Annotated in this window: 49 protein-coding genes and 2 tRNA genes (2 of these 51 cut by a window edge); 25 read left to right on the top strand and 26 right to left on the bottom strand. The window is 45.7% G+C overall.

The features are described 5' to 3' along the window. The 6 genes from KE626_RS04065 to KE626_RS04040 form a co-directional block, all read left to right on the top strand. Positions 1-75, top strand: the end of a protein-coding gene (locus tag KE626_RS04065; RefSeq protein WP_211971586.1) for a GNAT family N-acetyltransferase. 432 nt of this gene lie to the left of the window's left edge; the window shows 75 of its 507 coding nt (coding positions 433-507); the start codon falls outside the window, past its left edge; its stop codon occupies positions 73-75. 170 nt (positions 76-245) lie between these two features. Further along, positions 246-1,427: an efflux RND transporter periplasmic adaptor subunit gene (locus KE626_RS04060; RefSeq protein ID WP_249207236.1), complete on the top strand. Its 1,182-nt coding sequence runs from the start codon at positions 246-248 to the stop codon at positions 1,425-1,427. 33 nt (positions 1,428-1,460) lie between these two features. Then, positions 1,461-4,634, top strand: a complete 3,174-nt coding sequence (locus KE626_RS04055; RefSeq protein WP_211971585.1) for an efflux RND transporter permease subunit — start codon at positions 1,461-1,463, stop codon at positions 4,632-4,634. 24 nt (positions 4,635-4,658) lie between these two features. Further along, positions 4,659-6,077, top strand: a complete 1,419-nt coding sequence (locus tag KE626_RS04050) for a TolC family protein (protein ID WP_211971584.1) — start codon at positions 4,659-4,661, stop codon at positions 6,075-6,077. Between the two features lie 59 nt (positions 6,078-6,136). Then, a complete protein-coding gene (locus KE626_RS04045; protein WP_211971583.1) occupies positions 6,137-7,243 on the top strand; it encodes a sensor histidine kinase in 1,107 nt (368 codons plus the stop codon). A gap of 10 nt (positions 7,244-7,253) precedes the next feature. Further along, positions 7,254-8,012 carry a LytR/AlgR family response regulator transcription factor gene (locus KE626_RS04040; protein ID WP_211971582.1) on the top strand — a complete coding sequence of 253 codons (759 nt, stop codon included), beginning with the start codon at positions 7,254-7,256 and terminating at the stop codon, positions 8,010-8,012. 2 nt (positions 8,013-8,014) lie between these two features. Here KE626_RS04040 and KE626_RS04035 read toward each other — a convergent pair whose 3' ends face one another. The 16 genes from KE626_RS04035 to KE626_RS03960 form a co-directional block, all read right to left on the bottom strand. Next, on the bottom strand, positions 8,015-8,596 hold the full coding sequence (locus KE626_RS04035; protein WP_211971581.1) for an ASCH domain-containing protein: 582 nt from the start codon (positions 8,594-8,596) through the stop codon (positions 8,015-8,017). Positions 8,597-8,680: 84 nt separating this feature from the next. Continuing rightward, positions 8,681-9,811 (bottom strand): 2-aminoethylphosphonate--pyruvate transaminase, encoded by a 1,131-nt coding sequence (locus tag KE626_RS04030; RefSeq protein WP_211971580.1) that lies wholly within the window; start codon positions 9,809-9,811, stop codon positions 8,681-8,683. Between the two features lie 5 nt (positions 9,812-9,816). Beyond that, a complete protein-coding gene (locus KE626_RS04025) occupies positions 9,817-11,139 on the bottom strand; it encodes a DUF5690 family protein (RefSeq protein WP_211971579.1) in 1,323 nt (440 codons plus the stop codon). A 134-nt stretch (positions 11,140-11,273) separates the two neighbouring features. Next, positions 11,274-12,749, bottom strand: coding sequence for a phosphonoacetaldehyde dehydrogenase (gene phnY / locus KE626_RS04020; RefSeq protein WP_211971578.1), 1,476 nt, complete (start codon positions 12,747-12,749; stop codon positions 11,274-11,276). A gap of 93 nt (positions 12,750-12,842) precedes the next feature. After that, positions 12,843-14,090: a phosphonoacetate hydrolase gene (gene phnA / locus KE626_RS04015; RefSeq protein WP_211971577.1), complete on the bottom strand. Its 1,248-nt coding sequence runs from the start codon at positions 14,088-14,090 to the stop codon at positions 12,843-12,845. A gap of 64 nt (positions 14,091-14,154) precedes the next feature. Then, positions 14,155-15,663: a SusD/RagB family nutrient-binding outer membrane lipoprotein gene (locus tag KE626_RS04010; RefSeq protein WP_211971576.1), complete on the bottom strand. Its 1,509-nt coding sequence runs from the start codon at positions 15,661-15,663 to the stop codon at positions 14,155-14,157. An 18-nt stretch (positions 15,664-15,681) separates the two neighbouring features. After that, a complete protein-coding gene (locus KE626_RS04005; protein ID WP_211971575.1) occupies positions 15,682-18,840 on the bottom strand; it encodes a SusC/RagA family TonB-linked outer membrane protein in 3,159 nt (1,052 codons plus the stop codon). A gap of 685 nt (positions 18,841-19,525) precedes the next feature. After that, the gene (locus tag KE626_RS04000; RefSeq protein ID WP_211971574.1) at positions 19,526-19,882 is read right to left on the bottom strand and encodes a DUF1801 domain-containing protein; all 357 of its coding nucleotides are present in this window, start codon (positions 19,880-19,882) and stop codon (positions 19,526-19,528) included. Between the two features lie 172 nt (positions 19,883-20,054). Further along, complete coding sequence (locus KE626_RS03995; RefSeq protein WP_211971573.1) at positions 20,055-20,627, bottom strand: Crp/Fnr family transcriptional regulator; 573 nt, start codon at positions 20,625-20,627, stop codon at positions 20,055-20,057. Between the two features lie 107 nt (positions 20,628-20,734). After that, a complete protein-coding gene (locus tag KE626_RS03990) occupies positions 20,735-21,727 on the bottom strand; it encodes a PorP/SprF family type IX secretion system membrane protein (protein ID WP_346344335.1) in 993 nt (330 codons plus the stop codon). A gap of 15 nt (positions 21,728-21,742) precedes the next feature. After that, the gene (locus KE626_RS35000; RefSeq protein WP_211971571.1) at positions 21,743-22,747 is read right to left on the bottom strand and encodes a T9SS type B sorting domain-containing protein; all 1,005 of its coding nucleotides are present in this window, start codon (positions 22,745-22,747) and stop codon (positions 21,743-21,745) included. Beyond that, positions 22,689-23,603: a hypothetical protein gene (locus KE626_RS03980; RefSeq protein ID WP_211971570.1), complete on the bottom strand. Its 915-nt coding sequence runs from the start codon at positions 23,601-23,603 to the stop codon at positions 22,689-22,691. The genes KE626_RS35000 and KE626_RS03980 overlap by 59 nt, the downstream gene beginning before the upstream one ends. 3 nt (positions 23,604-23,606) lie before the next feature. Next, the gene (locus KE626_RS03975) at positions 23,607-24,965 is read right to left on the bottom strand and encodes an immunoglobulin domain-containing protein (protein ID WP_211971569.1); all 1,359 of its coding nucleotides are present in this window, start codon (positions 24,963-24,965) and stop codon (positions 23,607-23,609) included. A gap of 423 nt (positions 24,966-25,388) precedes the next feature. Then, positions 25,389-25,769, bottom strand: a complete 381-nt coding sequence (locus tag KE626_RS03970; RefSeq protein ID WP_211971568.1) for a YybH family protein — start codon at positions 25,767-25,769, stop codon at positions 25,389-25,391. Positions 25,770-25,796: 27 nt separating this feature from the next. Further along, on the bottom strand, positions 25,797-26,570 hold the full coding sequence (locus tag KE626_RS03965; protein WP_211971567.1) for an isocitrate lyase/PEP mutase family protein: 774 nt from the start codon (positions 26,568-26,570) through the stop codon (positions 25,797-25,799). A 121-nt stretch (positions 26,571-26,691) separates the two neighbouring features. Continuing rightward, entirely contained in the window at positions 26,692-27,504 is an 813-nt protein-coding gene (locus KE626_RS03960) for a helix-turn-helix transcriptional regulator (RefSeq protein ID WP_211971566.1), read from the bottom strand. Between the two features lie 97 nt (positions 27,505-27,601). On the opposite strand from KE626_RS03960, the gene KE626_RS03955 reads away from it, so the two are divergent. Next, positions 27,602-28,435: an AraC family transcriptional regulator gene (locus tag KE626_RS03955; RefSeq protein WP_249207234.1), complete on the top strand. Its 834-nt coding sequence runs from the start codon at positions 27,602-27,604 to the stop codon at positions 28,433-28,435. Between the two features lie 40 nt (positions 28,436-28,475). Further along, positions 28,476-30,080 (top strand): FAD-dependent monooxygenase, encoded by a 1,605-nt coding sequence (locus KE626_RS03950; RefSeq protein WP_211971565.1) that lies wholly within the window; start codon positions 28,476-28,478, stop codon positions 30,078-30,080. Positions 30,081-30,159: 79 nt separating this feature from the next. Here the strand turns inward: KE626_RS03950 and KE626_RS03945 are convergent, their stop codons facing one another. Together KE626_RS03945 and KE626_RS03940 are read right to left on the bottom strand one after the other, a co-directional pair. Beyond that, entirely contained in the window at positions 30,160-32,472 is a 2,313-nt protein-coding gene (locus KE626_RS03945) for a GH92 family glycosyl hydrolase (protein WP_211971564.1), read from the bottom strand. A 329-nt stretch (positions 32,473-32,801) separates the two neighbouring features. Further along, positions 32,802-33,881: a ligand-binding sensor domain-containing protein gene (locus KE626_RS03940; protein ID WP_211971563.1), complete on the bottom strand. Its 1,080-nt coding sequence runs from the start codon at positions 33,879-33,881 to the stop codon at positions 32,802-32,804. Between the two features lie 379 nt (positions 33,882-34,260). On the opposite strand from KE626_RS03940, the gene KE626_RS03935 reads away from it, so the two are divergent. Both KE626_RS03935 and KE626_RS03930 read left to right on the top strand, forming a co-directional pair. Beyond that, positions 34,261-35,151, top strand: a complete 891-nt coding sequence (locus KE626_RS03935; protein WP_211971562.1) for a winged helix-turn-helix domain-containing protein — start codon at positions 34,261-34,263, stop codon at positions 35,149-35,151. A 176-nt stretch (positions 35,152-35,327) separates the two neighbouring features. Next, the gene (locus tag KE626_RS03930) at positions 35,328-36,800 is read left to right on the top strand and encodes a serine hydrolase (protein WP_211971561.1); all 1,473 of its coding nucleotides are present in this window, start codon (positions 35,328-35,330) and stop codon (positions 36,798-36,800) included. Positions 36,801-37,175: 375 nt separating this feature from the next. Here KE626_RS03930 and KE626_RS03925 read toward each other — a convergent pair. The 3 genes from KE626_RS03925 to KE626_RS03915 form a co-directional block, all read right to left on the bottom strand. Beyond that, a tRNA-Pro gene (locus KE626_RS03925) sits at positions 37,176-37,249 on the bottom strand. A gap of 187 nt (positions 37,250-37,436) precedes the next feature. After that, a complete protein-coding gene (locus KE626_RS03920; RefSeq protein ID WP_211971560.1) occupies positions 37,437-39,833 on the bottom strand; it encodes an ABC transporter permease in 2,397 nt (798 codons plus the stop codon). A 189-nt stretch (positions 39,834-40,022) separates the two neighbouring features. After that, positions 40,023-40,415 carry a DUF4890 domain-containing protein gene (locus KE626_RS03915; RefSeq protein WP_211971559.1) on the bottom strand — a complete coding sequence of 131 codons (393 nt, stop codon included), beginning with the start codon at positions 40,413-40,415 and terminating at the stop codon, positions 40,023-40,025. 527 nt (positions 40,416-40,942) lie between these two features. Here KE626_RS03915 and chrA point away from each other — a divergent pair. From chrA to KE626_RS03880, 7 genes are all read left to right on the top strand, one after another. After that, positions 40,943-42,274: a chromate efflux transporter gene (chrA, locus tag KE626_RS03910; protein WP_211971558.1), complete on the top strand. Its 1,332-nt coding sequence runs from the start codon at positions 40,943-40,945 to the stop codon at positions 42,272-42,274. A 107-nt stretch (positions 42,275-42,381) separates the two neighbouring features. Continuing rightward, a complete protein-coding gene (locus tag KE626_RS03905; RefSeq protein ID WP_211971557.1) occupies positions 42,382-42,591 on the top strand; it encodes a helix-turn-helix transcriptional regulator in 210 nt (69 codons plus the stop codon). Beyond that, complete coding sequence (locus KE626_RS03900; RefSeq protein WP_211971556.1) at positions 42,584-42,910, top strand: HipA N-terminal domain-containing protein; 327 nt, start codon at positions 42,584-42,586, stop codon at positions 42,908-42,910. Before KE626_RS03905 ends, KE626_RS03900 begins: the two co-directional genes overlap by 8 nt. Positions 42,911-42,916: 6 nt before the next feature. Further along, entirely contained in the window at positions 42,917-43,840 is a 924-nt protein-coding gene (locus KE626_RS03895) for a HipA domain-containing protein (RefSeq protein ID WP_211971555.1), read from the top strand. 43 nt (positions 43,841-43,883) lie between these two features. Then, positions 43,884-44,459, top strand: coding sequence for a Crp/Fnr family transcriptional regulator (locus KE626_RS03890; RefSeq protein ID WP_249207232.1), 576 nt, complete (start codon positions 43,884-43,886; stop codon positions 44,457-44,459). Positions 44,460-44,576: 117 nt separating this feature from the next. Next, complete coding sequence (locus tag KE626_RS03885; RefSeq protein ID WP_211971554.1) at positions 44,577-45,251, top strand: NADPH-dependent F420 reductase; 675 nt, start codon at positions 44,577-44,579, stop codon at positions 45,249-45,251. 124 nt (positions 45,252-45,375) lie between these two features. Next, the gene (locus KE626_RS03880; RefSeq protein ID WP_211971553.1) at positions 45,376-45,768 is read left to right on the top strand and encodes a YybH family protein; all 393 of its coding nucleotides are present in this window, start codon (positions 45,376-45,378) and stop codon (positions 45,766-45,768) included. A gap of 213 nt (positions 45,769-45,981) precedes the next feature. Here KE626_RS03880 and KE626_RS03875 read toward each other — a convergent pair whose 3' ends face one another. Next, the gene (locus tag KE626_RS03875) at positions 45,982-46,368 is read right to left on the bottom strand and encodes a hypothetical protein (RefSeq protein WP_211971552.1); all 387 of its coding nucleotides are present in this window, start codon (positions 46,366-46,368) and stop codon (positions 45,982-45,984) included. Between the two features lie 158 nt (positions 46,369-46,526). On the opposite strand from KE626_RS03875, the gene KE626_RS03870 reads away from it, so the two are divergent. From KE626_RS03870 to KE626_RS03855, 4 genes are all read left to right on the top strand, one after another. Beyond that, on the top strand, positions 46,527-47,216 hold the full coding sequence (locus KE626_RS03870; protein WP_211971551.1) for a helix-turn-helix transcriptional regulator: 690 nt from the start codon (positions 46,527-46,529) through the stop codon (positions 47,214-47,216). A 214-nt stretch (positions 47,217-47,430) separates the two neighbouring features. Beyond that, positions 47,431-47,856, top strand: coding sequence for an ester cyclase (locus KE626_RS03865; protein WP_211971550.1), 426 nt, complete (start codon positions 47,431-47,433; stop codon positions 47,854-47,856). 43 nt (positions 47,857-47,899) lie between these two features. Then, entirely contained in the window at positions 47,900-48,430 is a 531-nt protein-coding gene (locus tag KE626_RS03860) for a hypothetical protein (RefSeq protein WP_211971549.1), read from the top strand. Next, positions 48,427-49,104, top strand: a complete 678-nt coding sequence (locus KE626_RS03855; protein WP_211971548.1) for a class I SAM-dependent methyltransferase — start codon at positions 48,427-48,429, stop codon at positions 49,102-49,104. The genes KE626_RS03860 and KE626_RS03855 overlap by 4 nt, the downstream gene beginning before the upstream one ends. A 106-nt stretch (positions 49,105-49,210) precedes the next feature. On the opposite strand, the gene nadC is transcribed toward KE626_RS03855, so the two are convergent. The 3 genes from nadC to dnaA all read right to left on the bottom strand — a co-directional run bounded on the left by nadC (position 49,211) and on the right by dnaA (position 51,938). Continuing rightward, on the bottom strand, positions 49,211-50,050 hold the full coding sequence (gene nadC, locus KE626_RS03850) for a carboxylating nicotinate-nucleotide diphosphorylase (RefSeq protein ID WP_211971547.1): 840 nt from the start codon (positions 50,048-50,050) through the stop codon (positions 49,211-49,213). A gap of 109 nt (positions 50,051-50,159) precedes the next feature. After that, positions 50,160-50,248 (bottom strand) — tRNA-Ser (locus KE626_RS03845). A 256-nt stretch (positions 50,249-50,504) separates the two neighbouring features. Then, positions 50,505-51,938 carry a chromosomal replication initiator protein DnaA gene (dnaA, locus tag KE626_RS03840; protein WP_079469646.1) on the bottom strand — a complete coding sequence of 478 codons (1,434 nt, stop codon included), beginning with the start codon at positions 51,936-51,938 and terminating at the stop codon, positions 50,505-50,507. A 552-nt stretch (positions 51,939-52,490) separates the two neighbouring features. Between dnaA and KE626_RS03835 the strand changes: the two genes are divergently transcribed. From KE626_RS03835 to KE626_RS03820, 4 genes are all read left to right on the top strand, one after another. Next, positions 52,491-52,877, top strand: coding sequence for a DUF3127 domain-containing protein (locus tag KE626_RS03835; protein WP_211971546.1), 387 nt, complete (start codon positions 52,491-52,493; stop codon positions 52,875-52,877). Between the two features lie 244 nt (positions 52,878-53,121). Next, complete coding sequence (locus KE626_RS03830; RefSeq protein ID WP_211971545.1) at positions 53,122-54,681, top strand: NAD(P)/FAD-dependent oxidoreductase; 1,560 nt, start codon at positions 53,122-53,124, stop codon at positions 54,679-54,681. Between the two features lie 119 nt (positions 54,682-54,800). Continuing rightward, positions 54,801-55,745: an ABC transporter ATP-binding protein gene (locus KE626_RS03825; RefSeq protein WP_211971544.1), complete on the top strand. Its 945-nt coding sequence runs from the start codon at positions 54,801-54,803 to the stop codon at positions 55,743-55,745. A gap of 16 nt (positions 55,746-55,761) precedes the next feature. Next, positions 55,762-57,072 (top strand): ABC transporter permease, encoded by a 1,311-nt coding sequence (locus KE626_RS03820; RefSeq protein ID WP_211971543.1) that lies wholly within the window; start codon positions 55,762-55,764, stop codon positions 57,070-57,072. Between the two features lie 98 nt (positions 57,073-57,170). On the opposite strand, the gene KE626_RS03815 is transcribed toward KE626_RS03820, so the two are convergent. Further along, a protein-coding gene (locus KE626_RS03815; protein ID WP_211971542.1) for an NAD(P)H-dependent flavin oxidoreductase crosses the window boundary here: on the bottom strand, positions 57,171-57,671 show its 3' portion. Its footprint extends 438 nt past the window's final position; 501 of the gene's 939 nt are visible here — the last part of the coding sequence; its start codon lies beyond the right edge, outside the window; the stop codon is at positions 57,171-57,173.

The following is a 57,671-nucleotide window of genomic DNA, read 5'->3' as shown; positions in this document are numbered from 1 at the left end:
GCCACCGAAGATACGCCTGAACTGCCGGCGCATTACAAAGGCGGCACTTCCAGCTTATTTGAAATAGCATTGTAACCTCACCAGGAGGGAATCCGTAAAAGGTTCCCTCTTGTTGACATAACCCTGAATTTTACCCCTCCCTTTTTCCGGTTCATCCCCCTTTTTTCCCGCTTCATTTACATTGTTCCGGTTCCGGCCCGCATTGCCATTGATATTTGCGCTCTATTAAGCAAAACATAAACCTCATGGCAATGACCTATAAAATATCTTACAGCAACATATTCCCCGGACTGCTGATAGCCGGCCTGCTATCCGCTGCACTTTACGGATGCGGCGCCAGCGCCGGAGAAGCGCCTCCGGCAGGAGCCGCGCCGGAACTGCCGGTGAGCACACTGGATACCAGCAGCGCCCTCACCGGCAGCAGCTATGCAGCTGTACTGGAAGGCAAGGTAAACGTAGATATACGCACACAGGTAGATGGCTATCTCGATAAAATATTTGTAGACGAAGGCAGCTTTGTAAAAGCAGGGCAGCCCCTTTTCCAGGTAAACGATCGCCCTTTCCGGGAACAGCTGAATAAAGACATTGCCAATCTCCATGCCATGCAGTCTTCCCTCCATGCAGCCGAACTGGAGGTAGACAAAGTAAAACCGCTGGTAGATAATAAGGTAGTAGCAGACATGCAGCTAAAAACTGCGATGGCAGCATTACAAACTGCCAAAGCCAATGTAGAACAGGCCAAAGCGGCTGTTGCCGCTTCACAGATCAATGTAGGATTTTCCCTCGTAAAAGCACCTGTAAGCGGCTATATTGGCCGTATCCCGAAAAGAGTAGGCAACCTGGTAGGCAAATCGGATACAGCGCCACTCACCACCCTGTCAGACATCAGCGAAGTATATGCATATTTCTCCATGAGCGAAAATGATTTCATGGAATTCAGCAAAGGCGCTTCCGGTAACACCCTGCAGCAGCAGTTACACCAGCTACGCCCCGTTACCCTGCAATTGTCAAACGGCGACCTGTTCCAGCATAAAGGACGCATAGAAATGGTTGACGGCGCCTTTAATAAAACCACCGCCGCTATCAGTCTGCGTGCTACATTCCCCAACCCTGCCGCTATTCTCAGATCCGGCAACACCGGCAAAGTAAAGATAGAACAGCTTTACAATGGTATCATACAGGTACCGCAATCGGCCACACTGGAAATGCAGGATAAACTGTTCGTATACGAACTGGGCGACAGCAATATTGTTACGCGCAGGATCATCCGGGTGGCGGGCACTAATGGTAGCAACTTCATCGTAAAAGACGGACTGAAACGCGGCGATAAAATAGTGACTGCCGGTATCGAAACATTGGCAGAAGGCAGCGTGGTAATGCCCGCAGACGCCCGTAAGACGGATACTGTTCAAACAAAAGGAAAATAAATGCCGCAGGGCTGCACAAAAAGATATTGAGTTATGCTGAATAAAATAATACAACGACCCGTTCTGGCTACGGTAATGTCTGTGATCCTCGTGATCCTGGGAATTGTGGGGCTTTCCCGGCTGCCGATTACCCAGTTTCCGGATATTGCGCCACCCAGCGTAGTGGTAAGCGCCTCATTCCCCGGCGGAAACGCCGCCACCGTATTACGTTCCGTGGTAACGCCACTGGAAGAAGCGATCAATGGTGTGGAAAACATGACCTACATACAGTCCAGCGCCGGCAACGATGGCGTAGGATCCGTTACCGTTTTCTTTAAACTGGGAACAGATCCCGACCAGGCTGCCGTAAATGTGCAGAACCGCGTGGCACAGGTAACCAGCCAACTGCCTTCCGAAGTGGTACAGGCGGGGATTACCACCACCAAGCAACAAAGTGGCATGATCATGATCCTGGATATTTACAGTGAGGATAAACAAAAATATGATGAAGCCTTTCTGCAAAACTTCGCCAAGATCAATGTGATCCCGGAAATCAAACGTATTCCTGGTGTAGGACAGGCGCAGATCTTCGGCGCCAAAGATTATGCGATGCGTATATGGCTGAAGCCTGAACAGCTCTCCGCTTACAATGTTACCCCTACCGAAGTATTAAACGCCATCCGCGACCAGAGCCTGGAAGCGGCTCCCGGCAAATTCGGCGAAGGAACCGACGAACCGCTGTCGTATGTGATCAACTATAAAGGAAAATTCAACCTGCCGGAAGAGTTCGAAAAAATTGTGATCCGCGCGGCAACAGATGGTTCTGTATTATACCTGAAAGATCTTGCCCGTATAGAGTTGGGATCGGCCAACTACACCACCGACAACCGGGTAAATGGCAAAGATGCCGTTACCATGGCCATCTTTCAAACCAACGGCTCCAATGCCAATGCAATACAAACCACTATCGGGAAAGTGATGGACAACGCCGCCAAAACATTTCCCAAAGGCATCAAATACCAGGTTACCATGAGCACCAAGGAGCAACTGGACATCTCCATTGCACAGGTAAAATCTACGCTGGTGGAAGCCTTTATCCTGGTATTTGTGATCGTATTCCTGTTTCTGCAGGACTTCCGTTCTACCCTGATTCCTGCTATTGCCGTTCCCGTATCGCTGGTAGGCACTTTCTTTTTTCTGCAGCTGATGGGCTTCTCTATTAACATGCTCACCCTGTTTGCGCTGGTACTGGCCATCGGTATCGTGGTAGATGATGCCATTGTGGTAGTAGAGGCAGTACATAGTAAAATGGAACGTACCCATCTGCCCGCAAGAGCTGCCACCATATCGGCGATGAGCGAAATTACCGGGGCCATTGTATCGATTACACTCGTGATGGCGGCCGTGTTCCTGCCGGTAGGTTTTATGGAAGGCCCTACTGGTGTGTTCTACAGGCAGTTTGCCTTTACCCTGGCCATTGCCATCCTCATATCTGCCTTAAACGCATTGACGCTGAGCCCTGCTTTATGCGCGCTGTTCCTGAAAAACACCCACGCCGGCGGAGGTGGCACCACGCATGCCAGACAAGGATTTTCCGGCAGATTCTTTACTGCCTTTAACAGCAGCTTCCAGGCTATGACCAATAAATATACCCGTGGTATAAAATGGCTGATTGCTCACAAATGGGTAAGCATGGGCGCATTGCTACTGGTAACAGTAACCACTGCCTGGCTGATGACGACAGCTCCCAAAGGTTTTATTCCAAATGAAGACGGCAGCTTTGTGGCTTACTCGCTGTCACTGCCACCGGGCGCCGGTTTAGAGCGTACCACTGAGGTATTGCATAAGGCAGACAGTGTGCTGAAGAAATTACCGATGATTGAATCCGCCACGAGCATTTCAGGTTACAACATCCTGAGCAATGGTGCCAGTCCGGCGTATGCCATGGGATTCATGAAATTGAAACCTATTAAAGAACGTGGAGAGATACACAAAATAGATGACATCGTTGGCCTGCTGAACATGGAACTGAGCACTATAAAAGAAGGAACGTTCAGCGTATTTACTTTCCCAACAGTACCAGGCTTTGGTACTTTCAATGGACTGGAAATGGTGTTACAGGATCGTACCGGCGGTTCGGTGGAAAAATTCAGCGAAACGGCCAACCGCTTTATCGGTGAAATGATGCAAACGCCGGAAATAGGTGCGGCATTCACGATGTTCAAAGCAGATTTCCCACAATACGAAATAGTAGTGGATGCCGTAAAGGCAAAACAGCTGGGGGTTAGCGTCAGCGACCTGATGATGACCATGCAAACCTATTATGGCAGTAACCAGGCCACCGACTTTAACCGTTTTGGGAAATACTACCGGGTAATGGTACAGGCCACGCCTGAATCACGTAATAATGCCGGCAGTCTCGAAGGAATTTTTGTAAAAAATGACCAGGGACAAATGGTGCCGGTAAACAGTATCATCACACTGAAGAAAATGTATGGTCCGGAAATGATGAGCCGCTACAACCTCTTTAACTCCATCACCGTTAATGCTATGCCCAAAGCGGGTTACAGCACCGGTGACGCCATTAAAGCAGTGGAAAAACTGGCAGCTGCCAAACTGCCCGCCGGCTACAGCTATGAGTGGACAGGTTTAAGCAAGGAAGAAACCACCTCCGGTAACCAGATGGTGATGATATTTGCGCTGGCCATCCTTTTTGTGTATTTCCTGCTGGCAGCACAATACGAAAGTTACCTGTTGCCGCTGGCAGTGTTGTTATCCATTCCTACCGGTATCCTGGGTGTATTCCTGGCGATCCGGATGGCGGGCATCGACAACAATATTTATGTACAGGTAGGACTGGTGATGCTGATAGGCTTGCTGGCCAAGAATGCCATCCTGATCGTGGAATTTGCGGTACAGCGGCGCCGCGCGGGCAAAACGCTTTTGTCGGCCGCCCTGGAAGCAGCCAGGCTCAGATTGCGGCCTATCATCATGACCTCGCTGGCTTTTGTGGCAGGCCTCATTCCGCTGATGACCGTACAGGGCCCGTCAGCACAAGGTAACCACTCCATCAGTATCGGCACCGCCGGCGGTATGTTATCCGGTGTTATACTCGGGGTATTTATTATACCCGTGCTGTTCGTGGTATTCCAGTTCCTGCAGGAGAAAGTATCCGGTAAAAAGCCGGTCATGATACCTGAACCTGCAATGGCAGCAGCTACCGTTTAACACTCATCTTCCAAAAACAAAAAAATGAATACACATAGATCACTTTTCCTGGCCGTTGCCATATGCAGTATGATGGTAACGGCCTGCAGGGTGGGCAAAGATTTTCACAGACCGGAAGTGACCATGCCGGAACAATACCGCAGCGCTGTTTTGCCGGCCGACAGCAACAATATCGGGTTGCTGCCCGTAAAAACATTTTTCACCGACCCGGTGCTTCAAACACTGATCGACAGTGCTATTTCCCGGAACCTGGATCTGCGGGTAGCAGTGAAGAACGTAGCCGCCGCCTCACAAAGCCTCAAAGCAGCCCGTTTAGGCGCTTTACCCGAGCTTAACCTAACTGTACAAGGCAACCGCAACTGGCCGTCTAAAAACAGCCTGAATGGCTCTTTATCGGAGCAGTTTATGGGCACAAAGTACATGGACGACTATAATGCCAATGTGGGTCTTACCTGGGAAGTAATTGCCTGGGGAAAGATCAGCCATCTTAAAGAGGCAGCACTGGCATCTTACCTTCAAACAGCAGAAGCTTCGAAAGCAGTTCAAACGAGGATTGTAAGCGATGTGGCGCAGGGTTACTATAACCTGCTGATGCTGGATAAGCAACGTGAAATTGCTGTCAAAAACCTGGGGCTGACAGACAGCACCCTCAAAATGATGCAGTTCCAATTTACCTCGGGGCAAATTAATAGCCTGGCCATAGAACAAACGCAGGCACAGCGCCAGGTGGCAGCAGCGCTGATTCCACAGATAGAGCAGGCAACTGCCCTGCAGGAAAATGCCCTGCAGCTGCTTACCGGGAACATGCCAGGCAGCATTATCCGTAACAGCCGGCTGGCAGATATCCGTTTTGACCTGCCACTGTCGGCAGGTGTGCCGGCAGCATTACTGGCGCAACGGCCCGATGTGCATGCTACAGAACTGGCCGTGCAGGTGGCTAACGCAAAAGCCGGTGTGGCAAGAGCCAGCATGTATCCGGCTTTGAACATCACCGCCAGCGCAGGGGTTAACTCATTTAAAGCCAGCAATTGGTTTAATATACCAGGCAGCCTTTTTGAAACAGTAGGCGGCAGCCTTACGCAGCCCATCTTCCAACGCAGGAAATTAAAAACAGACTGGGAAACAGCGAAAATAGAATGGGAGAAGAGCGAATTTGATTTTAAAAAATCAGTGCTTTCAGCCGTTGGAGAAGTGTCGGACGCCCTCGTGAAAATAGACAAGCTGCAATCGCAGTATGCGATCACACAGGTGCGGGTGGAGAAACTGCAAAGCGCTACCCGTAATGCCGGCCTGCTGTTTCAAAGTGGCATGGCCACCTACCTGGAAGTAATCACGGCACAAAGTAATGTGCTGTCCAGTGAACTGGACCTGGCAACACTGCAACGTGATCAGCTGAGCGCTGTGGTAGACCTCTACCGCTCATTGGGCGGAGGGTGGAAGTGATAAGTACCACCGAATTATTTATATTTAAGGGTGACTGTACGGTTCACTAAATGCAAACCATGAACGATAAACAAACTACACAGGAAAAAATATTCAACAGGTATTACCGGATATTTATTATCCCGATGATATTTCTCCTGTACTACCTGTTGTCCTACCTGGTAAATCCTTATAGTAAATACTGGTCGCTCACAACTACCCGCAGTTGGGATGACCTGCTCGCCGAAGGTGTTGTAATGATGCTGATCTGCTGGCTGATCACAGAACTCAGCCTCATTTCCGCCCGGTTAATGGACAAATGGATCCCCTGGGAGAGATGGCCGGTAAGAAGATTTATTACACAGGTTTGTTACCAGATCATACTGGTGTTTATACTGCTAAAGGTGGTGATGATCATACTCACCTTTATATTCGGGCCACCACCCGAAAGAGGAGACAGCGGCCCGGAAAAGCTGGATGAATGGCAGTTTGTATTTGTATGCGTGATGCTCTCCATCCTGATCAGTGCTGTACATACCGGCAACTATTTCCTGCAACGCTGGAAAACATCCATGCTGGAAGCCGCCGCACTGAAACTTAATGCCGCAGAACTTCAGCAGATAGCCATGCAGGCGGAATTACAGTCGTTAAAACTGCAACTGGATCCACACTTTATGTTTAATAATTTCAGCACGCTGTCGGCGCTGATCCAAGAAGATAAAAACACAGCGCTGGCTTTCCTGGAAAACCTTTCCAGGGTATACCGCTACATGATCATTAACCTGAACAACGATATCATTACCCTCCGGGAAGAGCTGAAATTTATACAGGCATATACTTACCTGATACAGATCCGTCACGGGGAAAACGTAGATATACAAACCGATATTCCGGAAGAGATTATTACCAGGGGTATTCCCCCTATCACCCTGCAGCTGCTGATCGAGAATGCCATCAAACATAATGTGGCCTCAGCTGCCCAGCCTTTACATATTCATATTTACCTCAACGGTGAGGGAAAACTAACTGTCAGCAATAATGTACAGCGCATCGCCAGCAATATGCCGTCTACCAAACTGGGTCTTCAAAACATCCGGAACCGGTATCGCCTATTGTCCGACCTCTCCACTGAAATCAAAGAGGAAAACGGGTCGTTCCTGGTGATGTTGCCCTTACTCGATTTTTAAAATTACTGTTATGCGTGTTGTGATCATTGAAGACGAAAAGCCCAACGCCACCCGGCTAAAAAACATCCTGCTGGATATTTCCCCCGCTATTACCATAGAAGCTGTACTGGATACTGTCACCGACAGTGTGGCCTGGTTTAAACAACATCCCCATCCGGATGTAACATTGATGGACATACGATTGGCCGATGGCTTGTCATTTGATATTTTCCCTTTGGTAACATTATCCTGCCCGGTGATCTTCACCACCGCCTATGATGAATATGCCATCCGCGCCTTTAAGGTAAACAGCATCGATTACCTGTTAAAACCAATAGAAAAAGACGACCTGCAACAGGCGCTTGAAAGAATACATCAGCAACAAATACGTACCGGCCCCACCGAAATGGTACAGCAACTGCTGGAATTCTTCAAACAAAAAGAGGTGAGTTACCGCAGCCGGTTTATGCTTCCCTTTCGCGACGGTTATAAAACGGTGCTGGTAGATGATGTGGACTTTATATTTTATGCCTTCAATGTTACCCACCTGGTATTAAAAGACAAAACACAGGTAGCCCTTACCCAAACTATGGATGAGCTGGAAGAGCAACTTGATCCAAAACAATTTTTCCGTGCTAACCGCCAGCACATTATCAATATCAGCAGCATCGATAATATTCAGAACTACTTTAGCGGCAAGCTAAAAATCCGGTTAAAACGCGACCTTGAAAGAGAAGTATTGGTGAGTAAAGAAAAAGTACCGGTATTCAAACAATGGCTGGATAAATAATATTATACCTGGCGACGATTAAGAAAGAGTGCTCCCAGCGGTGAAAGCGTATAGCCGGTATCGTGACTGATCGTCAGCCCCAGGTTCTTTAATTTCCGGATATTCAGCTTCAGCCATTGTTTCTCCCTGCCGGTTTTAACGGCTATGTCTGCCGCTCTCAGCTTTGGATAATCGCGGATAGTTGTCAATACAGTAATCGTCCATTTGCCTTCTTTGCTGTATTGGTCTAACCGGGCCAGTTGTGTGCTTAACAATTCAAATGCCTCATCGGATAATACTACCTGCTCCCGCAGTGCAATGCGGGGATCTTCAGCATGATAACGTACCGCTATTTTGTAAATATCGCCTTCGGAAATGGTCGCAAGTAATTTCATGAGTTCCTCCGGTTGTGCATAACCTGCGGCAGCTGCATCTTTCCGGGTAATATCTCCTGATTTTACCATTTCTACCCGGCCAATCTGCACCACGCCTATGGCTGTTTTCACCTGGCTGTTTGCTTTCACGGATAACTTTTTCCATTTGCGGAAAGCCAGCGAAATTTCCCCTGTTTTGATTCCGTCAAGATGTATTTGTTTAAACAGCATACGGGTACAGACTTTTAAAGGACGCCTGTACAAATATAAGATACCCTGTTCAATTGTGGTGTACAACCAAACAGGGCGCCTTATTTACCTGCCGGTGGCAACCACTGTATTCGTCACCTGTTCTTCTTCCATTACTTCTTTTATAGCAGCTACCAATGCTTTCACATCTTCCGGAAATATTTGCCCGATATTACCAATCCGGAAAGCATTGGCTTTACCTAGCTTACCGGGATAGATGATAAAGCCACGGTTATTCAGTTTCTCGTAGAAACGTTCAAAATTAAACGCCGGATCTTCCGGGTACAGAAAAGACGAAATGATATGCCCCTGTATAGCCGGCTGCAGATACTGTTTGAAACCCAGTACCGACATGCCCTGATCCAACACTGCTTTATTGGTTTTATATCTTTTTTCCCGGGCTGTAATACCACCTTCTTCCCCCAGTTCTTCCATTGCCTGCCGGAACGCCATCAAACTCAGTGTGGGCGGCGTAAACCGGAATTGTCCGTTGCCTTCCAAACCCGCCCATTGCTCATAAAGATCAAGACTCAGGCTCCTGGCCTGTCCTTTTGCCTTTTCCAGCTCACTTTTTTTACAGATAGCAAAAGCAAAGCCCGGTACTCCTTCAATACATTTATTGGATGATGACACCAGGAAATCTATCTGCATTTCCTTCATATCCATTTGCACACCACCAAAACTGCTCATGGCATCTACGATAAACACTTTACCGTATTTTTTACAAACGGCGCCAATATCCATGATGGGATTGAATAAACCGGTTGTGGTTTCACTATGGATGCAGGCTACATGCGTAATATCCGGATGCGCCGCCAATATAGCTGCTGCAGCAGCAGGCGTCACTATTTCATCTTCCGCAAATCTTATTACTTCATGGCGCAGCTGATGAATACCTGCCATTTTTGCAATACGCTCCCCATAGGCGCCGTTGGCCAGGATCAGCAGGTAATCATTTTTACCTACAACACTACTGATTACACTTTCGACTCCAAAGGTACCCGAGCCCTGTATTAATACTGTTTCATATCCCTCTTCCTTTGTAACATGCGCCAGTGTTAACAACTCACTGCGTATCTGTTTCACCGCATTTACAAATTCGTGGTCTCTCGACCCCATATCCTGCAGCATCGCCTGTTTCACCGTGAGGGAAGTAGACAGCGGACCAGGTGTAAACAATAATTTTTTTTGATTCATGTTCGTTAATTTAAAGTTTGAAGTTGCTGTAAACTTTTTACTATCTTACTTTTTACGCCGGGCTTCCGGTTAAAGAATAAGGCTGCAAACAGCAACAGCATGATACAGGTCAGCGTGAGCAGGTAACTAAAATCCATCAACACTTTTGACCAGCTCATTTCTTTCATAAAAAATTCTTTGTACAACAGCAGCGCTACGCTGCCGAGGTAGCCCAGTGAATCGCAGATATAAATAAAGAAACCTGCATTGGCTTTTAATTTGAATAGAGCGATCATGCGCTCGAAAACTGCCACCTGTATAGGTATATAAGCCAGGAATAATCCCATTCCTGTAAACAGCATCCACCAGAACGGCGCCAGCTGATGCAGTTGAAAAAGCAGGGTACTGCCGCCACAAAGCAGCACACCAAAGGCTATCAACCATTGGGTAGCCCAAAATCCTTTGATATTATTTCTCACCAGCGATAAACAGCCAACCGATATTAATACCACCAGGCCGCTGATCATTTCTGTTTTTGAAAACACGGTCTTATCCCATGAGGGCTGTATTTCATTCCATATCTCCACCGAAAAATTATCCCGGAAATCGCGCATGGTAGCCAGGAATATGTACATCAGCACAAAGCAAACCACGCCGCCACCCACTTCTTTCAACACATTCCTTTTATCCTCTCCTGTCATGGGAACCCGTTCGGTACGCAACAACTTATCGGTTTCCGTAGGCGCAGGGATTACGGACAACATCCAGGAGAAAAAAAGAAATAAGGGTAAAAAAAACAGGCCTATACAGAAGGGCAGCCACGCTTCCGAAATCGCCGGAAACCAGCCATGGGTGGTAAAGTATACTGTTTTTAAGATACCGGAAGATACGATCAGGCTAATACTCAATCCCATACCCAGTACCTCTGTAAAACGCCGGCCTTCCAGGTAACTGAAAACAATACCCCATACCATTCCCAATGGCAGGCCATTAAAGAAAAGAAAAATAAAATTATAGGGGGGAGATAAGAGCCCAAAAAACAAAAGACTTACTTCCGCAAAAAGGATTAAACCGATGATAAGCCGCTGACGACTTTGGGGCTTTAACTCTGAAATAATTTTAATGCCGATAAATTTCGAAGACATATAGCCCAATGCCTGCGCAACGATCAGAACAGCCTTGTAGTCCATCTCCAGGAAATGATACCCACTGTAAGTGCCCGCTGTGAAAGGCTTACGAAAGGCATACATACAGAAATAAGCGCCAAAGGCCGCTATCATAGACCATGCAATAAAGAATGACTTTGAACCGCTAAGCAGGTTGACTAACGCACTCGCTCTTGATTTCATCTCAAATTATTTTTAGTAATTTTTTATGGATGGTGCAGGCAATCCTCATCTGTTCTTTTCTTCCGCTGGCACATAAGGCTCCGCAAGGAAAAACATCCTGGAGCGTCATATTAATCGATTTACTATTGTACCTGTTACCAGGGCATGGAAAATGTTTTCACAAACGTGAAACACTTCATGGCCTCTATCACACCTTCCTTCACACCTAAACCGGAATCCTTGATCCCGCCAAAAGGAGAGCTTTCGATGCGATAGCCCGGTACCTCATTAATATTCACTGTTCCCACTTTCAATTCCTTTACGAAACGGAGCGCGTACTCCATGTTATTGGTAACGATGCCGCTGGATAAGCCGTAGGCCGTGGAATTGCTCAGGGCAATGGCATCATCAATATCTTTAAATGTAAGTACCGGCGCCAGCGGACCAAATGATTCATGTACTACCATCTCTGCATTCCTTGGCACATCAATGATCACGATCGGTTCCAGCAGCGCGCCTCTTCTCTTTCCGTCGAGCACTATCCTGGCGCCTTGCGCTACCGCTTTGTTTACAACCGCTTCCAGGTAAATAGCAGCTGCTTCATCTATTACAGTACCCACCTTCGTATCTTCATCAGCGGGGTCGCCACAGGTGTATTCCTTTGCTTTGACAACAAATTTCTCCACAAAGGCATCCTTTACTTTTTCATGCACCAGTATCCTTTTCACGGCCGTACAACGCTGTCCGCTGTTGCGGAAAGCGCCTTCCGCCGCCAGGAATACGGCTTTATCAAGGTCTGCATCTTCCATGATGATCAGCGGATCATTGCCTCCCAGTTCCAGGATCACTTTCTTGTATCCGGCGGTGGTGGCAATATGTTTACCTACTGCTACGCTGCCGGTAAAGGATACTATTTCCACCCGGTTGTCTTTTACCAGTGGCTCTGCTATTTCTTTGGTAGGGCCCAGCAATACGCTCAGCATGTAGTGAGGCAACCCTGCTTCATATAACAGCTCTGCCAGCTTGATGGCGGTAAGCGGCGTTTTCTCGGATGGCTTCAGGATTACCGGTGTACCAACGGCAATAGCTGGTGCAATTTTGTGAACCACCTGGTTGAGCGGGTGATTAAACGGCGTGATACAAACCGCCAGTGACAAGGGTTCCCGGAGCGTGAAAATTTTCCGGGCTTTTCCACTGGGTGAAATATCGCAGGAAAAAATCTGCCCGTCGTCCTTTAGTGATTCGATGGCTGCGAACATCAGCACGTCATGGGCCCTGCCGGTTTCGTACCGGGCCTCCCTGATAGCAAGACCGGATTCTGCACTGATCACCTGTGCAAATTCTTCCTTGCGTTCGATGAGCAGCTGTTTTGTTTTTTCCAGGACCTGGTAGCGTTCGTACCGGGTTAATTTCGGGCCGCCTTTCAACGCGGCTGCAATGGCCTGTTCGGCATGCGTTGCGCCTGCCAGTGCTACGGTACCGACTAAACGATTATCATAAGGACTGCGGACTTCCAATACTTTATCTGATGCGATAGGCTTTCCTGCAACATAACAGGGAAGCGCGATAACAGATGTGCTGTGCTGTGTGCTGATTTTTTCCCGGGTTATGGGGATCAGGGGCTCGCTCATATAAATTGTCATTTGCTGTTGATAAATGGCATCCAGTGCCCGTGGGTGTCAGTATGCCTTCCTCTCATTTTATACTATTGGCCTATGCCGGGCTTAACGTGTTGTTCCGTTTACGGTGAAATCGAAAATGTCGAAGTTCCTGGGATCTCCGGCGGCTTTCATGGTGTATGCTTCATTTAACGGATGTGAAATAACCATGGGTACCATTTCCTCGTACCGTCCGCCGTGAGAGCGCAGGGTACCATCTAACGCCGACAGGTCGTGGTATTGCGGGCGGCGACCTACTACCACATCTCTTCCGGACAATACCACGAGGTCGCCTATACGATCTTCCGGTTGTTCCAGCACATGTACCGCAGTGGTTTTATCGTATACTTCTGTGATACCGGGTTGTATGGCCAGCCAGTTCTTTATTTCGCCGATCTTTGATTTATCATTTACATGTACTACCACATAGGAACCTAATGCGCCGTGGTGTTTTACGTAAGGATCGGTGATGGGGCAGATAACGCGGAACCCGTTTTCGCCGAATTTCTCCGACAACATATCTTCTACAAACAATACGTTGGGGCTGCCGTCTGCTTTCACTTTGGCATTCATGCCGTGATCAGCGGTAGCGCCAACAATAGCGCCGAGTTGCAGGAGCTTTCCTATTTCCGCATCCATGGCTTCGTAGAAGGCCAGTGAGGCTTCTGCGTCAGGTGCATAGGTATGCTGCATGTAATCGGTGAGCGACAAATACAGAAAATCTGCCAGGCCATTCTCTATAAATGCGACGCCTGCACGAAGTACGAACAAGCTGGCATCTGCACTGTAGATAGCGGGTGTGGGATGTCCAACGATGGTTTCCACCCCATCTACGCCATGGGTTTCCTTCTTTGCCTGGTTAGCTTTTTCAGCCGAAATGGCGATGCCTGTCATTTTATGCGAGAGGATATCTCGCAGCTTTTCTTTAGCAGTTACCACCGCCACTTTTCTGCCGGCATTCGCCGCAGCAGCCAGTAATGTTTCTGCTCTCAGGTATTCTGCCGAGTTCATCATCACTTCCTGGTCTTTCGCAGCATCATAAAAAAAATTACCGCTGATGCCATGTACAGCGGGCGTTACCCCGGTTACGATGGAAGAGTTATTAACATTGGTAAAAGAAGGTAATGCACCACGCACCATTCCACGATAGCCGACTGCAGCCATTTTCTTAAGATTAGGCATACGGTCAAATGCCATCGTGGTATCCAGGTATTCATCTGCCGAACCATCAATACAAATCACTACAATAGGTTTTGCAGCCGGTTTGTATTGGATACCATTTGCCGAAAATGCCTGCGTTGAAATACTACTCATCACTGTTTTTTTTATGTTATAAAGAAAGTTATGCGCCGGCCGGGCCGGCGCCTTTTTTAAAAAACTACTTTAACAGCCACATCACGTCATTGCGTGTGTCTGCACCCCCAAACTGGCTTTGCACGGCAGCCTTCACATTTGTGCCGTTGTTGGTATATTCCGATTGCGGATAAGAAAAACGTACCGGTATCAGGCCGCCATTTTCATTGGAAGGACCGATATTAAATACAGGCACTCCCGTTCTGCGATAGTTGTAATACGCTTCATAACCTGAGTTGCCAAAGAAGGCCACATACTTTTGAGTTAGGATCTGTTTCAGACCGGCGGCATTGTTTCCCTGGTAAGCCACTTCAGGCTGTGCCCAGAAAAGTGGGTCTTCCGTTGCACCATAAAATGCAGCAGAGAGCTCAATCCCTTTTTTGTAAGCGCCCGCCGCATCGCCGGTGGCCCAGCCACGGTTGATGCCTTCAGCGATATTAAAAAAGGTTTCGCTGGCGCCTAACTGGATACAGGGTATACCACTCGCATCTTTCAGCCAGTAGGCCTGGTTCAGACTGGCAAATTTTCCCTGGTTGGTCTGATCCTGTACAACACTTTGTATATCGCCCGTTTTAGCGCCTTTATAGCGCGCAAAAGGATCCAGTGGATTATCCGGTATCCCTGATGCCGGCTGTGCAATTTTAAATACGCGGGCGTCTTTTACTGCTGTCAGCAAGTCGAGCCAGGTAGCGCAAAGCGGCGCCCTGTTTACATAAAACAAGCCCCCGGTAGGGAAAAGCGGAAAATTATTGCTCTTATCACTGCTGTTATAGGTCATCTGGAGATTATCGCTGTTCTCCGTCATCAATGGGTATTTGGCGGGATTGCTGACAATCGCGTTGAACTTTGCTTTAATATTCAGTTCTGCGTCTCCTTCTTTTTTACTCAGGGCAATCAGGATTCTGAGCGACAAAGCATTCACTGCTTTTCTCCATTTGTTGATATCGCCACTAAAAAATATATCGCCTTCCACGGTGGTAGCGGGATTTACTTTAATGATGCTATCGAGTTGGGTGTTCGATTCTTCCAGCCATTGCAGGCACTGCTTAAACACATCTTTCTGCTTGTCGTATGCAGGATAATACACGCCCTTAGAAGCATTGATGGCATTGCTCAGCGGGATATCGCCCATTTGGGAGGCCATGCGGCTATAAGCCCATGCCCGCATGAATTTGGCGATCGCTTTATAATTAGCAGTGACGAGGTTGGCGCCTTGTTTATCGGCTTCTATTTCAAGGCGGTCCACATTACGGAGCGTCACATACCTATCGAAGCTGCCGGCGCCCCAGGCGTAAGACTGGTTACCGTAATAGTCGAAGTTCAGTACAAAATACTGCGCCATGCGATGTGCATATGAATAGTCGCTCCACGCATTATCATACATATCGTATGCGATGCCGGTTAACAGCAGCTTAGGGGAAGCCTGGTCGGATACGTTGGGATTTTTCTGCAGGTCATCAATTTTCCTGCACCCGGTTGTAAGTAAAGCTGCTGCTACCGCTGCGAGCATCCACTTTCTATATATACGTTTCATTTTTTGCAATTTTTGAGCTTAGAAAGTAAGGTTTATGTTCACACCAAAACTTTTCACAGAAGGCGTTTCCAGGTTGGTGCTTCCCCCGGTCCACTGATCCAGGTCAATATTGCGTGCATTCTTATCTTTGGTAACATACCACAGGTTGCGGCCCACCAGCGTAAAAGATGCGGCATTAAAAAAATGCTGTCTGGCCAGCACCTTTTGCGGCAGGCTGTAAGAGATGGTTACTTCCCGGAGCTTCAGATAGGATTTGTCGATCAGGTTGGGCACTTCGCTGCCCCAATAGCCTTTAGCAAAAGACTCCCATTTAACTTTGGTAGTATTGTCCTGGAATTTCCTGGAATCGGAAATCACGTTACCGTCTCCGTCTACCACTAAAGACCCACCAGTAACATTTACGCCCTGGCCCACATAGGTACCTTTGTAACCGGGCGTATTGCGGTTGTTCCAGTCGGCCAGGCGATATTCATTGGCTGATGCCGGAGCTGCGCCTGCCTGCCATTGTTTCTGGCTGACATAGTTAACGAGTTTACCTCCAAAGCGGCCATCAAACATAAAGCCGATGCTCAGCTGTTTATACCGGAAATTGTTCTGTATACTTCCCATCCAGCTCTCATTCGTATAGCCCTGGAAGGTAGTATAGCTGTTTTTCAGCGGTCTGCCGTTGGAGGCGTTGTAAACCACCTGTCCATCGGGTGTGCGTTGGAAATCTGTCAGGAATAATTTATCTGTTCTGTCGCCGGTTTTTATACGGTTGTAAGATTGAAGCGTATCATATACTTCTTTCAGGTAGCGCTGCTGGGTAGACCAGTTCACCGTTACATCCCAGCCGAAATTGGCCGTTCTTACCGGGCTGCCGGTAACAATCAGCTCCATACCTTTCCGGATATAGGTAAGCCCGTTACGCTGCAGCGAATTGGCTCCGCTGGTGGAAGACAGCGGCAGGTAAAAAATGCTGGGGCCTTCGATGTTTCTGAAATAAGTGAGGTCCACGCCTAATCGTCCTTTCAGGAAACGCAGGTCAGCACCAAACTCCAGCGACTTGTTAAACTCCGGTGAAATGCCCGGATCATACAGGGTACCGTCGTAATAGAGGGAGGGATTACCATTCCATCTAACACCGGTGGTATAGGTAGGAGACAATTTATAATAGCTCGCATAACCCGGATCAGCCGGTAAGCCATCGTTGCCTACCTTGGCATAAGATGCCCGCAGTTTGGCAAAAGAAATAAAAGCCGGCAGGTGGACCATTTCCGATACTACCGCGCTCAGCGACACAGATGGATAGAAATAAGATCCATGGCTTTTGGGCAGCGTGGAGGCCTGATCAATACGACCGGTCAGGCTCAGGAAGAGCATCTTTTTATAATCAAAATCCGCCAACGCATATACGCTTTTCCGCTGGTACAATGCTTTGTCGGTTTCAGAAGACGACGGGTCTACACTGTTTTGCACCGTCCATAGCTGCGGTACCAACAGGCCGTTGTTGGTATGGCTGTATTGATAGTTCGTTCTTCTTGACAGCAGGTTGGCGCCTGCAGATCCTTTAAAAGAGAACGAAGAAGAAATATCTTTCGAATAGGAAGCCAGTACGTCGGTATTATTCTCCCAGAAATAATTAAAGGATTCGTTATAACCACCTTTCTGAAAGTAGCCGCCATCGCCATTGTACTGCGAGGTGGATATAGGAAAGCGGTTCTGTTTATTTACATAGTTGGTACTTACGTTTGAACGCAGGTGTATGTCAAAGTTATCTGCAATGGTATACTTCAGTTTGAGGTATCCGAAAAGATCATCTTTGTAATATCCCTGTAGTTGTTCGTAAGCAATAAAATAGGGATTGGAATACTGGTAATACTCCACATTTTTTTGTTGGGTACCTGCTTTTCCGGGCTGCCAGTAATCTCTTAAATCGTTGATATCATAATTGGCTGCGCCCCATATCATGAGCGCATAGATGGGGCTGCCTGGCTGATATCCCATATTGGGCAGGTTAGGCGTATACTGTTTATTATAGTTGATATTGGTTTCGAGCCGGAGCCTGGAATTGATGTTCAGTCCCCCGGAAACATTGATATTGGTAGCGTTCAGTTTTGTATTCGGCACCATGCCTTTCTGGTACAGCTGTGTCATGGAGAAACGGATATCTCCTTTGTTGTTGTTGGCAGAAACCGCGAGATTATTGGTAGATAATAATCCGTTTTGCAGGAATGTTTTCAGGTTATTTTTCCCCCGGGCAGACCATGGCAAAGGGATTAGCTTACCTGTACCGGGATCCGTTTTACTATTCCACTGGTTAATTGGCTGGCCTTCAAAACGGGGCCCCCATACGTCATAGTCGGCGTCGTTGGTGCCGTTGCCGCGGCCATCTACAAACTCGTACTGGAAGTCTGATCCTGGACCATATTCAGATTGCAGGCCGGGGATAGCATTGAAGCCGGTTTGCAATTGTGTGCTGGAATTAAATTCCACTGCATAGCCACGCCGGTTTTTAGCGCCTCTTTTAGTGGTGATCTGTATAGCGCCGTTGATACCATCGGAGCCATACAATGCAGCCGCGCTGGGGCCTTTTAAAACGGAAAAGCTTTCGATATCATCGGCGCTCAGGTTCCAGGAGTTGGAGTTGATGCGTACGCCGTCTACTACGATAATGGTGTTTTTTCCGCGCAGGGAAATGCCCGGATCACCAAAAAGATCGGTGGAGGTAGCGATGCGCAGCCCTGCTACCTTTCCGGTGAGTGAATTAACAACGTTAGGCTCCCTGGCTTTCACCAGTTCAGCACCTTTTACCTCCTGTACCGCGTAGCCTACAGCTTTCTTTTCTTTCTTAATACCGAGTGCTGTTACCACCACTTCATTGAGGCCTTCGTCTTTCTTCTCTAATACAATCGTGATGTTGGCCTGGTTGCTAACAGTCACTTCTTTTGTGCTGAATCCAATAAAGCTAACCACCAGGGTGGCATTGCTGCCGGCGTTAATGGTGAAATGCCCCTGTGTATTGGTGGTAGTTCCTTTGTTGCTGCCTTTTACAGCAACAGACGCCCCGATGATAGGCTGGTTGGCAGCATCTGTTACGGCGCCCGATAAGGGGGATTGGGCAAAAGCCATGTTCCATACCGGCAATACCGCCAGTATAAGCAGTAGGAACCGGAGCCTGGAGTAAAAAAGTTTCATACGGAAAGGATTTTGGTGATAAACGTAGGTTTAGTATCACTTATAAAAGTATAGTATAAATATACATTCCAAATTCATACGAAGTATATAAATACTAAACTAATATTTATAACATCATAGGTTCCAGGGATACAAAAAAGAGTATAAAACACTTATAAATAATGAGTTAAGAAAGAAATTACGAGGGAAATATTTTTTTAGAAAGAAGGCAAAAACGGGAATACTAATACTAAACTTTTACGCCATAGCCGGCAAAGAAGAAAGAGGTAACGTTGGTTAGCACCAACAGCATCGAACCTTTTTATTACAGAATTGTTAGATCACATAGGTAATGTCATGTATCCCTGGGAACGATGTAACTCAAAATAACCGTAACACCAAAGCCCTGTGTTTAATATGAACCTGATGAAACACCCGTCTGCCGCACCTGGTTAACGGAATAATGCAATACGAACAGGTAGCGGAATGGCAACGCACTATATAGTTAATGCAGATCCAATTCACCAGTGGAGCGGCGATTTTCCTGCATTTCTACCCGCACAGGCAGCTGACCTGACGAGCACACTGGCAATGATTGTATAGTATATGCAGGTTCGAATCCTGTCCTGTTCACATCCGACCTTTGCTGCATGCGCTGGCAATATGCTTCAATATCCGTGTGCAGCAAAGGCCCGATATAAATTATTTATCCCATTAATCTTATCCATTCTTTCACTATTTTCTGAAGATTTTCTTTATTATCTTTTACTTCCTTCATTGAGCGGAACTTAATGTAGGCTTTACCTTTTGGCGCAGATTCCAGGAGACCGGTTTTGTCTTCTATCAATTCTCCTTTGTGAAAAATGATCGCTACAAAATCCTGCATCCTGGGATTAAATGTTGCCATGGGTTCCACATAATCAAAACTTGGCCCACCCCATTTTACATCTTCTTCTATCCTGGAACTTACCCCGCGGATGATTTTTATTGCGGCTTCCATTTCAGCCTTCAAAGGATGCTTGAGTTTGCCTAAAAATTCATCTACTTTTTTTGTGTTGCTCATAGTCTTATCATTTTTTGCTTTTTGTAAAAACAATTCACCCAGTGCGACCTCGCACCAGTATCACAAATATGGGATACCTTTTTTTCTAAAACATTTACATTTGTTGAGGAAATGAAAACAGGGTTACCGATCCCCAACAAAGATTGAGGAGAAACAAAACACCTGTAAGAAATTATTTTTTTGCCGCGAAAATACGGCTCACCTGGGTTGGAGTGATCCCCAGGTATGAAGCGATGTGGTGCTTTTTAATCCGCTTTGCCAGATGAGCGTATTTTTTTATAAAATCTTCATACCGGTCTTTTGCAGTACATTGTCTGAAACCAATTTCTTCCGGTTCTTTTTCAATTATCCAGTGCAACTCCATATAATGGATGTAGAACGTCGCGATATCCTGGTATTTCCGGGTAAGCGCTTTAAATTCCTCAAAGTCATATTCCCAGGTAATGGAGGGCTCTAATGCCTCGATAGTGGTTGCACTTGGCGTTTTGCTTAAGAGGGACGTGGTAGATGCGGCGAAATAACCTTCCGAAAAAAAACGTTTGATAAAAACACTTCCATCCTCAGCCAAAGCATACTGAGAAAACAAGCCGCGGGAAACAAAAGCAACAGTTCTTGCTGTATCACCAGCTTTAACCAAGAAACTACCTTTTGTATATTCTTTGCGCTTCAGAATCTGCTCCCACGCTAGCTGCGCTTCGGGAGTCAGCTTACTGTAATTACTTATTTTAAGAAAGAATTCCTCCATTTCATTACCGATAAGTAGATATCTATCTCAAATATAACTCTTCTGTCCAGATCTTCTAACCATCTATAGGATTAAGCTGCATAAGACGAAGGTGTTCAAACTTTTCTTCAAAAGTAAGAGCAGCGTACCTGCCGCAGAGAATTTCTCCTGGTATTGTCCATCTTTTTAAAATAAAAACCTACCGAAATTTCGTGGGTACCATTGTTATAGTTCCGGTATTTATTCAACGCATAATCAAAAGCGTACCCTATCCGCAACTCGGGTAAAACAAATACCTCTGCCATTGCTACAACGGCGCTGGATTTTGTAAGCCCCGGTTGCAATGCGGGCTTCCGGTATAAGTCGACCGCTGTGCGGTAACCTCCTCCAATCCATACCAGTTCCTTCAGCAATACAAACAGGTTTATATCGAGGCTGGTAGGCCCCGACCGGTCATCCTTCAACAGGAAGGACGGCTTCAGCAACACATCTTCATTCATTTCCAGCAATGCGCCACCGGTTAAATAGTAGTGTGGTTTAGGCACCGGGATAAAATGACTCAGTGTTTTGTTTTTTGCCTGGTACTGAGCCGTCAGGTTATCTGCTGAAAAACCAACAAACCAGTTAGCGGTGGAATAGTATACACCCGCCCTGGTGTCAAACAGCAGCATATGCTGCGCAGCGCCGCCAATATTAGGTTCATTGGGATTGGTGAAATCAAGTTTATTGGGATCCAGGCCCAGCTGTACGATACCGGCGCCAATGCCAAAGGCAAGGTGCCCTGTTTCATTGCCCAGTGGAATACGGTAAGCATAATTTCCATAAGCTGCCAGCTGGCTCTGTGCGCCGATTTTATCGTGCGACACCTGTAACGCCAGTCCTACCCGGTCGTTGTTAACGCTGCCATCTACTGCCAGTGACATGGTTTCCGGAGCGCCCGGCACACCTACCCACTGGTTCCTGTAAAAGGCATGGGCATTCAGCTCTTGCCGGTAACCGGCGTAAGCGGGGTTGATATAAATCCCGTTAAAAATATACTGGCTGAACTGAGCATCCTGCTGCGCAAATAACAACTGCGTGCCACTTAAGAGGCAAACCAGGAAACAAATATATTTCTTCACACACATAGTAAATTGTTATGGCTTCAACAATGTGATATATCCTTTAAAGTCTTGCCAGCGGCCATTTCCATCCTTTACCCGTAACAGGTAGAAATAGGTGCCTGCATTCAATCCTTTGCCACTCCAGTTTTGTGCATAGCCTTTTTGTTCAAATACGTGGTTACCCCAGCGGTTCAGAATAGTAAGCTCGTTTTCAGGATACTGTTCCAATCCACTGATTATAAAAACATCATTTACGCCGTCGCCATTTGGCGTGATGGCATTGGGAATATGCAGCGGCAATACCAGCAACTGATGAGCACTGCTGTTGTTCTGTGTCGCCTTGTCCGGCTCTGTGGCAGCAACCGTAGCCGTATTGCTGATGGCGCCGGCTTCCAGCACTTTTACCCTGATAGCCAGCGAGGCCGTAGCGCCGGTAGCTAACCCGCTTATTTTCCATAATACCGTATGATCATTTGCCTGGTAAACAGCGCTGCCGGCGGTAGGCACTGACAACAGATCCAGCGCTACCTGTTTGGGCAGTTTATCTGTTACCACGATACCGGTGGCAGCTGCCGGTCCGTTATTCACAACGGTGAGATAGTAACTGAAAGTGCTGTTGAGCCTGAATGCACCATTGTCGGCCGTCTTATTGATCTGCATATCTGCATCGGGTCCTCTGCCGGTAATTTCCGCAATGATCACGGCATCTGACAAATCCGACATACACCCGTCACCGTTATATGCTTCCACGGTATACCTGCCGGGTGTGGCTGTAACGTAATCCTGCAGAAATGCACCACCCAACGGAATGCCATCCCGGTACCACTGGTACCGGGGAGCATTCGTTGGATTGGCAGTCAGTTTTACCTGCTGCCCGGGCATAATATACCTGATCGGTGGCTGCTGTTGCGCCATCGCTGAAGCTATCCAGCAGCCCAGTACCAGGATGATTACCGTTACTTTCTTACCCATACCCTGTTTACTCGATGGTAATAACCGGTTTGCCTGGTTTAGGTGTAACTGTGATAATGGCGTCACTACCGTTGAATTGAGTAGTGGCGATGTAGTCGCTGCAACCCTTCACGGAATACACTGCCTGTACAGTATATTTGAATTTCTTTTCCACTCCGGAAGTTGTTGAAGCAGGATCTGCAACGGTGTAATCTGCATCTGTGCCTACCGTAGTTTTATCGTTGGTGGTCACATCAATTTTTGTCCAGGTATACTTTACTTCAAAATCACTCAGCTGATAATCTTTCAGGCCGGGGAGTGATCGTGGCGTGGTAGCGAATGCCACCGTACTCTTCATCTTAATAAGCTTCGCCGGATCTGTGGGCGCGCCATTGGCCGCGCAATACGTGAGAGCCGGATTATTCGCCGGATCTACTGCAGCGGTGATGGTGAGGTTAGGCAATACATATACGGTGAAAATAACCGGATCGGCCGGACATTCTGCCGTACCGGTAGAGGCAATCACCTGGTAGGTATGCCATCCCGGCGTGGCAGAGGCAACTACCAGTTTTTCATTGTTAGGTGTTGCAGTAGCCGGCAATGCAGCCGGGTTACCACTTACATCCAGCTCCTGCCACGCCCAATTGGTGTAACTCACGGCAGGGCTACTGTTGGGATCAGTGGTACTCGACTTCAGCGTAAAGCCCGATTGGTCTGCACAAAACAAAGTAGTACCGGTACTGGTAGAAGTACCTTTTGCAGGATCATCTCCGACCGACAATTCCGCCGGCGTTTTCACCTTTGCGGGTGTTTGCGCGCTCACGTGAAGGGCGCACAACATTAATAATGCCGCCATGAAACAGGTAAAAATACCAGTACGGATAACAGGGATCGGTAAAACAGGATGGAAAGGCCGGCGCATTCCGAAAGTAACGATTTTCATATGTCAAGGGTTTAATTGAATAGTTAATACCGGTGCTCCGGGACGGGGAACAACGGTAACGGTAACGGACACACGATTACTTACATTCCCGTTGCAGCCTGTTCGGATGGCTTCAACATAATAAGTATAGGTACCTGCGCTGGTGATAACAGGTGTAAACGTGGTACTGTTAGCCAGCAACAGGGTATTGTCTGCCTTGTACCAGTGATAGGTGGCGCAGGCATCAGGATTGGTAATGGTAAACTTCAGCTTACCCACATCTCTTATACAAACAGGGCCGGCATTCGCCAGTCCATCTATTGTAAGGGAATAAGCCGGCACAGGCGCTACCATTCTTACGTCATAAATACGCAATGCACTAAGCGCTTCCACCAAACCACCCAGCTTAATATCTATCCGGTCAAATGAAACGGGGATCGCAGCAGAGAGTACATATTTTTGTCCGGGTCCGCTCAACAGACGCAAATTCAGCAATGAGCCGCTGTTGGTAATAGGGCTGCCGGCAGCTGTATTGCCGAGATAGGGCTGTATGGCGAAGCCGGTAAGCAGGTTAAGATCCAGCAAACCGCTGCCGGGGTCCTGCAAAACGATGTATATCGAATCTCCTGCTTTGGAAGGCGTACTGAATACCACTGTTTCAAACACCTCACTCAGCACTTTTACGCCGGTGTTGAGTTGAGCATAGGTAGTAAGACCCGGATCATTGTCAATTGCCAGCCACTTATTATCCACACTGCCGGTGGCATTTAACAGGCTAAGTGCGCCGGCCCTGATCCCCGCCTGCACATCCACGGCGGTGTTGCAATTAATGGTGCCTGGTCCGTTCTGCATGATCCATGCATCATACACGCCCATGCTTACGCCTACTGATAAAACACCCGTCAGCGTAACCCATACGCCATCATAGGCAACAGGGTTTCCTGCTGCATCTTTTGGGGTGAGGGGGACTTCCATATCACCGGAACCACTGAGTAAGGATAAAAGGTCGCCTATGGTAAAAGACACGCCAGCGGCTTTTTCCACATGATGGCTATCGTATATAAAAGGTTGTATCGTCACTGCTGTGCCTACGCCCACGAGGTTAGTAGGATACATTATTTTTACACTCACGGGGGTACCTGCCGCCACCGTGGCGTCGAAATTGAGATATTGTCTTGCGTAGGTGAGTCCCAGTACAGCAAGGGCATTTAATGTAGAAAGACTCGCAGGATTCGCATCTGTAGCATTGGCGGCATTCTGCACATCACCCAGTACGGCATCTGTTCGCTGACCGGAAGTATACTTCCTTATTTTGGTAACCGGGCAACCTATTTGTGCGGAGGTACGAACCGGATACATCATACACAGCAGGCATGCTAACATCACATACGGTATTACCCTGTTTATTCCAGGTAACACAACAGGGATATTTGCATTCAAGGCACACAAAGGGAATCGCATAAGGATACTTAGTCGTGTAATTATTGGGAATTCGGTTCGGTAGGACTAATGTAGCCGAATAATCAGCGCTGTAGCAGGTCCGGGGCGGAAATGAACAAAATGAACAGCGAAAAGATCAGGGTAAAAAAGATGAATGAAAATGCACAGGGAAGAAGAGAAAGTGATAATTATTTTACATAAAATAAAATACATATTATTTATAAAAATTATTCTATAAAAATATTAACCCGGTAGAAGAGCCGGCAATAATCTGGCATGATATTAAGAACGTATTTTTCGTGTGTTTCCTAAAAAAGACAGCCGCTCCATTTCCTGAGCGGCTGTCTTCCGGGCTAACGGTAACGACTAAACCGTTATGTTTTCCATGGCGCCAAAAGCATGGTCTATCAAAATTTTCCAGGTACCATCCGGCTGTTGCCGCATCAGCTCAATACCTTTGGCACTGACTTTTACCTCCTCTCCATCGGTGATATTCCACTCCGACCGGCCCACAGCAAGGTTCCCGGTTTGAAGACAATACACCGTTTTGATTTCCATGGTTCCCCTGATAGATAAAATAGATTTAATCGCTTCTTCAAAAGCATCTTTCCCGGAAACAGGCTTCCCCGGCTCCGGCACAATAATGCCATCGAAATCGTACATATTCAATACGGTGGCAACATCGCCGGTATTGAAGGCAGCCGCTAATGCAGCATGAGCATCTGCTGCTCTGGTAGGTAAATTCATACTGATTTTTTTTTGAGATGAATGATATTAAATAACCGGGGAAAAACTTTTTCCGGTAACAATCTCCCTGGAAAGATGAATAGCGTTATCGTACACTTTGCTAAAGAAAAATGGCCCCATACTGGCACGCTTTACACCCAGTTTATTCAACGTATCAAAACCGGGAAGCCCGGGGATACACATCACATTTAAGGGCAACGGGCTGTGGCTGACGGCCAGTTCAATATCATCTTCTGCGCTGATACATGGCAGGAAAATCCCGTCTGCTCCGGCCATTTCATATTTTTTTATACGGTGAATGGTTTCTTCCTGCTTATTGTTTACGTCCAGGATAAACGTATCACAACGTACATTAATGAAGATTTGCAGTTTTTCGTGCAGCAGGTTGTGCTTAAGAAATGCGATGGTGCGGGCAAACGCGTCGGCATCTTTCAATACCCGGCCCGATGTATTGATGAGGGAGTCTTCCAGGTTAATCCCCGCAATACCCAGTTTCGCCAGCGTTCTCACATTATGAAGGATTTCTTCGTCGGAAGCTCCATATCCCATTTCCATATCAACCGACACTGGAATTTGTACGGTTGACAGTATCCGCTTAATCACAAAGAGATATTCATGGAAAGGCATGCCTTCCCCATCCTCATACCCCAGGCTACCGGCAACCGCCGCACTGGAAGTGGCTACAGCCGGGAACTGTTGTTCCTGGAAAAGCAATGCGCTCCTGGCATCCCAGGCGTTGGGCAATACAAATAAATTATCGGATTGATGCAGGGCACGGAAAGTGTCAAATTTCGAAGACATGATGTTTGCTGTTTAAAATGAACAAATTTGTTGTTTGATAAGTGACAACTATGCTGTTGTTTATTATCAGCAACAAAATTATTCCTGCAGCAACACCTGTAATTGTATAAAACGGAACTATTTAATTATTAACGGCGAGTGTAACAGGGGAGTTCTCCGGTGTATAACCGGAAGGGGTTAGTCCCGTAAAGGATTTAAATTCCCTTATAAAATGTGACTGGTCGAAATAGCCGCAATCGTAAGCAATGGAAGTCAGGGAGGTATCTTTTTTCATCACCAGCTGCAGGCTATGCTGGAAGCGGTTTATTTTGCTGTATAATTTGGGCGTAAGCCCTGTGTATTGCAGAAATACTTTTTGAAGATACCTGGAGGTAATACCATAACGTGCGGCTACATTTTCCAGGTTATCAAAGAAATCGTATTGGCGAATTTCACTCATGATATCATTTACCAATCCCATCTTACCAATTCTTTTCTTCGAAAGGGAAAGCCGGCGTAGTAAAAAATCTTCCACCAGCTCAACTCTCTGTTTCCAGCTGCTGCTGTGCTGCAATTGTGTATACAACGTATTGACCCCACGATCCGGCAAATCGCGAAAATCAACCACCTGGTTGTTAAACAGGTCTATCTTATCGTTTAAAAAACAGGCCGCCGCATGCGGATAAAAACGGATACCCAGCATCGTATTCCTTCCAATGGATTTGATGGGCAAAGGCTGGGTAATTTGTCCCCATAACTCCACCGGTGGCGTGGTTACAAAAGTATCTCCTGCCGCAGTTTGCCAGTTCCCGGTTCCCAGGTTAAATATAATTTCGATGCAGCCGCTTGGAAAAACAGTATCGTCAAATGCCGCATTCATATCAGATTCATATATGTAGAAGCATTTCACATATGGTATTAACGCTTTGCAGGGCCTGATTTCATTATATTTCATGTTGACAAAATTTAATGCAGGTGGGAGACCTGTTACTAAAGATACAAAGTATCTCTCTTTTACCTTAATTTTATCACATACTACCACGCACCAACATATGCAACCTTTCAAAATGCTGCACCGGGAATTTGAGCCCCCTGAAGCGCTACAGGATACCATTAAATGCTTTTGGTACAACAGGGGCGATTTCGGAGCATCACCGTCGGACTTTGAGGTGCTGCCCGACGGCTACGCTGAAATTATTTTTCATTTCGGAAGTGGCTGCAGCATTTTCAGCAATGGAGTGATGAAATCATTGCCCTCACCGTTTATGATGGGGCTGCTCAATCAACCTGTTCTGCTAACCACGAAAAATCTTTTTGAAATCATTGGTGTCAGGTGCTATCCCTGGACCGTATTCGATTTGCTCGGACTGCCTTCCGGCAAGCACGGTTTGCACGAATTTGAACACCCTGTGGCCGCGCTCCAATCCTCGTTAAATGAAAGTATTCAGGCGGGCAAAACAGACGAAGCGATTGCACGGGTACAACAATATTTCCTGGATGCCCGGTCAGGAATTGCTGCCGACAGTATGCTATCCAAAGCAGGAGTTGCCATGCGGGAAGCAAATGGCGCCATGCCGGTAAGCGGGGTAGCTGCGGCGGCTCATGCAACGGTTCGCACATTGGAAAGAAAATTCAAACAATCTTCCGGTTATACTGTCAAAGACGTGTCCGGTCTTATCCGCTTTGAGCAGGTGCGAAACCAATTATGGCATTCCCCCGACTCCAACCTCGCCGGCTTAGCCCTGGAACTGGGCTATACAGATCAATCCCACCTAAGCAGGGAGTTCAAACGCTATAGCGGCAGTACGCCCGCGGCATTTGCGCGAAAAGCAAAAAAAGGCAAACAGGCGGTAAGCGATGATTTTGTCGCGTTTATACAAGCCTAAGGGTTAAGCATTCCGGAATTTTGTGTTTCAATTATTTTACATGAAAGCTACACCTGAAAACACAAAACCCACGCAAAACCATCCTATTTATGATGTAATCATTTCCGGTGCAGGACCGGTAGGTTTGTTCCTCGCCTGCGAACTGGCCCTCGCCAATTGTTCGGTCCTGGTACTGGAAAAAGCGGAAAATCCTCAGTCTCCGTTAAAGCATCCACCCTTCGGAATACGAGGTCTCTCTTCACCCACTATTGAAACGCTGTATCGTCGTGGCTTGCTGGATGAACTGGAGCTGCATAAACGCCTTAAAAATCCTCATCTTACCACTGCTGCAGGACAGGGGCCCAAGCCCCGCCGACAGGCAGGACATTTCGCCGGTATTCCGTTTTATGACGATCGTATTGACGCCACACAATGGCAATATCGCCTGCCAGGAGCTACCGCCCCCAGTTTGTTGTCTGAAATAGGTGAGCTTGAGGCGATATTCACCAGGCGCGCAACAGCCCTGGGTGTGGATATCAGGCATGGGCTTGCCGTGACTGACTTTCAGCAAACCGCAGATGAAGTAACCGTTCAGTCGGGCGAACAATCCTTTACAGCCAAATGGCTTGTGGGCTGCGATGGAAGCCGCAGTGTTGTTCGCAAAACCGGTGGCTTTGAATTCGCCGGCACCGAGCCCGAATTTACCGGTTACTCCGTGCTGGTTGATATGGCCGATCCTGAGAAGCTCAGTCCCGGCCGCAACATTACGTCAACAGGTATGTACGTGCAATCCCAGCCAGGTTACCTGGCCATACAGGATTTTGATGCCGGGGCGTTTCATCAGTCTGGCCAACCACTTACCGCTGAACATGTGCAACAGGTACTTCGCTATGTTTCCAACACCGACGTTACCATTACAGCACTCCATATCGGAACCACCTGGACCGACCGGGCACGACAAGCCACCGCCTACCGCAACGGGCGGGTACTTTTAGCCGGTGATGCTGCGCACATTCATTCGCCGCTGGGAGGTCAGGGGCTTAACCTCGGACTGGGGGATGCCATGAACCTGGGTTGGAAACTCGCCGCTACCATTAAGGAGACAGCGCCGGAAGACCTGCTGAACAGCTATTATACCGAGCGATCTCCCATCGGTGCACAAGTGCTGGATTGGTCGCGGGCACAAGTGTCCCTGATGAGACCCGGCCCATCCGCCAGGGCGATGCGCGCAATCGTCGGCGATTTAATAGATACACGCGATGGCGCCACTTATTTTGCCGGCAGGGTGTGGGGTATTTATACTCAATACCATCTTGATGGTGATCACCCGCTGACAGGCCACAGCGTTCCCAACTTTGAATTTGAAAACAGCACAACAATAGGTGACGCAATGCATAGCGGACAGGGCATACTCCTTGACTTCAACGGCAATGCCTCCCTTAAAACCTGGGCTGATGAATATGGCGACCAAATCAGGTATATTTCAGGCAATGCAAAAGCCCCGCTGGGTATAAGTGCTGTACTGATACGTCCTGATGGGATTATCGCCTGGGCAGCCGACGACCAACCGGATTGCAACGAACTTCAGAAGGCTGCTAACCGCTGGTTTGTTGGTAATGCAGTAAACAGCGACTCAACAGAGAAAGTGGTGCAAAAAACAATGTAATCTAAAAACCAGGCAGCTTTGTTAGTTGAAAATAAGCTGTGTTGAACCAGGCAGGTAATTATATTCATGGGGGAACGATTTAGTTTCCCCATGAATAATTCGGCTGAGCACCCAGCTCCAATACAAGCGTTCCTCCGTTTACCAGGTCCTCATGGCGAAGCCAGTAATGGTTCCAGCGCTTGTTGTTCAGCCTTGCAGATCGTATATAACAATTACCCGGCGCTTGCCCCAAAGTTTTTATCCGGAAGGTTTTACCGGGATAATAGTCCGGGTTAAGATGGATAGTAAGGCTATCAAAGGCAGGAGCTGTAATCTGCCATGTTGGATTTTGTCCGGCTCCTCCCTGAAAATCGAACAGGCCCATTGCCATCATTACACCAACGGATCCGAATTGGCCCTGATCTTCGTCGCCCCTGTAGGCTGCATCCGGGGTGATTTCACTGAATACGGAATTTCTGATACTATATACCCATTTTTGTGATAACCAGGGCTTGCCCGCGAAATTGAACAGCCAGGGCATTCCTACCGCAGGTTGATTTTCAAAATCTGCCGAAGCTGTCCCATGTTCACCATGGGGAACGAGGAAGTGGTGCGCCTCGCCCTTTTGAAGCTGTGAATCCAGCCTGGTGCAAAGAGCTTCATTGCCACCCAGTAATTGAATAAGTCCCCTGGGAGATTGAGGAACAAAATACGTATATATGGCACTGTTAGATTCGCAAAAGCCTGTGGTGGCAAACTCTTTATTTTTTCCAATAGGTATGAACTCTTTTATCCAGCTTCCATCGGAGTTTCTCGGCCGCATAAAACCAGTTTCTTTATCCCACAGTTTGTTATAGTTTGTACTCCGTTTTAAAAACTCGTCTGCCTCCTTTTTTTTGCCAAGCGAAAGGGCAAGTTGCGCCAGGGACCAATCCTGGTAGGCATATTCAAGGGTCATGGATGCCCCGTCTTTATGAGCACCGCCTCCTGCAATTCCTTCCGGTACATAGCCGTTCTTTATGTAATAGTTCATTCCTCCACCGGAAGCTTGATCATCAAATTCGTAACCGGCATGATCACGGATGCCACCCGGATAGGCATTTTTCTTTAACCCTTCCCATGCCAAAGAGATGTTCCAATTACGAATACCATAATGATAGGCCGACGCAAAGAAGGGGGCAGCCGGATCGCCTATCATCACAAACGTGTAATTACCGCCTGAAGGCCCCCTGGGTATCAGTCCGCCATTACGGTACATATCAAGCATAGTATTACAAAAACCATTGGTGATTTCAGGATAAACCATACCCCATAACTGCGATATGGACCAGTGTGCGCCCCAAATACCGTCAAAATTATAGTGCGGATAGGGTATGCCGCTTTTGTCGCGATCCGTGCGCTTAGTGAGGGGCAAAGGCCCCGTATTGTCACAGTAGGAGCCATCAACATCACTTATTGTTCTCCTGCCAAGCAATGCATGCCAGAGATCCGTATAAAAACGTTCCTTCGCTTTAATATCGGATGTATGTACTTCTATCCGGCTCAGATAGTTATTCCACTCTTTATATGATTCCTGTACCAACTGATCAAAATTCCAGTGAGGCGCCTCGCTTTGAAGATTTATCAGAGCGCCCTGGACGCTGGTATAAGAAAGTGCTACTTTCATTAGCAGTGGCTTTTCTGACGGACGAAATTCCACCCACGCTCCGATACCGGGGCCGGATATGGTATCAGTTACATCAGATATTTTGTGCTTGCCGCGCCATTTCCCAAGCAACTGAATTGAATCAGAGAATTGCACAACAAAGTAAAGCGTAAATGGCTTTGGGCGCCTGGAAGTTGCGGCCATCGTTATACTACCCTCCAGTTCCCGTTCATTCTTCTTATGCAAACTTGCCGTCTTTATTTTATCCATTAAAGTAGCGCACAAATCAAAATAGACTCCCCGTATTGAATCCTTGGGAAAAGTATATCGATGCATTCCTACCCGGTTGCTGGAAGTAAGTTCAGAATTGACTCCATAGGTCTGAAGCAACACCTGGTAGTAGCCAACGCTGGCCTGCTCGTGCTGGTGATCAAAATCTGACTGATAAACATTCATTCCTTCTTCACCCCTTGGCGCTCCCGTAAAAGGTAAAACTGCCAGTCCGTAGAGTTGCCAACCATGAACGTGACTGAAACATCGGATTTTTTTATCTCCATAGAGGTAACCATTTTTCCAGTCGCCTCCGGTTTGGGTGTCAGGAGAGAGATTGACCATGCCAAACGGACGGCATGCCGTATTGAAAAAAAACCAGCGGCTCGTAGCTGTTCCGGCAAGCGGTTGTACGTAATCTGCCGGCGAACTGCTTTTCTGTGCATGCGTAGGGAAACAGACAACAAGTAGCAGTAGAAGGATAAACACTCGTTTCATTTGTTTTTCAAAATTGCTATATATGAAAGATTGGAAGTTACGCTTTTTAATATGTTCATACATACAGCCATAAATACGGATATTTACTAAGAAAACAAACAGGAAGATATTTTTTTGAGAAAAATAGTTACTAACTATCGACTACCGGATAATGACTACCAGCAGTAAATAGACTACTGTGCCGGTGAATAGAATATTACAAAGAGCCTGCTCTTCTCTGAGCAGGCTCTTTGCTAAGTCGCGGCGACAGGAGATCTTCCGGACTTTCTTATGGCAGCTTTAACCGGAATTGATAGTTTCCATCAGGATTGGGCTCTTACGCTACGCATTTATTCCTGGCTCTTTTTACCGTTAAAGCTGGTGATGGTATTTCCATCATAACGACGCACCCCATCAACAGCACCAAACCAAATACTTCCATCATTAGATGCCAAAATCCCAAAAAACATGGGATTATTTGCTATTTCGGTTACCGTAGGCCTTTTATTGGACAAGGACTTTCCATCATAACGGGAAAGTGCCCAAGGTTGATTAGACAAGGACTTTCCGTCATACCGGGAAAGTACTGAAGCCTGGCTGCTATCTCTTTCTGAACTGGTCCAGATATTGCCGTTTTTATCCTCGATTATGTAACCAACAAACTTCTGTGTGAAATTGGTAAATGCGCTACCATCATAGCACCAAAGACCATTAGGTCCACCAAGCCAGATATTGCCTTTTCTATCTTCGATGATAGAACGAACATTCTTAAAAGGTTTGTCCTCATGGGTGAAAACGGTAAATGTTTTTCCATCATAAACAAAGGTATTGCCTCTTGTAGCAAACCAAAACCTGCCTGTTTTGTCTTCAATAATAGCATTAACCTCATAAGGAGGTCTGGCCGGAAACGTTTTCCGGGTCCGGTCTTCATTCATCGCATCTCCATTTATGATATAATTCCGAAAAGATTTCCCGTCATAACGGCTTGCTCCTCCAAAAACGCCGAACCAGATATTGCCTTTTTTATCTTCATAAATACTACCAACATCATTATTAAGAAGTCCATCCCTGATGGTAAAATTTTGAAAGGATTTCCCATCATAATAATAAACACCTGAGCCAATAGAGCCGAACCAAAAATTGCCTTTACTATCTTCTAAAAGAGAAAAAAAACGGGCCGAACTCACTTTGCCCGTAATATTGATAAACGATTTTCCATCGTATCTAAAAACCCCTTCCCATGAGGCCATCCAAATGTTGCCCTTTCTATCTTGTATGATATTACGGGTAATGCCGTTCGGACCGCCCGAAATGGATACATCTTTGTTTTCGGAGTTGATAATATTTTTTTTCACTGCTGTTTGGCCTTGTCCGCAGGAAGTGCTAAAAACAAATATCCAGAGCAAAAGGTAAATCTGTGTGTATTTCATAAGTTATTTTATTATTGTTAAAGATTCTCTGTAAGGCAAAAGCTGTGTCATTTTTTTCATAGCCGCCTGGCCAACCAGGACAGATCCATTAAATTTGCCATATTCAGCATACGCGCTTATTAACTTATCAAGTTTATCGACTTTGGCAGGTCCGGAAGAGACATCCGGGGAAATGACAGCCTTAACGTCATGTTTTTGCTAAGCTTGTGCGGAAAACAAATTACTCCTGCCACCAACAGGATAATCAGGCTGTACAAAACCTTTTTTTGTTTTTCATATCATATCAAAGTTGATTCAGCAAAATTACTTTGATATCTTTCAGCCACTGAAACCAGGATTGTAAATTAAAATGTAACCTTTGTAAATAAATCGCAATACTATGTTTGAAAGCCAAAAACTGCTTGAGGGGAAGGGCAAGTACCTGTACGGACTAATGCTCCTGCTGGTTATCTCCGTTATCTGCGTGGCTTTCAGTATGGAGGGAAGCGACGACTTCGATATTGCCAGGAGGGAAGTTTTACTCCGCAGGATCGGGCATGAATTGCTCTTACAGTCGGGCGACAGTACATCAAGGGTGCTCCCGGTAAAAAAGATCGCGGAAAATGAGTACTTGATCAGGTTTGAGAATGAACTTACTTTTCAACCGGGCTCCCTGGTGAACACCACCCGGCGTTTGTTGGCCAAAGACCCGCTCGCACGTGACTATGTAGTTAATGTGCTGAACTGTAGCAACTCCAGTGTAGCCTATGCATATGCTGTATCCAAAAATACAAAAGATGACATTGTAGCATGCATAGGAAGAAAGCAACCCAGCGCATGCTACATGATCAATATTAAATTCAAACCGGCAGGTATGAACACTGCAAAGAATGGATATCTTCTGGGCAGCCTGCCATTTTTAGCATTTGTTGGTTTTATTTTTTTGAGAGCTGTTAAGCCACGGAGAGCCTTACCTAAGAGTCAGGGTACCAAGATATTCACTCTGGGCTCGGTCTTGTTTGATGCGCAGGAACGTCACCTTATAATAAATGAAAAGACCATAGACCTGACTGGAACTGAAACGCGGCTGCTGCTCATTTTCGCGTTGTCTCCTAACGAGACGGTAGAGAGAAGCCGGCTGCAAAAAGAGATATGGGAAGATGAAGGTGTTATTGTGGGGCGTAGCCTGGATATGTTCATATCAAAATTGAGGAAAAAACTGGAATTGGATCCGAATACCAAAATTGTTGTTGTACGTGGCAAAGGTTACAAGCTTGAAATTAATGCTTAGCCACCGCCCCGGACTTGTTTTCCCTGGAAAGTTCTATGATAATTTAGCTGATCAAACTATGTCGGATTCCAATGAATTCCACATTAAGCTCATAGCAAAAAAATAAACATCTTAATCTGCATTTAGGCTAACGCGGCAGTAGGATGTTTTAAAAAGAAGTCAACCTAAGATCATCTATGAACAAATTTTTTATCACCCTGACATTTGTTTTATGCATAGCGTTTTCCGCTTTTGCACAACATCGGCGTGAAGCGTCTATAGTGAAACGTATTGAAGTTTATCTCAATAAAATGGAGAACGTTGGTTTTTCAGGAAGTGTACTGGTCGGGATGAATGGAAAAAAGGTGCTTTCAAAAGGCTATGGATACAGAGATCAGAAGATATATTTAAAAAATGAGCCATCTACTATATTTAATATCAGCTCCATCACTAAACAATTTACCGCATCAGCTATCCTAAAGCTGGAGATGCAGGACAAACTGTCAATTGATGATAGAATCACTAAATATTTTACGAATGTCCCGAAAGATAAAGTAAGCATCACTATTCATGACCTGCTTCGCCATCAGGCAGGACTAATCAACAGCATCGGTAAGGATTATGATAAAATTGATAAAGATGACTTCATCAAAAAAGTGTTCAGTACGAAGTTACGTTTTGAGCCCGGAACACAATTTTCCTACTCTAATATCGGCTACAGTCTATTAGCAATCATTATTGAAAAAGTAGCAGGAACAAGCTATGAGGATTATCTATACAAAAATTTATTCAAACCCGCAGGAATGGAGCTAACCGGTACAAGCCGGCCTGATTTCAATGCTGAAAACGTGGCTGTTGGTTATTATAACAACGACAGTGTTTGGGGAAAGCCTACAGACAAGGGTTATGATATTGATGATCAATATTGGAACATTACAGGAAATGGTAGTATTCTTTCCAATGTGGAAGATATGTTTAAATGGGACAAAGCATTAACAACTAACAAAATTTTATCAAACCAGGAAAAGCAACAACTATATCATCCAAAGCTTAGAGCTGATGAAGATAAAAACGGAAATGCCTTTTACGCTTATGGCTGGGATGTTTCCAAAACAAACCGACATACGGAAAGAGTCTGGCATAACGGCGTCAACAACATCATGTATGCCGATTTTACACGATTTATTGATGAACGGGTAACTATAATCATGCTTTCTAATAGATCAAATCAACGTAATTTTGATGGAAAAATAAGCATTGATATTGCCGGGATTATTTTTGATAAAAACTACAAGCCAACTATTCCTGTTGCAGAAAATAAAGAGAATAACGACTTTACAGAACGGATTATAAAAACGGTGATAGAGAAAGGACTTCAGGCAGGGAAAGACGAATTCCTTCGACGGAGTAAAGGAACAGACCTGATTAGCTACATCGTAAATAATAAAGGATACGACTTAATTAACGAAAATAAAATAGACCAGGCCATAACATTGTTTGAAATAAATGCTTTTGCATTTCCGGAGTCGGCTGATGCCTATGATAGTTTAGCCGAAGGGTACATGGATAAAGGCAACAAATCTTTAGCGATTAAATATTACGAAAAAAGTTTAGCGTTAAATCCAGCTAACAACAATGCAGTGGACATGCTGAAGAAATTGAAGAAGTAGCACGTATCCGTTGAGAAAGTCTTAACTGGTTTCACATTGAATGCTTTTTTCCGGGAGGAAGGAGAGGCAAAAGAAAAGCCTTGCCGTATCGTTACGTAATTGCAAGGTTTGTTTTGTACATAACTTCATCAATATATTTTCAATCAGCAGCGGTGATGGAAAGACGGAATGCTAATTCCCAACCTGCATCCCCCCCGCTCGTTAGCGGTAATTTTAATGACCACTATTATGTTAGATGAAGAAAAGCTACTGGATTCGAACCCCACAAAAATCTTTACCACAAAGGATTACGACAGTCTGAAATTAAAACAATGGGACTTTACTGAAACTAAAAACCCGCTCTAGGAGCGGGTTTTTGTATTTAAATGATATAAGTCGGGGCGGCAGGATTCGAACCTGCGACCTCCTGCTCCCAAAGCAGGCGCGATACCGGGCTACGCTACGCCCCGAAATCCCTTCTTAGTCCTCGCTTTTAGCATTATCAGCAGCCCTTGCGGCATAACCATTGCTTCAATTGCGGAGTGCAAATGTAGGAAAATGTTTAACATAAAACCAAATTTTTTTTAATAAAAAAAGCCGGCCCCTATGAAACCCCGTATAGCATTGAATTTCATCGTATTCTATTTCATATTACTTTTATTCTGACCGTAAACTTTTTACCGGGTTGGCATTCGCGGCCCTGATAGACTGGTAACTGACCGTAAGAAAAGATATGACAATGGCAATGACGCCGGCAATGACAAAAAACCACCACTCTATACTGATATGGTAGACGAAATTCTGCAACCATTTATTCATCACCCACCAGGCAATGGGAAAGGCAATCAACAGCGCAAAAACAACCAGCCGGATAAAATCCTTTGATAACATTCCTACAATACCCGCTACGCTGGCACCCAGCACTTTTCTCACCCCAATTTCTTTAATGCGCTTCTGGGTTGCGAAAGTAGTAAGCCCGAAAAGCCCGAGACAGGAAACAATAACAGACAGCACCGAAAAGATGTTAAAGAGCTTACCCATCCGTTGTTCCGCGATATACATATTCGACAGATCGGTATCAATAAATCCAAACGAAAAAGGGAAATCAGTGTACACCTGCTGGAAAACTTTTTTCATGGAGCCCAGTACATGCTCCATATTGGCAGGAGCTGTACGGATAACAACGTAACAGGTGTTTCCATTGAAATCGTCGTTGCTGCCATTCCTGATTATAAGCGGCTGAATAGGCTGCTGCACCGGTTTAAAGTTAAAATCCTTCATCACACCTACTATCACACCGCTTTTTTCATCCATGGTAATTCTTTTTCCCAGCACGGTTTCCTCTTTAAAGTGCATCACTTTCATGGCGGTTTCATTGATCACAAAATTCCTGTCATCGCCTTTAAATTCCTTCGAAAAAAAACGACCGGTTTTCATATGTGTACCAAAAGTGCCTGCGAAATGATCATCTACCCATAACTGCGGGAATATGGGATCATCGGCAGGTGTTTTTCCTTCCCAGGTTATCGATTTGGTGCCTGTAGTTAAGTTTGTAGGGAGATGACTGATGAAAGCATAGTCTTGTATATCCGGATACCGGCCCATGGCTGCTCTTACCGCACGCTGATTTTGCTGCAGATCCCCTTGCTTCGGCAACGGCACATACAACAGGTTTTCCTTATTATAGCCAATATCCATGTGGCGGATAAATTGCAGCTGTTTATATACCACAATAGTGCTCACTATCAGGATCACTGCAATGGAGAACTGTATAACAATAAGACTGTTCCTGAAAAAGGTTTTGCTGCCATGCAGCACCTTCGCTCCCTTCAGTACTTTCACCGGGTTAAAGGACGACAGGAACAGTGCCGGGTAGCTCCCCGAAAGCAATCCCACCAGAATCGCGATGCCTGCAAATTCAGCCAGCATCCTGCCATTCAACAGTTGCAGGGAAATCGTTTTGGAAGCAAAATCATTAAACAACGGCAGCAACAACCAGGCGATCGCCAGTCCTAATATCAGGGAAATAAACGATAACAGCAGGGCTTCTGTCAAAAACTGCATTACCAGCTGGGAGCGGAGCGCGCCCACCGTTTTGCGCAGGCCTACCTCTTTGGCTCTTTGGCCTGATAAGGCGGTAGACAGGTTCATAAAATTGATGCCCGCTATCAGTAAAATAAATACGGCGATCAGGGAAAAAATTTTAACATGCGTGGCACTCCCTTGCCCGGCCACATCCAGCAAATACCTGGAATGCAGGTGTATGTCTGTTAGTGACTGCAAAAAAAGATGACCATCCGTTCCATGTTTGTCATTGCTTTTGTAGATGTCCATAACCTGTTGCTGCAGGGCTGCGAGCGACTGCGGGGTAGCCTTAAAATGCTCATTCATCTGCAGATAGGTATACACATCAAAGTTATCCCAGCCCTGCGCCAGGTTAATACTTTTTTCATATTGCTGTATGGGTACCAGCATATCAAACCGGAGATGCGAGTTATGCGGAATATCTTTTAAAACACCAGTTACCTGTAAATCGTTCCCTTTGTAGTCATTATCAATATGCAGTGTTTTTCCCATTGCATTTTCGGGGCTGCCAAAATATTTCGTGGCGCTGGCGGCGGTTAATATCACTGCATCCGGACGGGTTAACAGGGCAGCCGCATCGCCCAGTAACAGGGGGTAATTGAAGATGCGAAGAAAATTAGTGTCGGCATAATAGATATTTTTCTCCTCAAATTTCTGCGTTCCTGCCGTTACCATACATTGCAGGCTTGAGATGCGGGTGGTGTTCTTTACGGACGGAATATGTTCTTTTACAGCAGTGGCAATGGGTACCGGTACTACCGCCGCCTGGATGTCTCCAATACTGGCTGTGAGCCGGTAAATATTGCCGGCATTGCTGTTAAAGCGGTCGTAACTTAGTTCATCCTGTACCCAAAGGAAAATCAGTATGCTGCAAGTCATTCCTGTGGCCAATCCTAGGATATTAAGCCCGGAAAATAGCCTGTTTTTCAAAAGACTGCGGAATGCTGTTTTGAGATAGCTCCTGAACATACGGTGCGTGTTGTTGTATTTCGCACACGTCCAATAAAATGCCAATAACAGATATGCTGCATACAATATATTTACACATATATTATTATCAAACATGTTCGATAATAATACATGCAGCGTACGATTTTATACGAAACAAAAAGGGGAACAATCAGTACTGTTCCCCTTTTTGCAATGATATACCGCTGTTTATTCTGCGCTCTTCTTCGGTGCGTTTTGTGCGTTGATAGCTTTCAGCTGTGTAAGCTGTTCGGGAGTAAGAATAGTCTGAAATTGTTGTTTGCGATAGGCAGATATCTCTTTATGGCCGGGGCCGTTTTTTTGCCCGCCGGCTTTCAGCGCATCCTTGCGACGGATGCATTCTGTATTCACTGCCAATATTTTCTGGTACTGATCATCGGTAAGATGCAACTTTGTCTTTAATTCATCTGTATAGGCAATCGCGCGCTTTTCGGGAGCGGGCAATGCTTTAGGAGCGGCGGGGGTAGTGGTTTGAGCCGGCGCTGTTTTTGGGGCTGCCGTTTGCGCAAAAACCGGGGATACCGCCAACAGGATAGCGATTGCAGCAATTAACTTTTTCATGTGTATATTATTTTTTGTAGAGATAAATAACCAATTTCCCTGCCAGTGAAGCATAATCCCGCTCCCGGCAGCTTAAAATTTCATTAAAAGGCTGCCGATGCACTAACACAGGCACTTACAGCATTCTGGTCCGCTGAAAATGGCAAGGCGTTATTCTTCTTCCAGCAATCATCGACGGACAACAACGATCCATCAACGCAAATAAAGCCCATTTTTTAAAGCAAAACACATTGGCTTATCCGGAGATCACAAATACATTTTAAAGCCCCAAAAACCATCTTATTTTCACCCAAATAAACAAGCAAAAACCTTGCACACAAGGGCTTTTTAAAGTATCTTCGTGCTGCTTTGGCACCAACGGAAAACGGCCGTTATTTTTCGATAAAAAAAATTTTCACCTGTTAACCGGCTTTCACCGGCCAGGCATTTCCTATCATTCCATTTATCACGCGGATGACGGTAACTGATCACATTCAGTTACGGCCAGGAGATGCTGTGTGCGTCAATGACGGGCTATTATAATTATTATGGCAGTACAACAAACAACACCAGGACCAGCATTTGGTACGGCATTAAAATTCTGGTTTAAATTAGGCTGGATCAGTTTTGGCGGCACAGCAGGGCATATTGCGATTATGCACGATAACCTGGTCGACAAAAAGAAATGGATCAGTAACAGCAAATTCCTGCATGCGCTCAACCACTGCATGATATTGCCCGGCCCGGAGGCGCAGCAGCTTGCGATCTATATCGGATGGCTGTTGCATGGAAAACGCGGCGGACTGGCTGCCGGGATTTTATTTGTACTGCCTTCCATGTTTATATTACTGGGGCTGAGCATCATCTACGTACTGTTTGGCCGCATTCCCTGGGTTACCGCCATGTTTGCGGGGTTAAAACCGGCAGTCATCGCCATCATTATCCTCGCCATGTTTAAAATAGCACGGAAAGCATTGCATGGCCCCTTACACTACCTGCTGGCAGCAACCGCATTTATTTGTATCTTCTTTTTCAACACCTCCCTCATCGCCATCATCGGTGGCAGCATTGCTTTTGCCCTCATAGCCGGATACCTGTGGCCGGGCGCGTTCCACGCACAACGGCTACAGGCCGGCGAAGCGGATGATGAACACAGCTATGTGCTGAATAAAAACGTGGTCACTCCCCATAGCAGGTTTAACAGCAAGCAGCTTCTGCAGCTGCTTGCCGCCGGCATCCTCCTTTGGCTGCTGCCTTTCCTGCTCTTCTTCTTCCTTTCGGGCGACTTCGGTTTCTGGAAGCAACTGAGCCTGTTTTTTACACAAACGGCCTTGGTTACCATAGGCGGCTCTTACACCGTATTACCCTATGTAGCACAGTTTGCCGTTACAAAACTGGGCTGGCTGAGCAAACTGCAAATGATAGACGGATTTGCCCTGGCAGAAACAACCCCGGGTCCGCTGATCATTGTACTCTCGTTTGTAGGATTTATGGCCGGATATAACCATTCCGGCGGTTCCTTATGGATGGGCGCCATAGGATTACTGGCCACCACTTACTTCACGTTTTTGCCCTGTTTCCTGCTGATTTTTATAGGCGCTCCGCTCATTGAAAAAACACATGGTAACGCAGTCATTGAAAATACGCTGGGACTGATCACCGCCGCCGTAGTGGGTGTTATCCTGAACCTCACGTTATACCTGGGAAAGGATGTGCTATTCCCCGAAGGCGTAATGATCAGCAAACTGGATACGCTGGCGCTGGTATGGGTGATTGTTTCCCTGGTACTGATACAAAAATTCAGGATGAATATTTTATACCTGATCGGGTTAAGCGTGGTATATGGCCTGTTTCATTATTGGTGGCAGCTGTATGTTTAAGAACAACTATACCCTTTAGGGTATAAATAGAATATTTATCATAAAACTATACCCAATAGGGTATAAATGGAATAGATTCAGTAATTTTATACCCTAACAGGTATACATTGACAGAATTATCACAATTCATTAAAGAAAAGCGAAAGCTCCATAACCTTACGCAGCAGGATCTTTCATTTAAGTCAGGGCTAGGTTTACGCTTTATCCGTGAAGTAGAACAAGGTAAAACTTCGATGCGGATGGATAAGGTCAATCAGCTATTGGCTCTTTTTGGAATGGAACTTACCGCAACCACTAAAGCAAAAAATAATGGGTAAAACAGGAAAAGTATATTATGGCAATACTTTGGCCGGCTTCATTTCGGAAACAGATGCCGGTTACGAATATCTCTATGATAAAGACTATCTCGCAGATCCATCAGCCAAACCAATCAGTCTTACGTTACCCATCAGCCAATATGCTTATCATAGTAAAACATTATTTGCATTCTTTGATGGATTGATTCCGGAAGGGTGGTTGCTGGATATTGCAAAAGAACATTGGAAGATTAAATCCAATGATCGTTTTGAATTGTTATTACTCACCTGCCAGGATACCATCGGCGCAGTAACGGTGGTACGTGGTACTAAAAAATAAATAGCAGTGCCTAATTGTTTGTTTTGTTATAATGATGCCGGCGAACAACAATACCATGCGAGGTGTGCAATGCGGTTTTTTGGAATGAAAAGCATGCCGGAGCTTGAGTTAAATAAACGGCTGTTCAGAAGCCTGGCGGAAAATATTATCAACCAACGTATTTCGATAACAGGGGTACAGCCCAAGTTATCTGTTACACTCGAAAAAGGCAAAGGTAATAACCGGCTTACGGTTGTTGGATTATGGGGAGAATTTATCCTTAAACCACAACATGAAAAATTTCCCCTCATGCCGGAAACAGAAGACCTGACCATGCATCTTGCAACGCTATTTGGCATTCCGGTTTGTGACCATACATTACTCAGGGCATCAGATGGAAGTCTTGTTTATATTGCACGGCGCTTTGATCGTTTACAGGGAGAAAAAATTCATATGGAAGACTTTTGCCAGCTTTCAGAGTTTTTAACTGAAAATAAATACAAAGGATCATATGAAAGAGCAGGGAAGCTAATCCTGCAACATTGTACCAATACCGGCCTTGACGCATTGAAATATTTTGAACTTTTACTCTTTTGCTACCTCACCGGCAATAACGATATGCACCTCAAAAATTTTTCTTTGCTTTACCCCGGAAACAATATTGAACTAAGTCCGGCTTATGACCTCCTGAATGTGAACCTTGTTTTCCCGGGTGATAAGGAAGAAACAGCTCTTCTACTTTGCGGCAAGAAGAAGAATATTAAATTAAAAGATTTTGGCATATTGGCTACATCATTAGGTATTCCCGAAAAAGCGAAAGCCAATACCTACAAAAAATTTAGTTCGCGGAACGAAGCAGTACATACATTAATTCAAGCATCTTTTCTTAATCAAGACGCTCAAGAACGCTATTCACATATCTGGAATCAAAAACAAAAAATTTTCAGATAAAGCCTCGCTCTTGATTCTTACCATCAATATAAACGGGATCTCTTTGGAAAACATAATAAACCACTTTAAAAAGTATCTTCCCCTTAACAATGAGGAAATACAGGCTTTGACAAGCCGTATTACGGAAAGAAAAATCAAACGCAGGCAATTTCTTTTGCAGGAGGGAGATGTATGCAAGTACTTTACCTATATTCAAAGCGGTTGTTTCAAAATGTATGGAGTAGACGATAAAGGCGTTGAACACAATCTTGTTTTTGCCGCTGAAGATGACTGGATCTCAGATATCAGCAGCCTGCACAGGGAACTTCCATCCAAATTATATATAGAAGCCATTGAACCATCCGTTGTACTGCAAATTTCAAAAGGGGATCTGTGGTATTTGTATACCAACTTTCCAAAGTTTGACAGGAACTTCCGGGTTATTATTGAAGATAAATATATTGAACTACAGGAACGGTTACTGCAAACGTTTAGCGCTACTGCATTGGACAGATACGAAAGATTTATGGACCAGTATCCGCATTTGGCCAACAGGTTGCCTAATACCCAAATCGCTTCCTACCTGGGTGTGACTGCCGAATTCCTGAGTAAAATAAAGAACGACAGATTTAAAAAGTAGCTTTACCCTTAAACTACATTAAGGGTATTTCTTATCATATCTTATAAGTCCGGGTTGATAGTTCATCGCAACTTTGTATTGTCAATATCGACAAAACGATTCTTAAAATACAAAGTGATGAACACAACAAATCAAAAAGCAAAAGTAGCCATCATCGGCCTGGGAAACATTGGTAAAGCCATTGCTGCCAATCTTATAAAAGGTAACCACCCCGTTATTCTTGCTTCCAGGGAAATTGAAAAGGCAGAAAGTCTTGCCCGCGAATTAGGCAGTCTGGCAACCGCCGAAGAAATCTCCGATGCCATTCAACATGCGGAGGTAGTTATTCCTGCCATTTACTTTGATAAGATTGAAGCATTCCTGGTGCAATATGCAGCAGTGCTGAAGGGAAAAGTAATTATAGATGTTTCCAACCCAATTGCTCCTGATGGTAACGGAGGCTTTAAAAAAATTATTGACAAAGACGTTTCCGCCGGTCAAACCCTTTTAACATTAACGCCAAAGGATGCCAGCCTTGTAAAGGCTTTCGGAACATTAGGCGCAGCCACTTTGTCGGGAGCCGCATTTACGTCGCCTGAAAGGAAAGTGCTTTTCTATGCCTCAGACAATACCAACAGCAATAAACAGGTGGAGGAGCTAATTACCGACAGCGGTTTCACTCCCCTGCACATTGGTGGTATCAGCCAGTCTATCCGCATCGAAGTATTTGGTGACCTCCACGAATTTGGTGCGTTGGCTAAAACAGTAACGCTGGAAGAAGCCCAAAAGGCCATCCGTCAACATTCAAATTAAAACCAAGCTGATGATAAAGCTAATCACATTCGCAGTGCTGTTCTTTTCGCTGGCAGCCTGCAGTAACGGAACAAAAAATCAAACACACCATTCAAATATTGCTAACGCAAAAAATTCAACAGCAATGGAAAATCAAATAACACAAACCGGTATAGAAAAATCATTGAGCATCTATTTTGAGGCATTGAATAAATCCAGTGTTGAGCAGGCAGTGGGCCAATACACAGGAGATGGTGTTTTTATGCCCACCGGGCTGCCAACAGCCACCGGTACATCCGCGCTGACAACGGCTTACGGGAATGTTTTTAAGGCCATTCAACTCAATGTAGCTTTCAAAATAGAAGAAATCATTTCATTAGACAGCAGCGTTGCATTTGTTCGTACACAATCCAACGGAACCCAGTTAATACATGCTACCGGCCAGAAGACGGAAGAGTTAAACAGGGAATTTTTCCTGATGAAAAAAGATAATGGGGATTGGAAGATAGCGCGTTATATGTTTAACCAGCCACGATAACTATATGGCTGTTGTATCTCTTCTGCGTTGAAAACCCCATCGTATACTGAAAACAAGGAAGCCTGCAATTTTATGATTTGCAGGCTTTCTCGTCTCCTTCAGGCTTCCCGGAAATAGCAGCTGTATCTGCAGATCTTACAAATTCCATCTGTAATGCATAAAAGGAGCCAGCGTATCGCCGTGTGCCAGCATGACCGGCAGAGCAATCATCCATCACAGTGGTCTAAACCTTGTACCCGCTCTGGCAAAGAAATCCAGCACCGCCTGGTTAAATTCATTTTTCCGGGGAATTGTAAACACTATCTGGTCGTTTTTACTGCTCAAATTTTCAAAGACCGGTTCGCTGTAATCTACGAGAAAATCCAGGTGAACTTTATCGTCCGGAAGCTTAGATAAGTATGCCCCGGGGTAAATATATTTTCTGATAACAGCAAAATCCTCATATGCCCTGGCCCGATACCGGGTATCCGTTTTATAAAGTACAATACAAGCCCGGCTGATTGTTGATTTGTAAATTCCAATCAGCTCCTGGTTATCTCCATGTCCGTTAGTTGCCAGGAATGAACATACCATCATTACTGCAATAATTAACTTTTTCATATGCTGAATTTTTAGAAACCCCTTCGAGCAAAGTTCGGTAACCCGGAGGTAGGGAAATTGTACATTCCTGCTAAAACGGCCTTTGTTCCACCCGGGCTACCCTTGATAAAATTCATTTTTCGGGGTATCTTCATACAATCAGCATTTTCAGGCACAACATGGCAGTTACTTTCATTGATGACGGGATTGTTTCCTTCTCCAAAAAAAATTATAGCGCAGCAACGCATTCGCATTATGCCCTGGAACTGGCTTTTGCCACCTCGGGACTTCTGAATATATCCACCGGGGACCAGCATTATAAAAACATCCAGGCGGCCATTATATCGCCCAACACGCCGCACTCGTTTGACTGCTTACATGGTGAATCTTATATCTATTTTATTGACCCCACCACCACCACCGGTGAACATCTCATTAATTTGTATAATTTAGATAACAGGCCCATTGTTGTTTTGAATACAAAAGAAATCGACCTGTATAAAAACGGCGAGCAATTTTCATTACCGGGTTTTGACAAAAAAGACGACAAAAAAATAAGCGAATACACCAGCATGTGTGTAAAGCTGATACACGAGCATATTACCGAAGAAGATTGGAGCGTTGACCAACTTGCCCGGAAACTATTCGTTTCAGAAAGCAGGCTGGCACATATATTCAAACAAGACATGAATATATCCATTCGTCAATACATCCTTTGGAAAAAAATAGAAATAGCCGCAACAAAATCCCAAACGGGTTGCTCCCTTACAGAAAGCGCACTCTATGCCGGCTTTACAGATTCGTCGCACTTCATAAAAACCTTCAAAAAAATGTTTGGCGTTCGCCCGTCATTCGCAATGAAAAGTTAGCAGGATTATACAATTCTCCCATCTGTCACTTGTCTAACTTTGTGCCGGAACTAGTTTTCGAAAGCAAACCAGGAACAACGCTTTATGGAAACCACTCCCGCTCACGTAGTGATCCATTCATTCATTAAATGAATGCAGCAGCTATTACATGATACAGCATACTGTAGCCAGTGGGGAGAACAGGTCAATAATTCAATATAACAAACCATTTTTTATGATAACAAGTAATGTCATTGACAGCAAAACGCTCATCCAAAAACTCTACAAAGATGTTTTGGTAAACTGGAATATGTCCCTGGTAGAAGAGCTGCTTGCAGAAAACTTCATCTCGCACGATTGGCCCAAAGACACTCCTCCCGGCCCCCAATCTTTCAAAGGTTTTTATTCAAAAATAAAAGCAGCATTGCCAGATGCCCGGTACGAGCTGGACGATATCATTACCGAAAATGAAAAAGTTGTTGCCAGATGGCGTTTACTTGGAACGCATGAAGGCCCGTTCGGGGGAATAGCTCCCACCGGCAAATCCATTGTGCTAAACGGAATTGCCATTTACCGGGTAGCAAATGGCAAAGTGCAGGAACGTTGGGTTGTTACTGATTTACATGCCCTGCTTCAGCAAGCTGCCGGGTCAGTTCGATAAGCAACTAATACAAGAAAAACGTTTTACACTAAAAAAAACAATTATGATTTACAATCTCGTCCTATTCATCCATATAGCCGGGGTGTTACTCCTCTTCGCCGGCCTTGCTATAGAATGGATATGTATCTTAAAAATCAGCAACGCCATTACCGGAGAACAAATAAAAGAAGCGGTCCTTCTTTACTCCAAACTATTGATAGCCGGAATAGGCGCCGCAATGACACTTCTATCCGGTATATACATGGCTGCCACCGTTTGGGAGGGTACCAGCTGGGTTATCTCGGGCCTGGTAGGTTTCTTTCTTATAGCCCTGACAGGTGGGCTGTTTACTGAAAGAAAAATGAAAAGAGCAAAGAAAATGATAAAAAATGCAGACGAAAACCTCGCCGGATTTTTCGGGAATGCCAACAGGTTACTGCTTTCTATCCAGTTAAGAACTACCATTCTATTCGGAGTTGTATGCTTAATGACAGTAAAACCAGGCTCCCTAAGCTGCGCAATCATATTGCTGGCATCAGTTGCTATAGGACTTGTCCCATTTAAAAAAGCAAAAGCGCTAACCAGTAAAGCATGAATACAGTTAACCGCGATACAGTTATCGTAAAAAAAAAGGAGTTTATACCAGCATTAGGCTACAGTTGCCTGACGGACTGGTACGACCTGGCCATTAAACTGACCATGCCCGAGAAAAAGTTCAGGGGCAAGCTTATTGACGAGTTAAACCCGGGGGATGGGGAAACTATTTTAGAATTTGGTTTTGGTACGGGGCAAAACATCATTCTCGCACATCAACGTAACAATAAAGCTGCACTTACAGGAATTGATATTGACCCTAAAGTAAAAGCAATAGCAGCACATAAACTCAACAAACTCGGGTATAACATTGCACTTTGTCTATATGACGGTACAAGATTTCCGTATGCCAATAATACTTTCGACAAAGTGTTCAGCTCATTGGTTTTTCACCAACTTGACCGGGCAACAAAATTAGCTTGCATCAAGGAAATATTCAGGGTATTAAAACCTGGCGGGCAGGTGGTTATTGGAGATTGGGGAAAAGCAAAGAATAAAACCACCAGATTTTCCTTTTACCTGGTGCAAATGCTGGATGGATTTAAAACCACCAACGATAACGTCAATGGGCTACTGCCCGTGTTTATTGAACAATCAGGGTTTCAAAAAGTAACGGAAACAGGGTTTATCAATACCAAAATAGGTACCTATTCTTATTACAAAGCAATAAAATAACTCAGCATGCCACGGTATAAATTTCTACAACACTGGGTTATGGGCAGAAAACATCCGTACCAGGGTTAGTGACAGCGAGATAATAACAACAGCGATAATAGCTGCTCTATATTTTGTGTGCTTTTAAACTAAGGTCCATGCTCACAGCATGATTTGTGATAGCGCCGCATGAGACGTAATCGACACCGGTACGGGCATATGAAATAATGTTATCGAGATTGATACCGCCCGATGCCTCGGTCTCGTACTTACCGCCAATCAGCTCAATTGCTTTTTCCAATAGTTCCGGCGAGCAGTTATCGATCATGATGCGGTGTACATTGCCCACAGCAAGCACACGGCGCACATCATCGAGGTTACGGGTTTCGATCTCAATTTTCAGGTTGCTGTTGTTGGCAGCAAGGTACTCGTTGGTTTTCTGTATGGCCTGCTCTATGCCGCCACAAAAATCGATATGGTTGTCCTTCAGCATGATCATATCATACAAACCCATGCGAAGGTTGTAACCACCGCCGATGCGCACGGCCTGCTTTTCGTATTCCCGGAACAGTGGCGTGGTTTTGCGGGTATCGAGTATTTTGGTTTTGTAGCCTTTTATTTTATCGGCGTACTTATTGGTAAGCGTTGCGATACCGCTCATGCGCTGCATGCAGTTAAGCACCAGTCTTTCTGCTTTTAATATGGTATGCACGCTGGCTTCAACGGCAAACGCGGTTTCGCCATTATTTACAGCATCGCCATCTTTTTTATAGAGGGTGAATTTTGCATCTTCTTCCAGGTGATGGAAAATATCCTGCGCCAGCTGCATGCCTGCCAGTATGCCTTCTTCTTTTATTTTAAGTACCGCCTTACCTTTCGCATCAGTTGGTATAGATGCCAGTGTAGAGTAATCGCCACTGCCCACGTCTTCGAGCAATGCTGCGGCAATGAATTCCTGTGTTGTCAAACCCGCTGTATTTTAAGACGCAAAATTAAGTAAAAGTAGTAAGCGCAGATACCCCAAATAAAAAAGCCCCTGATAAATCAGGGGCTTTAAGCTCATTCGTCGAACTGAGCGGAGAGAGAGGGATTCGAACCCTCGATACAGTTTAACCCGTATGACGGTTTAGCAAACCGTTCCTTTCGGCCACTCAGGCATCTCTCCATTGTGTTTTATTTCCCGGAAGGGGCTGCAAAAATAAACAAAGTTTTATATTCTCCAAAAGCATTTTCACTTTTTTATAAAAAAAACTGAAAATAGCTGCCGGCCTATTATAATCACAGCAACCTGCTTATATACCAATACTTTCATAATATATAATAATTTCTTAATTCAATTAAATAGCCGGAATAAAAAAAGCCGTGCAGATGTTGCACGGCTTTTAAATAGGTTATCGGGGGTAAGAGGGTGAGGGCATGCCTTACATGGCAGCCAGTTGTACTTTCTGTTGTAATTCAATCACGCTGTCACGGAAGTTATTATCTGTATCCATCAGGTCTTTCACTGTTTGGCAACTATGAATCACGGTAGTGTGATCACGGCCGCCAAAATGTTCACCGATTGTTTTTAAAGAGTTTTTGGTAAATGATTTAGCAAGATACATAGTGATCTGCCTGGCCTGCACAATTTCGCGCTTACGCGTTTTCTGCAGCAACTTATCATAAGGCACATCAAAATATTCGCACACCATTTTTTGAATACTCTCTATCGTAATTTCTTTGGAAGAAGTTTTTACGAAAGATTTCAATACGCGCTTCGCCAGTTCCAGGTCTATTTCCTTGCGGTTCAGTGATGACTGTGCCAGCAGGGAAATCAATGCGCCTTCCAGCTCACGGACATTGGTCTGTATATTATAAGCAACATACTTTACCACTTCTTTCGGCATTTCCAGTCCATCGTTCCGCATCTTCATCTCCAGGATCTCCATCCTGGTTTCAAAGTCAGGGATCTGTATGTCGGCACTCAATCCCCAGCGAAAACGGCTCAACAACCTTTCCTGTACGCCATCCAGGTCTTTGGGCGCCTTATCAGACGTTAAGATCAGCTGTTTGCCGGACTGGTGTAAATGGTTGAAGATAGCAAAGAAGGCATCCTGTGTCTTCTCTGCACGGGCAAAGAATTGTATATCATCTACTATCAGCACATCTATCAACTGATAAAAGTGAATAAAGTCGTTGATGATATTATTCTTCGAGTGATCTATAAACTGGTTAATGAATTTCTCCGCACTTACATATAACACTGCTTTGTTGGGATGTATGCGTTTTACATCATTGCCCACAGCCTGGGCAAGATGCGTTTTTCCCAAGCCAACGCCGCCGTATATAACAAGAGGGTTAAAAGAGGTGCCACCGGGCTTCTCAGCCACCGTTTTACCTGCACGTCTTGCTACACGGTTACTGTCTCCTTCTACATACGCATCAAACGTATAATTTGGATTAAGCTGCGAGTCAATCTGTACCCTTTTAATGCCCGGGATAACAAAGGGATTCTTAACCGGGTTGTGGATCGTTAAAGGAAAATCTACTTCATTGTCTTTCTGAGGTTTTGTAAACTGCGTAGGCATGTTTACCGTTCTGGGATGCTGATGTGGCGTACCGTTCTCTACTACAATGCGATACTCCAACCGGGCTTCTTTACCTAATTCTCTTTTAATAGTTTTTCCTAACAATCCCACATAGTGCTCCTCAAGGTATTCATAAAAGAATTGGCTGGGGACCTGGATGGTTAAAACATTGTTTTCAAGTTTAATGGGTTTAATAGGTTCAAACCATGTCTTAAACGGCTGCCATTCTACTATATCCCTAATTATATTAAGACACTTTTCCCAAACTTGTTCGCAAGTTTTATTCATTGAGATAAAAAAAATTAGTTGTTTCTTAATTAAGGATGCTTAGTTCTCGAATTCGAAATTCCCCAACGCAGGATGTTGAAAAATTTTCAGACAGGATGACGAATATCTGTAGAAAATGTTGAAAAAAAAAATTTATCTACCCTTGTTTATATTCTCCTGATTACAGAGTAACAAAACTCCTCTTTCCACTACTGCCGTGGCTTTACAGCCCAGACGTGACAAGGTTTTCAATACTATAAACCCCATTGATTAACAGCACTTTTATCTTCCTCATTCTCCCTTTTATCATAAATATGGATATATAATTGATAAAATAATATTGTATCCTGTCTCTCAAAAAAAATCATTCACTGTTAAACGGCGAGATATTCACACTTTTTTGAGAGAGGGTGCAAAACTATGTTAGTATCTCCATTTAAAAAAATGTATTCAGGGGTACTTATTATGAAAGTATTTATTTATATCCGCGCGCACTGTATTAATAAAAAATATTTGCCCACACCAACGTGAATACCTTATCTTTGACCCTTCTGAATTTAAAATAATTTTTCTATGAGTTTTGAAATTACCGGAAAGCTGATTGTGAAGTACAACACGGTACAACGTAGCGAAACTTTTAAAACAAGAGAGTTCGTTATTGAGAAGTCCGATGACATTAACGGCCGTGTTATCAACAACTATATTAAGTTTCAGTCGGTGCAAGACCGCACTGGTATTGTTGACCGGTTTAACGAAGGCGAAAACGTTAAAGTTTATTTCAATATCAAAGGCACCAGATGGGAAAAAGATGGTAAAGTGAACTACATTACCAACCTGGATGCATGGCGCATGGAGTCTGTAATGGCAGCACCTGCTCCTGGCACAGATTCAATGCCTAACTACAATACTCCTCAGATGCCGGCAGGCGGAGGTGATGGTGGAGATGATCTGCCGTTCTAGCCTTTAGGCATTAGCTCTTAGCTTTTAGCAAAATGCAGCGAAGATGAAGCACCCGCTTCTGTCTTCGCTGCATTTTTTACTACAGCCGAACGGCTGATTTTTAACAGATAAACTCCCGACCGCTGATGATTGTTATAACTGCCAAAAGCCATTCAAACATGCACCAGACTAACAGCTAAAAGCTAAAAGCTAACAGCTATTCAATCATTCGCCCAACTAATAGCTAAAAGCTAACTGCTAAAAAATGAATCAACACCTATCGCTCAAATTACTCCCGGCCGACGCAGCCTCTTCTACACATATCATACAGCACGCCGCTGCTGCATTGAGTGTAAAGCCCGCTGAGGTTACCGGATTCAATCTGCTGAAACGCTCTATAGACGCCCGTTCCAGGCAGGTATACTTTGTGCTTACCCTGCAGGTATTTGTTAACGAACCTTTCGTGGTCCGTCAACATACCCATCCGGTGTATCCGTCTCTCCCAGCCAATGCCCCCAGGGTACTGATTGCAGGTGCAGGCCCCGCCGGTCTCTTCGCCGCATTGCGACTCATAGAATCAGGCATCAGGCCCGTTATACTCGAACGCGGCAAAGATGTACGCGCCAGACGACGCGACCTCGCCGCACTCAATAAAACAGGTATCGTAAACCCCGACTCCAACTACTGCTTCGGAGAAGGCGGCGCCGGTACCTATTCCGATGGTAAACTATATACCCGTTCCAACAAACGTGGCGATATTAACCGCATCCTCAACATCTTCGTACACTTTGGCGCAGAAGAGAAGATCATGATCGATGCACACCCCCATATCGGTACCAACAAACTCCCGCATATCATCACCGCTATGCGCGAACAAATCATCAACAGCGGCGGAGAAGTACACTTCGAACAAAAAGTCAGCGCCATACAGATCCGCGACGGCGCCGTTACCGGCGTGCAAACCGCCTCCGGGCAATTCTTCGAAGGAAAACAACTCATCCTCGCTACCGGCCACTCCGCCCGCGATATATTTATCATGCTCCACCAGCAAAATATTTTGCTGGAAGCAAAACCTTTTGCCCTCGGCGTTCGTATCGAACACCCGCAGGAACTGATCGACAGCGCACAATATCATTGCGATGTGCGCGGTGAATATCTTCCCCCCGCCAGTTACAGCCTCGTGGAACAGGTAGAGGGCCGCGGCGTATTCTCCTTCTGTATGTGCCCCGGCGGCATTATCGCGCCCGCTGCTACAGATCCCGGCGAGCTGGTGGTAAACGGATGGTCCCCCTCCAAACGCAATAACCCCTTCGCCAACTCCGGTATGGTGGTTACGGTAGATGAATCCGACTTTACAGCCTTTGCCCACCACGGACCACTTGCAGCCATGTACTTTCAACAGGCCGTAGAGAAACAGGCTTATACCGCCGGCGGCGGCAACTTCGTAGCACCGGCACAAAGGATGACCGACTTCGTTAATAAAAAAGTGTCTGCCACCCTGCCGGAATGCTCCTATGTTCCGGGCCTGCACAGCACCGACCTGCGCTCGGTACTACCCAAAGTAGTACACCAGCGCCTCGCAGGCGCCTTTAAAGCTTTTGGCCGCAAAATGAAAGGTTATTATACCGAGCATGCGGTACTCGTAGCCACAGAATCCAGGACCTCTTCCCCTGTGCGCATTCCGCGTAACAACGATACGCTCGAACATCCGCAGGTAGCCGGCCTGTATCCCTGCGCGGAAGGCGCCGGCTATGCTGGTGGCATCGTATCGGCCGCTATGGACGGCGAACGCGTGGCAGCCATCATTGCAGCCAAACTGCAATAAACAGGTGAATTGCTCCCTCCGCAGCAACACCCCCGTGGTGTTGCTGCCGCCCATACCCATCTTAACCCGTACCCCGATATTATGATTAATTATTCCCGATTAATCACTAATTTTTCATCATGAACCTACTCGAAGTCAAACACCTGAAAAAACATTATCAAACCCATAAAGCAGTGGATGATGTTAGCTTTGATATACAACAGGGCAGCATATTCGGCTTACTCGGTCCCAACGGCGCCGGTAAAACAACCCTGTTACGCATGATCACCGGGATCTTTTACCCGGATGAAGGAACGATACTTTTTAACGGAAAAAAATTTGACCCGGAAAACGATGTGCACCACATCGGCTATATGCCCGAAGAAAGAGGCCTCTATAAAAAGATGATGGTAGGTGAACAAACCCTCTATCTCGCCCGCCTTAAAGGCCTCAGCAAAAAAGATGCAGTACAGAAAATCAAATACTGGTTCGATAAATTTGATATCAACACCTGGTACAACAAACGGGTAGATGAACTCAGCAAAGGCATGCAGCAGAAAGTACAGTTCATTTCTACCATCCTGCACCAGCCCAGGCTGCTGATCCTCGATGAACCCTTCTCAGGCCTGGATCCTATCAACTCCAACCTCATCAAACAGGAGATCTTTGACCTCAGCAAACAGGGCACCACTATCATCTTTTCTACCCATCGCATGGAACAGGTAGAAGAAATCTGCGATCACATCATGCTGATCAACAAAGGCCATAAAATACTGGATGGCAGCGTAAAACAAATACAGCAGGACTTTAAACAAGGCCTGTTCAAAATTGGACTTGGCACCATGCCTAATCCTGCGCAAATGGCCACCTGGCACTTTAATATTGTAGAAACACATGACAAGGCATTTACCGTGAAAATGAATGAAGACAGCAGCACCAACGATATCCTGCTGCATTTCATCCGCCAGGAAATACCAGTCACCTATTTCGAAGAAATTCTTCCTTCAATAAACGACGTATTTATCACCCAGGTACAGCAAACCGAAAGCCAAGCTAACAGCATCGCCGCTCTTCCGCTCACCTGACCATCACGATTACTTTATGGAAAAAATATGGCTCATCATAAAAAGAGAATTTTTCACCCGTGTCCGCAAAAAGTCGTTCCTGGTCACCACCTTGCTGGTACCTCTCGCCTTTGCTGCCATGATTATTGTGCCTATACTGATGGCCACCACCTCCAGCCAGCATAAACGCATTGCGGTGATCGATGACAGTGGCCTGTTCGAAAACAAATTCCCCGACTCTAAAGACGTGTACTTCAAATATCTCCGGAACCAGTCTGTCGACAGCCTGAAACTACACTACGAAGAGCAGGGCTATGAAGGCGTATTATACATCCCACAGTTTGACATCAGCCGCCCTTCCGGCTTCGAGTTTTACAGCAGCGGCCAGGCCAGCGTTACCATCGAAAGCAGCATCAACAGGGATATCAACGATATCATTGAAAAGAAGCGCATGGAACTGCAAGGCATCGATCAATCCAAAATGGACGACATCAGGTCCAACGTGGAAGTGACTTTTAAAAATGGTAAGGAGGAGAAAAAAGGCAACTCCTGGGTAGCTTACGGCATAGGTTACGCCAGCGGCTTTATTATCTACTTCATACTGCTGCTGTTTGGCACTTCCGTCATGCGCGGCGTAATGGAAGAAAAGGTTAGCCGTATCGCTGAAGTAATGATCTCCAGCGTGAAACCCTTTCAGCTGATGATGGGCAAAATCATCGGTATTGCGGCAGTAGGCCTGCTGCAGTTCTTTATCTGGGGAGTACTCGTGACCGCTATCTACTCACTGATACCACTATTCTTTTCGGCAGAAAGTATGCAGGCGGCCACACAGAGTGGCGCTATGGCGCAGGGCAACCATGCTGACCAGGTAGAAATGGTGCGCAGAATACGCGATGTGGTGGGCAGCATCCACTGGAGCCTGATTGTTCCCTGCTTCGTATTCTACTTCCTGGGTGGATACCTCTTCTACTCGTCGCTATATGCGGCTATTGGTAGCCTTGCTAACGAAGATGCCTCTGATATACAACAACTCACCATCCCGGTAACAGTACCCATCATCATTGGTATTATGATCATGATGAGAGCAGTACAGGACCCTGGCAGTCCACTGGCGGTATGGGGCAGTATCATTCCTTTCACCTCACCCATGGTGATGATGGCGCGACTTCCTTATGGCGTACCCGGCACCGTACCTTACTGGCAACTTGCCCTGTCGTTTATCTGCCTGATAGGCGGGTTTATGGGCACCACCTGGGCCGCCGGCAGAATATACCGTACCGGTATATTGATGTATGGAAAGAAAATTACGTTGAAAGAAGCATTGAAGTGGATAGGGAGGCAGCCGTAAGCTGATTAAGCTGTTAGCCATTAGCTGTTAGCTTTTAGCAAGCGGATAGAAATCATTATCTGCATTTTCTCCGCTTGCTAAAAGCTAACAGCTAATGGCTAAAAGCTTAACCGCTTTATCGTTTCTCTGAACTCAGTCCAGATCTCTTCCAGTACCACGGCCGCAGGCTTGATATCGTGTATCAATGCGCTTACCTGGCCAATTTCCAGCTCACCTTCCTCAAGGTTGCCTTCAAACATGCCGGCTTTAGCTCTCGCACGCCCCAGCAATGTTTTCAGGGCAGTTGCATCTGCGCCGTTATCTTCCGCTTCGCGGATGGCGTTATAAAAATTGTTTTTGATCAAACGTACGGGGGTCAGTTTCTTTAAACTCAGCATGGTATCACCTTCTTTTGCGTTTACCACGGCCTGTTTAAAGTTAATATGGGAAGATGCTTCAGGGGTTGCTACAAAACGGCTGCCTACCTGCACACCGGCCGCCCCCAGTGCAAAAGCTGCCGCCATGGCCTTTCCTGAACCGATACCCCCTGCGGCTATTACCGGCAATTTCACCTGTTCACACACGGCAGGAATCAATACCATTGTGGTGGTTTCCTCGCG

This window comes from Chitinophaga hostae (assembly GCF_018224885.1).
GTDB lineage: Bacteria > Bacteroidota > Bacteroidia > Chitinophagales > Chitinophagaceae > Chitinophaga > Chitinophaga hostae.
This window is presented reverse-complemented; position numbering and strand designations above follow the sequence as displayed.

Bases quoted from the DNA above. Each gene is read 5' to 3' on its own strand.
- KE626_RS03835 (WP_211971546.1), top strand. From the start codon at position 52,491: ATGAGTTTTGAAATTACCGGAAAGCTGATTGTGAAGTACAACACGGTA.
- KE626_RS03965 (WP_211971567.1), bottom strand. From the start codon at position 26,570: ATGTCTTCGAAATTTGACACTTTCCGTGCCCTGCATCAATCCGATAAT.
- KE626_RS03830 (WP_211971545.1), top strand. From the start codon at position 53,122: ATGAATCAACACCTATCGCTCAAATTACTCCCGGCCGACGCAGCCTCT.
- KE626_RS04045 (WP_211971583.1), top strand. From the start codon at position 6,137: ATGAACGATAAACAAACTACACAGGAAAAAATATTCAACAGGTATTAC.
- KE626_RS04040 (WP_211971582.1), top strand. From the start codon at position 7,254: ATGCGTGTTGTGATCATTGAAGACGAAAAGCCCAACGCCACCCGGCTA.
- KE626_RS03820 (WP_211971543.1), top strand. From the start codon at position 55,762: ATGGAAAAAATATGGCTCATCATAAAAAGAGAATTTTTCACCCGTGTC.
- KE626_RS03860 (WP_211971549.1), top strand. From the start codon at position 47,900: ATGATTTACAATCTCGTCCTATTCATCCATATAGCCGGGGTGTTACTC.
- KE626_RS03960 (WP_211971566.1), bottom strand. From the start codon at position 27,504: ATGAAATATAATGAAATCAGGCCCTGCAAAGCGTTAATACCATATGTG.
- KE626_RS03980 (WP_211971570.1), bottom strand. From the start codon at position 23,603: ATGAAAATCGTTACTTTCGGAATGCGCCGGCCTTTCCATCCTGTTTTA.
- KE626_RS04055 (WP_211971585.1), top strand. From the start codon at position 1,461: ATGCTGAATAAAATAATACAACGACCCGTTCTGGCTACGGTAATGTCT.
- KE626_RS03900 (WP_211971556.1), top strand. From the start codon at position 42,584: ATGGGTAAAACAGGAAAAGTATATTATGGCAATACTTTGGCCGGCTTC.
- KE626_RS03950 (WP_211971565.1), top strand. From the start codon at position 28,476: ATGAAAGCTACACCTGAAAACACAAAACCCACGCAAAACCATCCTATT.
- KE626_RS03935 (WP_211971562.1), top strand. From the start codon at position 34,261: ATGTTTGAAAGCCAAAAACTGCTTGAGGGGAAGGGCAAGTACCTGTAC.
- dnaA (WP_079469646.1), bottom strand. From the start codon at position 51,938: ATGAATAAAACTTGCGAACAAGTTTGGGAAAAGTGTCTTAATATAATT.
- KE626_RS04060 (WP_249207236.1), top strand. From the start codon at position 246: ATGGCAATGACCTATAAAATATCTTACAGCAACATATTCCCCGGACTG.
- KE626_RS03920 (WP_211971560.1), bottom strand. From the start codon at position 39,833: ATGTTCAGGAGCTATCTCAAAACAGCATTCCGCAGTCTTTTGAAAAAC.
- KE626_RS04005 (WP_211971575.1), bottom strand. From the start codon at position 18,840: ATGAAACTTTTTTACTCCAGGCTCCGGTTCCTACTGCTTATACTGGCG.
- KE626_RS03865 (WP_211971550.1), top strand. From the start codon at position 47,431: ATGATAACAAGTAATGTCATTGACAGCAAAACGCTCATCCAAAAACTC.
- KE626_RS04050 (WP_211971584.1), top strand. From the start codon at position 4,659: ATGAATACACATAGATCACTTTTCCTGGCCGTTGCCATATGCAGTATG.
- KE626_RS03915 (WP_211971559.1), bottom strand. From the start codon at position 40,415: ATGAAAAAGTTAATTGCTGCAATCGCTATCCTGTTGGCGGTATCCCCG.
- KE626_RS03870 (WP_211971551.1), top strand. From the start codon at position 46,527: ATGGCAGTTACTTTCATTGATGACGGGATTGTTTCCTTCTCCAAAAAA.
- KE626_RS03955 (WP_249207234.1), top strand. From the start codon at position 27,602: ATGCAACCTTTCAAAATGCTGCACCGGGAATTTGAGCCCCCTGAAGCG.
- KE626_RS03855 (WP_211971548.1), top strand. From the start codon at position 48,427: ATGAATACAGTTAACCGCGATACAGTTATCGTAAAAAAAAAGGAGTTT.
- KE626_RS03945 (WP_211971564.1), bottom strand. From the start codon at position 32,472: ATGAAACGAGTGTTTATCCTTCTACTGCTACTTGTTGTCTGTTTCCCT.
- chrA (WP_211971558.1), top strand. From the start codon at position 40,943: ATGGCAGTACAACAAACAACACCAGGACCAGCATTTGGTACGGCATTA.
- KE626_RS03930 (WP_211971561.1), top strand. From the start codon at position 35,328: ATGAACAAATTTTTTATCACCCTGACATTTGTTTTATGCATAGCGTTT.
- KE626_RS03880 (WP_211971553.1), top strand. From the start codon at position 45,376: ATGGAAAATCAAATAACACAAACCGGTATAGAAAAATCATTGAGCATC.
- phnA (WP_211971577.1), bottom strand. From the start codon at position 14,090: ATGAGTAGTATTTCAACGCAGGCATTTTCGGCAAATGGTATCCAATAC.
- KE626_RS03975 (WP_211971569.1), bottom strand. From the start codon at position 24,965: ATGTTAGCATGCCTGCTGTGTATGATGTATCCGGTTCGTACCTCCGCA.
- KE626_RS03940 (WP_211971563.1), bottom strand. From the start codon at position 33,881: ATGAAATACACACAGATTTACCTTTTGCTCTGGATATTTGTTTTTAGC.
- KE626_RS04010 (WP_211971576.1), bottom strand. From the start codon at position 15,663: ATGAAACGTATATATAGAAAGTGGATGCTCGCAGCGGTAGCAGCAGCT.
- KE626_RS03885 (WP_211971554.1), top strand. From the start codon at position 44,577: ATGAACACAACAAATCAAAAAGCAAAAGTAGCCATCATCGGCCTGGGA.
- KE626_RS03825 (WP_211971544.1), top strand. From the start codon at position 54,801: ATGAACCTACTCGAAGTCAAACACCTGAAAAAACATTATCAAACCCAT.
- KE626_RS04000 (WP_211971574.1), bottom strand. From the start codon at position 19,882: ATGAGCAACACAAAAAAAGTAGATGAATTTTTAGGCAAACTCAAGCAT.
- phnY (WP_211971578.1), bottom strand. From the start codon at position 12,749: ATGAGCGAGCCCCTGATCCCCATAACCCGGGAAAAAATCAGCACACAG.
- KE626_RS04035 (WP_211971581.1), bottom strand. From the start codon at position 8,596: ATGCTGTTTAAACAAATACATCTTGACGGAATCAAAACAGGGGAAATT.
- KE626_RS03875 (WP_211971552.1), bottom strand. From the start codon at position 46,368: ATGAAAAAGTTAATTATTGCAGTAATGATGGTATGTTCATTCCTGGCA.
- KE626_RS03995 (WP_211971573.1), bottom strand. From the start codon at position 20,627: ATGGAGGAATTCTTTCTTAAAATAAGTAATTACAGTAAGCTGACTCCC.
- KE626_RS04030 (WP_211971580.1), bottom strand. From the start codon at position 9,811: ATGAATCAAAAAAAATTATTGTTTACACCTGGTCCGCTGTCTACTTCC.
- KE626_RS03970 (WP_211971568.1), bottom strand. From the start codon at position 25,769: ATGAATTTACCTACCAGAGCAGCAGATGCTCATGCTGCATTAGCGGCT.
- KE626_RS04025 (WP_211971579.1), bottom strand. From the start codon at position 11,139: ATGAAATCAAGAGCGAGTGCGTTAGTCAACCTGCTTAGCGGTTCAAAG.